The sequence below is a fragment of the Bacillus sp. BPN334 genome (assembly GCF_008368885.1).
Lineage (GTDB): Bacteria > Bacillota > Bacilli > Bacillales > Bacillaceae_G > Bacillus_A > Bacillus_A wiedmannii.
Window position 1 is genome coordinate 57,672 of record NZ_QOZW01000001.1, and the last position, 57,671, is coordinate 115,342.

Sequence of the window (57,671 nt, forward strand, 5' to 3'; positions counted from 1 at the left end):
TGCTTTGTTATATCGATTTGCATCTAATTCCACCCCATATGTATCAAGTTGTATATCAACTTGTTTCACCTCATCTGCAAAACTTCGTAAAATTGTCCCTTCTCCACAGCACGGATCAAAGCAAGCATAAGCTCGCTCTGATTCCATTTGTAATAACTGTATTAAGTGTTTCCCTTCTGTTAATGGTGTTGGATAAAATCCAGCCGCCAAATCATTTCCTATACGCATAATAATTCCCTCCAAGTTCTTTTTTGCAATAAAAAAAGGAAGATCCAAGTATATACATCACTTAGTTCTTCCTTTTATCCTCTATAAACTACCTCGACTTTACTAAAATGGTAGTTCTGCATCTGTAATCTCCAATAGCTCATCCATACCAGAAAAAATATCATCCGGATCTTTGGGTTGCTCTCTTGTTTCCTGCTCTTTTGGATCATCCACTACTATCCAAATATTATTTTTTTTCACTTTCATAACCCTCTATCTTTATTATTTTTCAGTTTCATAAACAATTTCTTCGTAATCGAAAAAATAATCTTTCAGCTTACGCATGATTTTACGAAACTTTGGTTCAGCTACGATCTTTGTCCCATGATAAAAACTTGGTTGCCCGACAAAGCGCCATAAGATGACATAGCCTTCTTTTGCCTCTTGGATGCCTTCAATAAATAAAGCTATTTCGTGAATGGCCATCTTTTCATTAAGAGTGTCTGGTTTAAAGTATTGAAATTTACCATCTGGTAGTATAATTTCAGCTTCAAAACATCCTCTCATTTGATTTACTCTTGCTCTTGATTCAGATGACATCGCTGGTGCAGCATATGATTTCTGATTTTTTTCCATTCGTGCTTTATGTTCCTCTACTGTTGGTACTAGTTGTAAGTGACTACAATCTTTTTTCATTTTATTATCTCCTCTACTGTTTAATTTGTTATTTTATGAATAATAAATAACCCCGCCTGCAAACTTGAAAACAACACAAAAAGGGCTTCTTCAAGTCGATTAAAAGTGTGCATAGCAAAATAAACTATATATACACTAATCGGCTCAAAGAAGCCCTTTCACAAATGAAACAAGACGCAACTTGCTTCTACAACTCAACCACAACACAAAAAAAGGTGTGGGAATAAACGGAATCAAATAAACTAACAATATACCTATATATTATACATTTCAGATTTATATATCAAGATTTTTTTAAAAAAATTACTCTCACCTCTTAGAATTCAAGACAAGAATTCTTATAATACAATACTGACTTAAAATTCTAATTGGAGGTACTTAATATGTTAATTCAAATTAAAAATGCAAAAAAAGAAATTTTTTCTATGGCATTCCTATTCTCTTTATATTTCATAGCACTTTTCTTTAACGAAAAAATTGCTATCGCTAACGCATTAATGTGCATATTTACTATTTACGCAAAAAAAATATTCTCGTAACTCGAATAGACATTACATATAAAAAGAATCATTTCAATATGGTTCTTTTTATCCTATAGCATGATTATTGATCCTTTTGGCAAATTAACCTCTTCTTATTTTTTGTCTTTTATCTACCAAAATGTGAATATATCGATTCATTCGACAATTCTTCTATTTATATGAGAATATAAACTTAACGGTTTTAATCTTCTTATATAAAAATATACACTTAAAAAGGAGTATTTTCCAAAATGAATAATGCCGAATTAATTTTTGAAACCTTAAAAAAAGATGGATATACCGAAATTATACGTATGATTAAAGAGCAACAAGTAGAAACAGATTACTTAGATTTCAAGCGAAAAAGTAATGGTCCAGATGACAAAATTACTACAGATGATAAAAAAAACTATGTAAAAGCATTATCAGGATTTGCTAATACCTCTGGTGGTGTCATTGTTTGGGGAGTAAACGCAAGTAAAAAAAATGGATTAGATGCTGCAAATGAAGAATTTCCAATTAAAAATGTGAAAATGTTTCAGACAATACTAAATGGCTTACTACCAACCGCTTTAACTCCTTTACTACCTAACATTCAAAATGAAGTTATATTTAAAACCGGGAGTAACACAGATGGGTTTGTTGTGACATATGTGCCTGAAAGTTCACTACCTCCGCATCAAGCGCTATTGGGAGAAAATAGATATTACATGAGAGCGGGGGATAACTTTTCACTCATGCCTCATGTGTATATCTCAGATGCTTTTGGTAGAAGGCAAAGACCAGTTTTAGATGTGCATTATGAAATACAAAGTCATTCAGTTACTGGTTCTGGCCCTGAAAGCATACATGAGTTATCCATTGTAGTTAGTATTCGTAATATAGGAAGATATGTTGCTATATATCCTGCAATTCAAATCAAAGCAGAAAAAAATCTCCGACTACTTGAACGTAAATATACACCAGGTCTGAAATCTATTCCCCAAACGCGAAATGATATAAACAAAAATGGTTATATGTTTGCTGGTGGTATAGATGATACAGTTCATCCTGGAACTTATAGGACTGTATATCATCTTGACCTTATAGTCACAGTTAAAGAAAAACATCTTAGAGGTGTGAATACTGAACTAGATGATTGTAATTTCTCATTTTCCTACGAACTTTTTGCACAAGGCTGCGAATCAGTAAAGGGAGAAATAGTAATCACATTTGATGAAATAAGAAAAGCTCTATTCTTCTAATGTAGATATTATTTTTCAAACTTTATAACTGTATAACATAAAACAAGCTATTGCGAACTATATATTTTTGGTTTAAATAAACAAAAATGTATAGTTCCACAATAGCCTTTATATATTAAGTCACAATTTACAACAAATTAACTACCTCTTGACGCTCAATCCACTTATCTAATTTATTATATGTTTCCTCGCTTAACCTTTTTCTTTTACCTGTTAATAGTTTTGAAAGATTAGATGGTGATATCTCTATTTCTTTTGCAATATCCCTTAAACTACATTTATTTTCCTCTTTATATTGCTGGATCTTCTGCTGATACCAATTAATATCCTTATTTACCTGTTGCTGATTCAATTGGGGTGGCTGAATTTCTTTTGTCTCCACACCCAGTACTTCTATTACGGGTTCTTTTACCAATGTTTCCATCAATTTATTTTTAGGTGCTATTTTTTTCTTTTGTAGAAGCTCTTGCTGTAGCGATACCAACTCATCAGTAGGTGTAACCGTTACTTTAAGGTTTAACCAATAATTTTCAAGCCAGTTACGCCCAAAACATTTCCCCTCATCAATCGGTGTTTGGTATTGCCATTCCTTTATTACTTCATCACGCATTAAGTCATCAAGCGTCTTCTCGAATACGTTTCTTATTCTAGCAGGATTTTGCCCCATGCTTACACCCATAACACTTAGAAGACCTTTAGGACCCCCAATCGAATAAGGGTGTACTAAATGCTGATACGCTTGCTGAATTCGCCATCTCCAACTTAAATACCTAGTCAACCTCTTGTGATACCTCTGTTGTTTACTGTTGTATTCAAGAGCCTTTTTAGACAACAAACCAGTCAATTTTTCTGATCCATATAAATACTTAGATAAAAATGTTCCAGGTGCAACATTCATACTTTCAATACCTAGCATTTCATCGGTATCAATATCTTTAGCAAATACTATTTCATCCATTACAAATAGTCTTCGTACTCGTTGCTTTTTATAAGCAAGTGACTCATTTGGATTGTCATCATCATTTAATATAACTATTTCATTGTCTTCGTTTACATATATAAAAATACTTGCCAGTGCAGCTAAACGCTCCATAATCTTTAAACGGTCCTCTTTACGATAGTAGGACTTACCATTTCTCACCTGCTTCATGCTACACATTTCTAATATTTCTTCGTAACCTATATGCACTGGGCTATTTTCTGTACTTGCAGACTTTACCCATATCTCGGTTACAATATCTAAACAATCTGCAGTTAAATCATCCATTACTCGATCAACAAAAGTAGAATCAACCAATGTATTCCACCTATTTAACTCCCCTGCACCTCTTAATTTCAGGTCTCCATCATTAAAACGTGACGATACCACTACAAGACTATTATTCTTATCTGGTAGTTCAGCGATATGTGCATTTAATTCCTTATCTTCAGTAAAATTATTTTTTGCAATTGTATCCGTCAAATGGTACATGAACCCAGCACTACTATGTTCGATAAAGTTCTGCTGCTCTTCCGTATATTTTTTTTCTCGCTTTTGCTTTACTAAAGGAATTTCAAACTCCTTTTCAATATCATTAGCAAGTAATTCAAATACTTCAGGTCGGTATTCTTCTATTTGAGCAACAACTTCCATAATACCAACACCTTGCGACTCCTTATACGATATCCAATTTGCAAATTTTTTAAAGGAGGCAGATGTATACATAGGATCATCTATATAAGCTATATCGCTATTAATTAATGTGCATAGCCCTTTCCATTTGTGGAAGATGCGTTCGTTATTTTTTACATTTTGAAATAGTGGGTATGCCACTAATAATGTATTTTGAAACAATTGTTTTAACTGATCCATATTTCCCTCCAATCCACCTGATATGGTGCATCAACATATTTATTCATGTACTAATGCTTCTTTTGAATTATCTGCTAATAATTTCAATATATTTACACATCGTTCTTTAATTTCTTTTGAACTCATTAAATAAACTATTATTTTTTTTATTTCTTGTTTCTTTTCCGGTGATAATTCTGATACCAACAAAGGATGCATTATGTGAATATGTATATAATCCAAAAACTTATCGCTCATAGCATATTTTTTTATTTCTTTTATTACATTTTCCTTCTCATAAAAAGATGGAAGAGACTTATCTCTGTATTTTGCTATAAACGAGTATACTATCCAGTCTATAGGCAAGTAATCGTTATTAAAGTCTTCTTCAAAGCTCTTCACAAGTCTTCTCATTCTGTTAACGACTAGAGCACTAGAACTATTTAAAACCTCACATAAATACAATAAATCTAAAATTAACATATTTGCAGTAGCTTTGAAATTAACATTCTCATGTAACCTTCCATGCGCAGCTGTATTTCTTAGCTCAATAAAATCATACTTAAAGTATTCATGACATTTGAACCTTCTATCTTTTTTAACTATCTCTTCTATTTTTTTATCCAAGGGGGTTCGTTCAATATTTGATGAAGATACTCCTAGCTCAATACAATAATCATATATTATCCCCTCAATTTGAAGAGGTATAATCTGGCAGAATAATTCCATTCTATCTTCTTTATATATTTCTATTGCTTGTTTAAGCATTTGTCTCTTATTAAGCACATGATTTTCCTCTATAAGAGATAATATTTTATTGTCAATTTCATATGTAATTATATATCTATCTACCCGTTCATTAAACTCCTCTTTATTATTACTGTGTAGAAGTTTCAATTCATTTCGTTCCTGTAACGTAATAAATTCAAATTTATAATTTAATCCATCAAATACTGACATTTCATATTCTTCTTCCCTACCTCTAAACGCATATCGAAAGGGTAACATTTTATTAAAGCTACCGGCGCTAGGAAATCCGTTTGGTTTACTCCAATTTTTGACTTCTTTATATATACTTGATTTAATTTCTCCTGTCATATATTCACATATTCCATCTTTCGCCTTATAGAGCTTTTCAACTAAGTATTGATACTTTTTCTTTTCATATCTATCAATATCTATAACTTGCTGCCTTGATTCATACTCTAGGATCATAGAATTAATTTTCTTTAAGTCCTTCATAACAAGAAATACCTCATGATTAAATTCTTCATAAGGCTCTGTATTTTCTTTTATTCCCATTATATTGTGGGCTACAAATTGATACATTTTTTCTTCTTCATTTGGTAACTCCTCTAATTTGTATCCATATTTCTCACAAAGTTTCTTAGAGACTTCCTCTTTTTTCAATTGAAATACATTAATTTCAAGAACTTCATTTAAAAAATGACGTGCAAGTTTATTTTTTTTAACACGAAAAAATAAATCTTCATCTATTAATTTATGTATAGCTTCCTCCGTTCTGTGTTCCATTATCAATTTCTCTAATCTATGTTGAGCTTGCTCTTGCTCTGCACTGTGTTCCTTTATAATTTTCTCTAATCTATGTTTAGCTTGCACTGTATTGAGTTCCATTATTAATTCTCCCCCTACACATCTATACTATATAAACTCCATCTAAAAATTATCTAATTATATTTTCACTAGTATATTTAATCATACCTTGCTAACTTTACAGATTCAATTTGTAGTGTTTCTCCTTTTTTCAGAGGAAACACTTTTCCCAAGTTGTGCGTATAACGAAAAAGGAGGAAACACCTGCAACCAAATACACTAATTTTAGGATGCGTTTTTCCTCATAAAATAAAAAGAGGAAACATTTTTCCCGAGTCATGCGCGCATTTTTTTTATACTTATACCGAAAATCCTTTTGTATCAATGATTGTATTGTATCTTTATTTTTTTAAACATAAATAAACTCTATTTTTTTCCCAAGTCGTGCGCGTAAAAAAACGGGAAACAGGAAACGTTTTTCCCAAGTCGTGCGCGTAACTAAAGAACAATTAGTAAAAAATGTGATTAAATCAGGGTTTATTGTGCTTTCCGTGTTTCCTCTAGCACCGAAACAAGAAACATATTTTCACAAAAGTTGCACATGAAATTTTTTGTATTTTTTTTTGAGGCCTTGCGGCTCAAGGGGTAAGCGTGTGTTTCCTCTTTTTTAAAACTCTCTTAAAGGGCACGTTTTTACAAAATTCGTTTTGCTATAATCATAATTGGAATATTTTATAGTCTTTTGGCATATATTTCTGAATTTGTAGAACGGAGGTGAAAAAGATGGGAAAATCATTTGTAATACGAAGTCAACGTAGCTTAAATGGAGAAACAACCAATGCCGTGTTAGTAACACTAAAATCTTGGCAGAAGTTTGTGGAAACATTTGAGGGAAAATACTATAGCTATAAAGATACATATTTAGAAGATATTCTGCAGCACATGACATACGAAGAGCGTATTGCTGATGTTGAAGGTTTTGTCGAAAAAGCCAAACCATCTTTTTCACGTCGCGCAATGTCTGCAATTGCAGAAAAAACGGGAAGAAAACATAAATTATACGGCATTACAAATGCTGATCTCGAAGTTTTCTTATATCTACATAAGAAATGCTTTACTAATGGTGTCATTCCAAATGTAACAATACATATGATGTGGGAAGATTACAAGCAATACAAAGAAGAATTTGCTTATATCCAACACTCTCAATTCTATATTGCATTAAAGAAATTAAGCTTACATAACATTATCTCCATTGAAAACGGAGTAGATGGCCGATATACAATCAAGCTGACTCATTTTATGAATGAGGAAACAGAAAAAGCAAATCCATACGTATATATTAGTCCTGTTGTATTTACAAAGGCTTTCTTTAAGCTATCTGTAGCATCTAAGAAACTATTCTTAGACATTGCTATGCAACAACATACAGAAACAACGTTAAAGCGTTCATTGGACAAGCAGGACGAAAGAGGAAACAAAACTCACTTCGGTGGGATGTATCGTTTCTTACATAAAAAATATCCACATCAAATTCGTGCCGTTATTAACGAATTAACAACGGCATTACCATGTACGGGGAATCCCCTATTCAAAATTTGCAAAATGCAAAAAGGGGTAAAACATACAAAACGATATACAACCTTATATTTATCTATTCATTCGGACTTTTTATGTACAAAAGAAGCTGGAGAAGAGCAACACAGGGATCCATTTACACCAAAAACTACCTATGCTCGTAAGGCGAAGTTTATAGAAGCAGTTCTACAGGAGATGAATATCGGTGAACTGTCTGCAGACATGAATAAATTCATTCATGTATTAAAGCATACTTGTCATCGTCAAATCCGCAGTGTAATTCGCGGACTTCGTGATATGGTTGATCGAAAAGAAGGATATCCAACGAAAATTGTATATACATTAAAAAAACTATTACATCAAACATCTCAATATCAAATCCTTGATGCTGCAGCGAAAGAAGGTATCTACCCTCTTATCGCGCAACATATACCAAAAGAGAGAAATAGTGACCGTGAGCAAGCTGTCTTTAATTTCGGTTTACATTATTCTATGTACTCTCTTCACAACATTAAGAAGATGTTTAAGAATGTGCATGCACTACTGAAGCAGAAGTTTGCGGTACCTGTGACGGAAGAATCTTATCACCGTAATTATTTAAAATACCAGGAAGAAACGTTATTTAGAAAATATGCATATGATCAAGGTGTAAATCTCCATGCATATATTGCTTTAGAAATTGAAATGCGTGAAAAATTGAAAGCACGCGGCCATAAAGAACGCATAATTCCAAGTGATATACGTGAATGGTTTATTGAAGAAATTGATAAGCTACCGCAAGAGAAGTTGCGTGTGATTGAGCTACCAAAACAGTTTAATTTACTAGAGTTTATGCGTACCTTCGAACGTTTAGTACGTGCTGGTGTAACAATAACCACTCCAGATCAGGTGCTAAATGCAATTGAAATAAAATAATAGCAACTAGCTCTCTATTTTTGAAAAAAACAAAAGTGGAGGGCTATTCGTGTTTGTTTGAGTAGTAATCCCCTCCTACTACTCTATTTATAAATATTAAATCGAAAGAACTTCATGAGAAATGGAGTCTTTTTTTATGCAATTCTATACAAATTCGACTCTATTAATACATAACTCTCCACAAAATACTACGGAGTATTCTTCAAATGTATTAAAATCTCCCTCATAATACCTACAAAAAATCAAAAGGAAAATTATAAAAATAGTGGATATGAGGACAAATATGATCCAATGTGGATATAATCTTTCTGAAATCATTGTAATGACTAATGTTGTTGTATTTATCTAATAAAAATCATCAATAATAATGTGAGTTATGTGTAAATACTGAGTAATGTTAACAAATAGCAGCCTAATCTGAATGAAATGTGGATAATTAAACGATTAACACTAACTCAGTTAACAAAATAAGTAAAATAACTTTTGTTTGTAGGAATGAATATATATAACGCAATTGGTATCAAATTCTTTCCGATTTCATGTAGAAATATAGTATTTTCTTTCTGCTTTTTTGTAGAATTAAAAGTTTAACAATCCTTAAATCTACAGATACTTGTTCTGTAATTTATGATTTTTTCTGTTCCTATATCAAATTCCCCCTTGCAGGAGTAAGTCTAACCTCAATTTTGAATAACCTATAAAAGTTTTATCTTTATTTCTTTTTAATATATAAGATATATATTTATAATAGATTTTTAATATAGCTAGTATGCTTGTTAATAAGATGTCTGACCTAATTGAAAATATTTGTAAATTACGTTATAATAATGGTAATTAAACATATCATTACCCACATACAAAAGGACAAACCTATGTATCCCTACCAGGATGAGGTTTGTCCTTTTGTCATTGTATTCAACAATTAATATTTGGAGGATTTAACATGGCAGCATAAAAAGGTACAACTTATACAGAAATAAATACGTATAACGATATTAGTTTTTTTAACGGACTACGTTGGGGATTAGTTTTTGTAGTGCCTTTTTGGGGCATCATAATCACTCTATACATTTTACTTTGCAAATAATAATCAACATATAAAAAATGCAAAGGGTTGTTTGTCCGTTTGCATTTTTTATATGCCAGCAACCGTGCGTAGCAAAGGGCGGTAGCAGGTCTTTTATTTATTTTCTGTTATAATATCTCCAAAGAAACTAGGTGATTATAATGAACGAGACAATTTGCATAGAGAAAACTTTAGAAGAGTTCTCTGCATATTTAAATGCAAAAGGCCGAAAACATTCTACGATTCAACGCTATGCATACGATATTAAAGATTTTTATAGATGGTTGAGTGAAAATGAATTGCTTTTACATATCAAATTATGGAATGAAATATCCGCAGATGATTATCAAGCTTATTTTTTAGTGTTAGAAAACAAACGAGAATATTCTCTTAAAACAAGACACAGGATATGGGTGGTTTTAAGGAAATTACACATGTTTTTAGGTATAGTTAGTCCACTAGATGATATTCATCTCTCTTTAATTCCCGATCAATCACTAAATGACAATGATTTTATTACCGAATTAGAAGAAACGCTTTTAAAACAAACTGTTCTATCAACAAAGGGGCTAACAGAAAGACAAGCGAAATATCGGCCTCTAATCATGGATAGAAACGCTTGTATAATTAATTTAATAGTAAACTACGGTTTGTCTTTACAAGAGCTAGTATCGCTTAATATGAGCCATATACAGTTTGCTAGGAACACTATAATTGTTCCAGGGGAAAATGGAGTTACTAGATCTGCATTCTTAACTGCGGAAGATACACAGCAGCTTTACAAATATTATTCGACTATCCCTGAACCCGTAAGACCTCGACAACACACAAATAATCCCTTATTTGTGGCATTTGATTTTAATCGAGGTACTTATCGATGGGTTTACGAAAATAATGCGCCAAAAGCTTTGTCTGAGGTTGCTATACAAAAGATGATTCGACTTGAAGTGAAACGAGCAGAATTAGATAGGCGTATTTCTGCACAGCAGTTAAGAAACACATTTATTCTCCGACTTATTAAGCAAGGAATAACTGAAGATGAATTGGTACGTAGAATAGGATTCAAAACTAAGATATCTTTAAAAAGATATTATCAATATTTGATGTTGTATAAAAAGACTCAATGAAAAATACTTTGGGAACTTATACTGTATGATAACGATGTATCTTCTTTATAAATTCGTTTTTATTATTACTGTAACTTTGTTTTTAATTAATAATTTGGATGAATTTTATAATCTTATGAACTCTCTATATGTTTCTGCGGAAAAAGTGAAACTCCTATTTCACAGAAAAAGACTTTTGAACTTTGCACAGCTCGTCTTTTGTTAATTGTTTCTTATTTTCATTAGAGGAATAAATTTGATATTGAACGCCCTTTTCATTCCAGTATATATGATGTAATTTATTTTTTGGCTGATTGAATGCTTGACGAGTTTTATCAAATGTATTGATTTCTTGTAAGGATTTTTGTGGAAAAACGTTCTTTCCTTTTGTTATTTCAACAATTAATTTCTGATTGTCTTTACTTGAATAAACGATGGTAACATGTTCTGCATTCTCATCTGCAACTGTTATTGAATCTACTTCGAAAGGTAATTTAGTAGCATATGATATTTGAAAAGGGAGTTCTTTTGGTGCAGTAGCCATGACTTCTTGTGATACAGGGTACCAATTTCCATCTTTTACAGAACAACCTGTAAGCATAGTGATAAAAAACAAAAGGACAAACCAAAGTCTTTTCATTCCGTTCCCTCCTTTTTATAACGTATGTAACTTTTTTACATACATTCTTAAATGGAATGGAAGAAAGTTTAAAAAAATGCCCAAGATAATTTCAGTAGAAATCACCAAGAGCATTCACTACGTATATAGTTGAATTGAGTAGTCAAATATTTCAAATTTAAATAGATTTATGTTTTTCACTTCCTGTTTTTGACCGTAGTAAGTCTTTAATATTCATAGTTCCTGAGATTAACAAACCACCAATTACTAAAATTGCGCCAAACAGATGATATATTGTAATATTTTCTTTGAGTATTAACCAAGCTAGTAAATAACCAAAAATTGGTGTTAAGAATAGATAGTTGTTTGCTTTTATTGGATCTTTTTTTAATAAATAAAACCAAAGTAACATGGATACTATAGAAGTCATAACAACCTGCCAAAATAGACCGATAGCAAAATTCATGTCTAAATTAATATACGGATTTGGATCTAATAAGAAACTTAAAGGAACTGCAAATAAACTACCAAAGATGATTTGCCAAGTATTAATGACTAGGCGATCAATCTTCATATCATATTTTGTGAAACATACACTCCCAATCCCCATAGATAACATGCCAATTGCGAGTATAATGATGCCTGATACAGTGGCTTGTGTATCCTTTAAATACGGATATACGGCAACAAATAAGCCAAACGCCGCAATACACATGCCAGCCCATTCTTGTTTTGTTACTTTTCTACTTAAAAACATAGAAGACAACACAGCAACAACAAATGGGTTTACTGTGATAAATAAGTTAAACAAACTAGATGATACCAACTTTAGTGACAAGAAACAGCAACCTACATACAAAGTGGTATTCAATATACCTAGTACAACTAACTGCTTCCACTCCACTCCTTTAGGCCATCTGTTAGATTTGATAAAATATGTAAAGATAAACATGATAAGACCGGCACTAATTAACCTTGTTGTTGCAAACATTAAAGGGGATGAAGATAAAAGACCAATTTTTGTGGCGATAGCACCTGATGCCCATAAAATACTAAACAATATACCAATTAAAATCTCCATGCGAACCATTTTCCTTTCCTACATTACAAATAGTAAAACAACCGATTTTATTAAAATAAAATCGGTTGTTTATGTAAAGAACTTTATTTTATCTGTTCTAAAATCAAACAGTAACTTCTTCTTTCCAGTTATCCATACTGAAGCGTTCACCTAAATTACGATGTTCAATAATGTACTCACGTAAATGTTTTGCTTTCTGAATAATTGCCTGATCACCGCTTTTTTCTGCGATTTGATCTAGCCAATCGTAGCATTTCGCAACAGGGATATCTTTTTCGAAATGAATTTTTGATAAGAAGAATACAACATCTCTAAAATTAATCCTTGAAATTACTTTAGATAGTGAAGCAATTAACTCCTCTTCAAATGTTTCATCTAACTTATCACGTTTAACAATAAATCTTTCTAAATCACGATTATATGTCTTTTTATCTTTGAAGATATCAGACGGATCAAAATCACAATCAAATACATAATCTAGGCAGAGAAAAACGCGGCTATCCTTAGAGAAATTAGCAGCTGCATGTCCAATTGCTGCATCAAGGAACCAAATCTCTCCTTTTCTAATACGAAATACTGCTTCTTCATCTGAATGGAAAGCCTTTTTATTATCTTCTAAAGCTAAGAAGACACGGAAACGTTGCTTTGTACTATGAGAGAATTCAACGAAATCTCTATGTGGGATAACCATTGCATCCACTAAATTACGTGTGCGAACCATTTTTAAATTATCAAAAGTAAAATACTCTTCAAGAAGTGAGTTAATGTATGGTAACTGCTTACCATATTCCGTTTGTTGTGCTGCATGATCAAAATCACGATACATTGTATCATCTTTATCATTTGAAGCATTCCATAAAGAGTTGTTCATCCAATAACCCGAACTGAATTCATCATACTCTTCTGGAATAACTGGAAAATTCGCGATTGTAGTTAAATCTTTCTTTAATAATTCCTCGTTTAAATTTAATTTACCAATAATATAAGATGCCATATTAACTAATCTCCCCTTTAATTATAATGTGAACATTACTAAATCGCAATGTAAGTAACGAAATAATCTGATTATGTATTCTTTTCAGAATCTAGATGGAAAGATTATTTTTATAGAGTAATAATCTATTTAGTATTTTTGAAAAATAACATAACCTATTGGATACTGATCATTCTTAATCTTTTTGATATATTCCTGAAATCAAATATATACAATTCATATTGAGAAACATGGTCACAATACCTACATTTTATATTTTTGTCTGTTTCACAAATATGTGGCACATTTAGATTTCGAATCACTTCTAATACATGTTCTTTGCAAACAAACAAAAAATCACCTTATTTCCATAAAATGATGATTAATTTTTGTAGTTTTTATTTTACCTAGTAAAGGATATTACAAAACAACTCTCAATTCGCGCGAATTTACAGAAAATTGAATATCGAAACTACAAATTGATTATAGGAAAAAAATAACAACAGGTCTATATATATATTGTTGAAAATTCTGAATTAGGTGAATTTAATTGATGTTAAACTCCCGTAAAACACTGTAGTGACACCGTTTTGTCGGAAATAACTGAAAATTTTGTTAAAAAATGAGAAATATTTATTGTGTTTATATAACTAATTATTTGGTGTAATAATCTAGTTATACATATTAGTCTACAATTAGAATTCGTCCATCTTCCAGAACCATATTAAACTTTACTCTATAATCTTTCATTAGAGTTTTAAGTGAAATTCTAAATTCCTTTCCCTACGCTCAAATTATAGTTTCAACTTACTATAGAAAAACAAAAACCCAATTATATATGAAATATAATTGGGTTTTTTAGAAGTGTAAAAACATATGATTTCTGTAAATTCATTGATAAAGATGACGATAGATTAATTTAACAACTTTCTCATCCCTTTACATTGTTTACAATGAATTACTGATTATTTTTGCGATGTCTACAAATTTCTCTGCAAATAATATGACGCTAATGGCAAGTAAACCGCAAAGTGTCTTTACGGCGAACTCGACAGCATCTACATTAGGCTTCATTAAATTAACAAGGCCGCCTATTCCCATAAATAGTGTAACAAACCCTAGTATTAAATTTGAAAAGGGAGATACACCAGGAATATCTCTTCCTACAAATAGATGAAAGCAGTAGTACATACTCCAAATAAAAAATACTATTGTTGGAATTGTGGCTAAGATTTGAATGCATTTGTCTTTAAAATTAAGTCCTGTCATAGAAACCCTCCTCGAATACTATATTTCTATTATCCTAATCACTTTTTTTATTAAAAGAGAGATATTGTAAAGACCTTTATCCTTAAAATAACATATAATTATTATATTAATCTATTGTATTTTAATGACACCCAATTCTTTAAGAATATTTGCGATTAGATAATTGGTCTCTTCGGATAAAGGTTCCCTTTCTCCTATTAACCTAGCAAGTCTATTTGTAAACTCAGCAGCATACAAAAGTTTCGTACTAGGTTTTTCTTTTTCAAACAGTGGCTCGTTCTGCATAGCTTGAATTAAGAGCCGAATAAGCATCTGTTTATGCTGCCCTTCTTTCTTACCATAGTACATCTCCATGCCTAACCATTTGCGTACAATGCGTTCAGCATCTCTTGCTTCTGTTATATCAAACCTAGAGACAACAAAGGTTAGTTTGTTCCATGTAAGCTTTGCAGAAGCATTAGAATAATTTGAAGGGAAAAAGAAAAAACTCTGTTGCGTAACTTTCTGTAGTTCTTTCATCCAACGAAATATCTCCTGCTTCCCTAAATGAACATCAATTTCCACGAAAAACACAGGGAATGGAGACGTCGTTTTTTCTTCATTTATTGTACAATCAGGTTTGAACACCAATTCACCAAGACATGCGTGATGTATTGGCTCCAATTCATCTCGATATACTCGAATACCATCTGTGTCATACCAGCCTTGTAGTACTGCCTCAATTTCTTCTTCAGATATAAGACTCGTATTCATTTCTTGTTGAATATAAAGTAGATACTCTAAAAGCATTCTTCTACCTTCTACTGTTAGTCCTCCTGGTGCGTAGTCTCCTTTTTCTGTACGATCAAACATAATATAATCATATTCAACATGATTACATATGGAAAACAAGTCTGAATCCCTTTTATTTTCCTTTCTAAGGAGCGTTTGCAGGCTTCGTCTATTCATAACGTTCCGATACCGAATATCGTTTCTCATAGAACGTAAGAAGCTTTTCCAGGATTGTAGATAAGCATAGTCCGTATACCCTTCACTTATAAGTTGGGTTAGCATTTTATCCTCACCATTCATCATTAGGCAAGTCCAACATCCACTACGTGAGTTTGCAGCTCCACAAGCATTTCCCTGCTGCTTCCCACCTGTTTTTATGCCACATTCAAACATAGCTTGTCCATACTGTATGCTCATTTCTTCCACATCCACACCAAAAGGCAGTATCCCTCTATCTAAAAGTAACATCCATACTTCATCACCGGTTAAAAATTTAACTGGGTTAAAGCAGAGGATATTCTTCATGTCATTATGACGTGAAAATAAGGAATCATTACTTATCTCATGCTTTTGAATACTATGTCTTCTTCGAGCGCTCTCTTCATTACGAACGGCCAGCATAAGCACACCATCATATTCATCAAAGCATTCTACTGCAGTAGTAGTTTGAGAAGCTATTAAGATTTCTTTCATCTTTCGCTGCATCGGTTTGACCTTAAGAGAGTCGGTACACCATCTCAATCTACTGTTTCCGCTCGGTGGTAAAACGCCTCTGCCTATTACCTTATACCAATATGATTCTTTCATAAGTGGTTGCACACCATGAACGATAAATGGTAGGTTTTGCTCATTTGCATTCTCCTGGATCTTTTGTAATGTCCGTGAGATATAAGCCGTCATAGCAGGTGTTTCTACTCCAACTTCGGAAGTTAAGATATGAACTGGATTTGTACGTTCCTCTAGTGGTAGTTCGGCAATTGCATCCCATAGTAACGTCAACATGGCAGAACTATCTTTTCCCCCACTGTAACCTACAAAACAACAATCTCGAGATAAATAGACTTTTTTCATTTCTTCTTTAATTTCTTTATATATATCCATCATTATATTGTTATCCCCATAGCAAAGTATCATTTCATACTGCCGTGGAGCATTCCTCCTCTTTTTTTTTAGATAGAAAAAGAGAGTCCCTATTTAATAGGCACTCTCTTTTATGTATATCCTCTATTTTTAATCAACTGTGATTTCATGTATATTCAACTTGTTTAACTTTTCCATATAAAAACTCATTACTTTTTGAGCATGTTGTATAGCGATTAATCCATCTTGAACAGTAAGTGCTTCAAAATACGGATAACGAATGTCTGTAGCATAACCATTTAGCTGCACGCACTGTTCTAAAATCAATGAGAATTCCTCATTTAATTTCCGACACGATTTGTGCAGCATTAGAAGGTTATGAGTTTTTGGGACTGTTCTACCATTTAGTGCAAGAAATCCTTTTAGAAGTTTCTCCACACATTGTTGACTATGATAACAGATAATTGCAGTAGGGAAAGGTTTCATGTGAGTTAGGTAACTCGCAGAATCTAAATCGGATTTTGCAATAAATACCCACTCTTTTAGATCCTCAGTATTTCTCATATAGGACCTTCCCTTCTAGTGCAATCTTATGTTCCATAGTAACGGTACGGCTAGCACGTTCTTGAAACTCTTCTGGTCCATACACTAGAATATCAACTGGTGTTTCCATAACATCATAAATCCCCCAATTGATACGATTAATGACTTCCCTTTTTCTTTCTCCGACACCTTCCACAACAATACAGAGATCAAAATCACTGTCTTCATTTGGTGTGCCATATGCATGAGAGCCAAAAAGGATGATTTTTTGGACAGAAGATACAGTTTCACGAATCTTTTGCACCAATAGGTCCAATTCCCTTTGTACTTCTTCGTTAATCCGAATCACTCCTCGGATAAAGTCATTATATTGACGTTTAAGTATATTATACATGCGTTTCTCTTCTCCTTGCTATTACATATTTATTTTTATATTTTTCTCTTGTTTCCCAACGTTCTGCAATGCTTGATAACATTCGTATATCTGCTTGAAATCTTGTAGAAATCCATCGTCAGAGATACTATGAAATCCTTTAAAGTTCTTTCTACACCAATATAAAATGCTAGATTCATCCTTCGCTAAAAAAGAATCCGGATTGAAATGTATCAAAGCCTCTGCTAAACAAGCCAGAAGCAATGGTATCATTTCGGAATCTTGCTTTGATAAATCAAGTACAGATACAACGGTATACTGTTTATATTGGTAGTATTGTAGAACACCATTACACATGTTTGTTGGTGTTAAACTGTGTTGTAATTGAGTGGAATCTAATTGATACACTCTCATGTTGTCCCCTCCTATATCATTACCCCTTAATTGGTGCAGCTTTCATAAAAGCCTTTTGAGCTTGGAAAATGATATAGTGATTCGATACGGTACCTTCATCAAAGAGTTCGTTGACGAATTGAGCAACAGTCATGGCAGCGAACTTATTGGTAATAACGCGCTGTGGTTCTGAAGCAGCTAATTCGGAACAACTTAATTGACTTGGAGCCGTTTCTTTTTTCGTAAAAGCATCCGGAAATAAATCACCAAGCGGTGAAAGAATGACCTCGCCATTCAATTTAACTCCACATACTGCTTGCCCGTTATAACCACTGTTTTTATAATCAGCTATTTGTTGAGGTGTCCAATGTCTTTTATTTACTTCTCTCCAATTATCAGGGATGGTTACAGCTGTATTCCCTACATCGATGTAAAGAAGATTATCCGATTGATGGAAGAATTGATGAAAGACCTCACGAGAAAACATATTATCTACTGCCCCAATTACAATTGGCAGATACAAGTGGTCGTCTTTATGTTGTTTTTTTAATAAATCATATTTATTACCAAACAACTGCTGCATTGTTTCTATGTCTTCTATGTACTGTGACGTAAAGGAAGAGATAGGAACGTTATAGCCAGCTTTATATCGACGAGCCAGTACTTCTGCTTTGTATTTACCAACATCAGGTCGAATAAAGAGTTGATTTCCAAGGTTTTTTTCTTCAACCGTATCTGGATCTGCAACTACGATTTCTCCGTCTAATTGAAAAATACTCATCATTTGAGCAATATGTTGTAAAATTAATCCTCCGTTTCCTCCAGCACCTACTAATACAATATGTGGTACAATCTTCTTTCCTTCTGCAATATCAATAACAATACTCATTTTTATAGCCCCCTATTTTTCTTTTGATAGTGTATTCTCTAAATTTCGTAGAAATGGAATTGATAAATTTGTAATCCTATGCACGGTATACAAGTCAAATGAATGCATCAATAGTATCGATGCAGCATAAATGACTCCTTCCTCTTGCACAATGGATACAACATATTGAAGTAAATTCAACTGCACAACAAGCGTATCTACATATTCTTGATGTGTGTTTAAATCAATATGAGTATTCTTCCTCTGTCCTTCTAATGCTTCATATATGTGATTCATCTCTAACTTGCACATAAATTGAAATAGCTTATAGTCATCATGCGATTCCTCTATTGCTTGTTTATTCTTTGTAAGAACTAACATGTAGTGCTTTATCTTTGTAAACATTGAAACGTGAATTGTTTTTAATGTTGTCATAATAAAGAAAGAGACATAAAAATATGTCTCTTTTACGCCCCCTTGTTTATTTATTTTAAAAGTGTGATCCTACTTAAATCGTAATTTTGGCTTATCCCTTTCGTTGCATATTCTCCTGCAAATATAAAGTTAGGGTTAATAGAATGAAATTTTCCATCTATACAAGTGCGTACTCGTAGTTCAGGGAAAACATCCTCTATTCTGCCAACAATTGCATAAAGAATAGGAGCCTGTTCACTTTGATCATCTAAATCACTTGGTTCAGCAGAGAAACGATGATGACTGTGTATCTCCATAACTTTCATAGCGATAGACTGCATCTCTATATTCGTTTCTGGGATTACAATTTCAGTTGCTACCTGCTGGTGTGGAAAGTCCATAAAATAACCACGTTCCTTATTGAAATAGATATCAGCATGTAATTCGCAATCACATTTACGAGAAATGGCCTGTGCAATAATAATAAAGTCCATTAATAGAGTTCTCGGAATAAAATCCCCAGGTAAAAAGTGATCCCGCCAAGAACTAAGAAAAGAAAAAGGACAATCTGAAATGGATTGTCCCTCTACAGTACTTGCTCCTTTTGCACCGACAGTTAAAATCGGAAGTAGTGCATTTGTATCCTCATCATATTTAATAACAGTTAAGCCTTTAACAAACGAGGGATAACGATGCTCTAATTTTACGCGGATGTCCTCTGCTTCTATTTTTCTTACATCTGTTGAATCTCCATTTTGAACAGCGATTCCATGTGTAATTTCTTCTTCTGTAAACCAATCTACTAACGGTATATCTCCAAATACTACGTGTCGAACAACCGTTGTTGTATTGATTTTATCTAGACAATCTGTAGATTTTGTAGCCTTAGCTTTCTTACTACTCTTTGTCTTATCTTTTGCTTTTTCCTTTTTTTCTTCCTTTTTAGCAGTGGCTTGCTCTGAAGCAGCTTTTTTCACTGGTACTGTTGTTTCCTCTACTTGTTTTTCCATATCAAAAAAATCGAATAAGTTTGTCATAATAAAAAATCCTCCTAGTATGTTTGCTTTTATATAGTCCTGCTATTTTCAGAAATTCGATGTACCTAATTACTGTCTGCCATTAACTTATTTTCCATTAAAGTTAATGGCCAAAGCGGTAAATCATTGACTCTTTTGCCATCTGAATTTTGTGTAATACCCTTCTCATTTAAAAATTCAATAATTCGTTTTCTTTCTCTCTCAATTCTCACTCGTGTTTCATAATCTAAATACACCGTATTTCCTCCTCAGCATGTTGGATTTAAGGTTTATAACCTAAACTCCAACAAAATTATTACTTTTAATAATTAATCCCCAACTTCTAATAACCAATCACTCTAAAGAGCTTGTATTAAAAAGTCTTTTCCGATTCTATTAAAATAGAATCATCAAAACTTTGATTTTCAAATCGTTTAAATAGCTCTTCCACTGGTTCCGTATGAGTATGTGTAAGGTCGTGATTAAATGAACTTGCAAAGAATAAAACATGAAATGTTTCTAAATCTTTTAAAGTCCGGAATTCAGGTATCACAACTCTACCCGTACATACAGATCCACTAGGATGAACATTAGAGTAAGGAAATTGATATAATTTCATTCCTTCTTCTAAATCCATATCTTCTTTTAAAGCAAAGACAGAGATATTCGTAACTCGTTTTTGGTAAACCGTATAACGAAATAATAGACGTGGAAAGCCTACTTGTTGAAACGGTCTTTCAAAAAAATGAATATCCCACTGATCCTTTGGTACTTCAATCCAAACAGCTTGTTTATCACCACTCTTAGATAACACCTCGTGTTTTATACAACCTTTTGGGAGTACGCCACTAGAGTAATGTGTATCATCTTGTGTACCCTGCTCCATAACTTCTTTTAAAGCTAAATAAAAATCCTTAAAAGTAACGGCAGTTTCTCCACGAGATAATTCGTTGTTAAATTGTTGTATAGTTACAATTCCTTTTGGCTCTAAAGCATCAAATATTGCTACTGTCTTCATTTGTTGTTTCCCCCTGCGTATAGATTGTTTCCAATAAATCTAGTAACATCTCAAATTTATATGGTCCGTATAATGGTTCCTCGCCATAATAGAGATAAAGAGATTCTTCATCAATTTGGTAAGAATACCTTACTGGATAACAATCTAGTAATATAGAAATTTTTTCTTTATGCTTTGGTGATATGCCGTCTATCGTTTCAGCTATAGCACCCCATGTGTCCTCTGCTGCTTCCTGTATTTCCTTTAATGGTATGTCGAATAATGTGGAGAGCTTTTCATGCTCTTCTTCATCAATTGGAAAAGCTTCTAAGCCCATATCTTCGATCATGTCCGTACCCAATGCTTTAAATCCTTCTTCATGGTCTAATTCATAGATATTCTCTCGCTCTAAATACGAGGGAGAATACTGTGTTACATCAATCGAAAGCGCATGCAGCCTTTTAAAGTAATGTAAGAAATGAAATTGACATGAATAAAATTTAGATAGATTTATGTTTAATAGGTTCATGGAAAGTAAGAAGATTACAATCGTATCTGTTGTTTCTATGTCCTCCCACCTTAGTGATTGGTTTTCATCTAGAAAATCCACACAAGTTAGGATTTTACCAATTGCTCCATGATAGATTTTGTTAAAATCTATCTCTATATCTTTAGAAAGGCTTTCTAATATATATATTTCCTCTTGATATCTTTGTTTAATTTGCTCCCAATTTACGATGCTATAAGTTTTGTTTAACTTAAGTGATAGTAAATAGTTTGACATCGCTATATTAGATGAATATCCAAATAATTTTTTCATTTTTAGTCCCTCTGTACTAACTTGCTATATTTTTTGTTAACCGCATCTCTTCAAAGATACGAAGTAACATTTCAATTCGTTTAATTGCTGGAAAATATGTATCATCATCATAGAAAAGATAAAGTTTTTTCTCTGCAGCTTGGTAAAGCATACGTATACCAAACTGACTTTGAATTAAATGAAAGAAACTTTGATCCTCTATCTTGATATTAGAGAACATTTCACCGATTGGACTCCATGCATTATCAATAATGTGGTTTAATTCATCCATGGATATATTAAATAGATTCGTATATTTGATTAAGGTATCTTTATCATCGCTATCTACCTCTTCGTGATGTAATTTCATATCTTGAATTAAGTCATCACCCCAGCTTTTAAATGACTCCTCACAATCGTATTCTTCGAAATTTTCTTGTTCTAAATACGATGGGTAATAATCTTTTACAGGAATCCCCAATCTATACATACGCATAAATATCTCCATAAGATACAATTGCGATGTATAGAAGCAGGAAAGATCAGTATCTAAAGATTTTTCCGCAATCATAATTATTTCAAGTAAAGTTTTCGAATCTAAATTAATTGGGAAATTGGAGTCCTCTTCTAAATAAGAAACGGCAGCCATTACTTGTTGAATGGCTCGTTCTGAAATCTTGCTGAAGTCTATTTCTCTTGAGTGCTCTAAACAATCTAATATGTAGATTTCTTCTTGATGTTTCTTATCTGCAAGTAATTCATGCAGTAAGTGAGCATTCTTTTGTATTTTTAACGAAAGTAGATACTTTCTTACTTTCTGCTGATTGTATGTAAATAATAATTTCATACCTGGTTTCCCTTCGTCTTTTCTCGGATCATTGCCGCAAGACGGATTATTATTTCATAATAAGAAAGTACCCATTCATCAAATGAGTACTGTTCATAACCATCCTCTAGAAATTCAATCAAAATATGATTGGGATACACTTCACTTTGATAGGTGTTAAACGAAAATCCATGTAACACGAATTGAAAATCGGATTGTGTTATATGTTCCGAGCCTATACATAAATAGTAACCAGCTGTATTGATGTAACATCCTTCCGCAGCCATAGAACTAATATCCGAAGCGAAATTCGAATACATGTCTTCTGAGCTAAATAACGTTCCATCTAACAAGTCTTCTTCAGTTCCAAAGGCAAAGTGACAAAATATACGTGTTTGCTCGTTAAAACGCGCAAGCGACTCGAATAATAGTTCACTTGTGATATGCAACTTGTCCCTGTGAAAATCATTGATATTGATTAAGAATGGGATGTTATATTTACGAATTAATTTTTGTATGCGTAGTATCCGAATGTATACTTTCATCTCATTTCCTTGATTAAATAAATATCTCATCTTCTAGCCCCTGCTTTTCTACATCTTCTAGTTGTTCAGTGAAAAGATGTAAATGTAGCATTTCTTTTAATACACAATCTGGACCACTTATACGAAATGAATTACCACTATAAAACGTGACATAATGTCGTAGCTGCTCAAATTGCTTTTCAAATTCATCTATATGTTCTAATGGTATGTTTTCTAAATCAGGCATTTCGTTCGCAATAAATCCATTTATAATCGATTCAAAGGATTGACGAAGTTCTTGATTATTAGGAAGGACTTCTTTTGACTGTAAAAAGTCAAAGAAGTCACTGTGATTCATACTCATTTGGATGCCCCTAACACGCGAACCGGTAGAATTAACTGCAGATTAGAGTGAGTTGTATCCTCTGCTCCCACTACAACGATAGGTCTCTGATTACTAATCATTTTTATCGCGATTGTTTCAGAAGTTATCGTTTGTAGTGCTTGCAGCAGATATTCCACATTACAAGCCAATGTAAATTCTTCTACTTGATTACATGGAATTTCTACACTTGCAGTACCTACTTGAGAATTTTGTGGTTTAAGATGGATGCTTTCTTTTCCTTCTGACGTAAGCACGATTAAGGAAGAAAATGCTGAAAGTTGCTCCAACGTGTTTTTAAATTCTTCACGTGATAGTTGTATTTCACTTTTAAATTCGTCGGGTACCATACGTGCCGTATCAGGATATGTACCAGCTAGTAATCTAGACTGATAGATAATACTTTCGCCACGGATTAACAGCTGTATATCATTAATGAGCTTTAATTGTAAATTTGTTTCACGATTAAAGAGCTTAAGAGCTGTTTTAAGAGACTTAATTGGTAACACGACTTCACCATCTTTTACGATAGTGATCTTTGTACAATCAAAATGTAAACGGGCTAAACGGTGAGCATCAGTTGCTATACTATAGAACTTATCGCCTACTGATTTTAAGTTCACACCGGTTAGAATTTTACGTGTATCCATTGCAGGAATAGCATGTAAAGTACTGTTGGCCATAGTTAAAAATTGATCTTGTGAAAGTGAAATCCAATCTTCCCCTGCTTCAATTTTGATTTCAGGATATTCTTCATGATCCATGGTACAAAAGCTAAATTGTTTCTTCTTGCTTTCTACAATTTTCAGCTCATTGTTTTTATGTTCTAGACCAATGAATTCACTCTTGAATTTCTTAATCGTTTTAAGTACCGGAGCAGCTGCAAAGAGTACCTTCCCCGGTTCAGTACAATCCCCACTGTTTACATTAAAGCGAGTTACTAATGTTACTGTTTCTGTACCGTCTGACCCCATTAGAATCATTCCCTGTGAATTACAATTTAATAAAACACCTTGTAATGCGGGCATTGGGTTTTTAACGTCTACAGTTGCACTAGCTTTCTCTAATTTTTCGATAAATAATGTACGGTTAATAGTAAATTTCATAATAAATCCCTCCAAAAAAGTAATAAAAAAAGAACAGACCTCATATCCTGTTCATTCGTTTTCCTGCTATAAAACAAAGCTTTACGCGCTTTGTTGTTTTTTTAACTGTTCTATGAGTTGGTGAATGGCTTCTGTATGATCATGAAGTAACCATTCTCTAAAGGACGTAATATCGCCGGATATAAAGGTAGATAACCAGCGGCTAAGCTGTCCTTCATTCCCATGGCTTATATGTATGGCCTCATGAATCAACTGTAAATTCGTTATAATTCCTTCTAAACCACCAGCCGTTGTATCCTCAAATGTCCTTGCTTGCGCATTATAATTGTGATTATAGGCAAGTAGAATATCCCTGGATGCAATGCTTAACGGTTTTGCAAGCTCTTGGATGTTTTGAATTAATCCTTCTAAACTTGCTTGACCGTTCGATGGTTCCCTCTGTGTGCTGCCTTGCTTATTTTTTTGCTGTAACATAGTAGGTGGTGTGAAATAGTATCCTTTCTTTTGATAAGAAACATAGTTACTATTTGGACCATTACTACGTGTAGTAAGTTCTACTTTTATAGGTTTTACATTATAAAGGTATCTTCCCACGCCCCAAAGTACAGCAGCTCTTTTTAAACTATTCGAAAAGCCACCTTTTACAGAACTGTAGTCAGATTCTTCACTTCCATCCTCTTTTGATATCCAACGTTCATTCAAAAACACTGATATGGTACATTTCGTTGCTTTCTCACCCCATTTTTCATACGACACTTGCCATTTATCAATACCAAAGACTTCATCAAATCGGTCCTGAATGGAGCGTGCGTCAACAAATGGAGCTACATAAGCAAAAAAACGACCTTGGCTTTCAAATGTATTTGTAATTTTCCACCCTAATTGTTCGAATGGAAATTCAGCTTGTAAACTTTCCATTGTATTCGTCATAATAATCCTCCTGTATTAATTGTTATTTCGAATCTGGGTGTTTCCACTCTTTCTTTCGAAATTCATCAATCATTTCACAAATAATTCCTCTGTTTTCATGAAGCAGCCAATCCTCATAGGAAGTAATATCTTTTCCTGATTGAATGGATAAATGCTTATTCAAATCCCCTATACTCATACGACTGATATTAGTTGCTGCATATATGAGACTTAAGCTTACTTTCAAATCCCTTAAATCAGAAATGGTAATATCCTTAAATGTCTTAGCTTTCGTATTGAAGTTTTGATTGTGCGCTTGCAGCATTGAAACAGAACTGATCCATAAAGGATTAGCTAGTTCTTTAATTTCTTCCATAATGTCATGTGAATGAGCATTATTTTGTAGTTTTCCTTGTGATTTATCCATGATGTTTTCCCCCTAAGTAATAAAATAGTTGCCTAAAGTGCTGGCTATACAATAATTCCAAACCTGAAGACAACACAAAAAGGGCTTCTTCAAGTCGATTAAAAGTGTGTATAGCAAAATAAGCTATATATACACTAATCGGCTCAAAGAAGCCCTTTCAAAAATGAAACAAGACGCAACTTGCTTCTACAACTCAACCACAACACAAAAAAGGTGTGGGAATAAACGGAATCAAATAAACAATAAATATATTTGTATATTAAACTATCTTTATTTTTAATGCAAGTAAAAAAGAGTGAAACAACCGTAACACTCCTTAATTCATAGCATATTATTTACTCCAAAACTCATTATAATACCAAGCTCGATAAGAAATATGTTCTGATACATCCACTACTTTCATACGTCTTCTATGATTTTTAGGATGAACAGGTATACTATATATCTTCGCATCGTCTGGTTTCGTCATATCTTCTACTTCAATTTTGACAACTTTTAGATGGTACGGCATACGACCATTGTTAAAAATATCCCCTACACAAATTGTCCAAAGACTTGTTTTTATTCCAGTTACACTATTCATTATATATTCTCCTCTACAAATTAATAAAAAAGACATTGAACAGATACGTCCAATGTCTTTTTTTCCTCTTATATACTAGTTAACTCAAAGTATAATTTTTCTGGTTTTCCATACATGTTAATTTCATTTTGATATACGGCAGCTAATGGCTGAGATATCTCAATGTTTTCCACGTAGGATAATGAAGCAGCTGCTTCTATTTGTTCTTTAATCTCATTAGGAATGACTGAATAAGATAAGTTATCCATTTTACTCCCTAATTTAGTGTGTGTAGCAGCTTCATAATAAATTTCGGTAATTAAGACCTCATTATCATCTGGATCATACATATATCCTCGGTTAACTGTAATCATATTGTAGTGCTCCTCTCAGATTTACATTTTCTAATTCCTTGTGCCTTTAGCATTGCAACAAGTACCTTAATTCTATATAGATTCCCTAGCGCTTATTTTTCATATTCTATTCCTTATCTACTTTACTATAAATTAGGCTTTATTCTCTTTCTTTACAGTCAAATTCAAAAATCTTTAACAATAATAAGAGACGATAAAGACCAGGTAAGTGTTTTTCCCCATAATAGATATATAATTCCTTCAATTCTTCTTTATAAGCAAATTGAACACCTAAATGGGCAGGAAGTTTCTCTAGTATCCTTGTGTTCTCCAACTCTCTGTTTTGAATAATTTCAATAACAGTATGTGGGGATTCTTTTAAAATAGCTTTTAATGTCTCATAAGAAATATGAAACAGCTCGCTACATTCTATTGCTCTTCTTTTATCATACTCTACTTGTTCTAGTTCTTCTTCCGTAGGCGGTGTAGTATAAGGTCTTCTATATTCAGATTTTACGTCTTCTTGTTTGGATTCCATTTTTTTTATAAAGAAATGGCCCCATTCTTGGAGACGATCTTCTATTTCGTACGGATTTCCATATTTATATTCAAAACTTCTTCTTTGAAATTCGAAATCACAGTCATCATCACAATCGTGATAGTCCAGTTCTATAATGAAGTCCCTATAATAGTCAACCTCGAAGTCTTTCATTCTATCCTCAATAATACCTACAGTGTCCTGAAAAATAGTAAGTTCTCGACTTCTAATTGGTTCAGTAGTTTCTTTCTTTTGGAAGATTGATATAATTTCCCCTAGTGATAATACTGGTTTATCTAATGTAATTGCATGTTCATATTTCATTTAAATATCCTCTTTTCCAAATAAAAAAGCACAAATTATGTGCTATTTATTCACATTATTTTTTTAGTTGTAAAACCTAAATACAAGTTCCTCTCAGCCTTTTTTATTTTAGTATCTCTACTACGGTACAAGGGATTGTATCAAATTTCCTCTCACTACATATGTCTTGTAGTGTTCTTAGCGTTTCAAATCGATTATGCATGACTTTTAGTAGTACTGAAGTACTCAAATTTTGAACAATTAGATGCTCTACACAATCGCAGTCATGATCTGTTACTATTAAATAAAACCCTGTGGCTTCATAAGAACTACGAGCATAAATCACTCTCATATTCTTTTTCGTATGCCATACTTTGTAAAATCCCATTTTATCTCTCCTCTAAATTAAACAAAAAAGCACAAATTATGTGCTTTATCATTTAGCATATTATTAGCCCCGAAGGTCTATTTACAGGTGGAACCGAACTTAAAGACAACAAAAAAAGGGCTTCTTCAAGTCGATTAAAAATGTGCATAGCAAAATAAGCTATATATACACTAATCGGCTCAAAGAAGCCCTTTCACAATTGAAACAAGACGCAACTTACTTCTACAACTCAACCACAACACAAAAAAAGGTGTGGGAATAAACGGAATCAATTAAACAATAAATATAGTTATATATTAATCTATTTTCATATCATATTCAATTGTTTTTAAGCAACAAAAATAAGAAGGGAAATTATATATAGTGGCTTTATGTACCATATAATAATACCTCTGTTTCTACGTTTATAACTCCCTTCTTATTTTCAGTTCTTGGTGTTACTTCATGTACTGCAATTCAAAATAAAGTTTTTCTGGCTTTTGATTCTGCTCTAAATAACAAAGTATTTCTGGAATGGTTTGTTCGTCTACTTCCATACTTTCCATATAGGACATACTTTCACTTTCTTGAACATTTTTAAAAATGGAAGTAGGTAGTTTTTCTGCAGCAAACACACTCATTTTGCTGCCTAACTTTTGGTTGGATGCAGCGTTGTAGAAAATTTCGTTCACAATGACCTCATTATCATCTGGATCATACATGTACCCTCGTTGTATACGTAGCAATGCTTTACCCCTTTCGAATATATTCCTTTACACAAATGATTATATTTGTATATATTGTTTTTCTGCATAAAGGTGTCAAAGAATATTATTTCGTAAAATACGTAATTTGTATAGGGGCAGATATAGGATAATTAACTTTAGCATATTATTTATGAGTATTTCATCCCTTTTTGATTATAAATGCATTAAAATTAGTTGAATTATTCACCCTAAACTTTCTAAGCTTAGTTTTCAGTTGGATTTATTTTATAGTAATCTTCTGCAGTGTACATATTCCATCGCCAGAAACTAGATCCTTGAGATACAATATACCGGTCTAAAAAAATTTCAAAGTTGGAATGAAGGGAATGAAAATCTAATATATCATCTCCTAATAACAAATAATCTGGGCTATTACTTCTAACCTTACTGTTATCAACTAATAAATAATTTTCATGCACATGTGCAATTGGATACACGTTTTTTGGTAATTGTAGGTTACTGTGTGTGACTTCTATTTCATTCAGAGAGAATACACGTATACCACCACCTATATTTATATCTCCCTCCAATAACATTTCAAAGATACGTGCTCCATTGTGTTGCTGTAAAAAGATTTTATAATCTATAGGTAATGTCCAGTCGTTATTATTTTCAAATGATTCAATCTCACTTTGTTCGACTGGTGAATTAAATGAACAAGTTACTATACTAGTATTTCCTTGTTCATTCTGTAAATTTAATTTATTGTTTGCTTTACTTAACCTTTGTTTTAAAGAATTTAAACTTTTAAGAATGATAGTGTTTTGCATATTATTCACCTGACTTTAAGTTTTAGTAGGCAGACCACCATGGATTTACAATTTGTTGATGAATTGGACGTGGTAGAGGGAATAAATTATCAAAAGAATTATTACCTCCATATGCTCTAGGAATTACATGGTGTATATCTGCTTCGGACCAGTCCCATCCTGGGTTACCGTAAGTATCGATGTATTGGGCGATATAAGCGCCCCTCTTATAAGAATCCCAATCCACAGGGTTATCTGCTTTTGGTAAGTTTGCTCTTTTAGGGATTGGCATATACTGTTCACTATGTCCATTATAAATGATAGGATACATTACTGCTTTCTTATTAGCTAAGATTGGGTCATATTGCTCAGAACTTGTTTGAGGATAACTACCTACCCATCCCGCTGTAGTGTTATGGTTTGTTGCCCACCACTTTGTAGAATTAACCTTAAATGATTTTTGAGCAATCTGTCCAGGGTGTATTTGGGAACCTTGCCAATCTACTTCTAAATACCCTAGTCGATAATAAGCATCATCATAAATATCTCCTGCGTATAAGCTAAGATTTGATAATACAACTATAGGGGCTTGTCCGATAATGTCCGTAATTTTTATACTAAGATCAATGCTTTGAGTAAATTCATTAAATGTTGTCGAGTATTCAAGAGCTAGAACACTTTCTTGTTGAGCTGGTGTTAACCGTTTTGTTTTATTCTCTTGTTTCTTGTTAGGAACTACTGCTTGTTTATCTGTTTGGAGTATGTTTGAATTCTTTGGAGTAATAGATTCTGGAGATTGTTTGTGTAATTCATTTGCCTCTTTAACGACTTTGGCTGCGTCATACGTACTTTTGTCAATCTTTTTGGTGCGTCCATCAGACTCAACACTTAAATATTCGATATGTTTTATTGGATGGTTACCTTCAATTACTATGTCTTTGGACTGAACGGGTTGTACTTCTGCCTGACTAATTGTTGGTGAAAAAAATGTTAAAACTGCTAAAACTGAAACTAAAAGAAACTGAAATAATTTACTTCTAAATTTCATTTCGCACGCCTCCATTTGTATCTGTTTTTTCTAATAATTAAAATACTAACACGATTTTCCTTAATTTAGGATAAATATAATTGATAATGATTATCATCACTTGTAAGCGTTTTCGGATGTGAAAATTGTAGATTTTTATCGTTACCTATTCTATTGTCTCCCTGAATAAAGGTAAAAAAGCCACCCTTAAGTGCTTATAAGGATGGCTTAGTTTGCTGTAAATAACTTTGTATTTAATTGCTTAATCTCCCCTTCTGCAAGAGGCTGATAGAATGCATGTTGTAATCCTTGTACATGTAAGGTCTCCCCTATACATAATAAAACTCTACCAGGAATTAAATCTAACAAAAGTTCTTTATTAATATGCTGTGCTTGCTGAATAGTAGAAACATAAACAACTAAAATTGTAGGGTTATTCCCCAATCCCCTCATGATAATATCTTTACCTGACTCTACGAAATCTTTCCATCTAGCAATAATCTTATTCAAACGATCTTTTTTATCTGTTAATAGGGTGGAGTAGACAACAAAATTAAACTCTTGATTTACTCCCACTTGTACTGAAAAACTTAAAGGAGGGGTAAAAACCCCTTTACTAATGGATGGATGCATAATATGCCCTAAAAAGGATGGAGCATAACGCAGGTGGCAAACTAGGTCTATATCATGCCAATAACGTAGGTGGACATATTTACCGTGATTATCAAGACGCTCAGGAGCAAAGAAGAACATATCTCCTTGCCAGTATTTTAAAAACTTATAACCATTATCGGATAACGTATATGTTTCTTCAAAGATCTCCATATCAAAACTCTCGACTTGCCATTTTTCAATTAGACGATAGTAAAGTAATCCTTGAAGTGCATCATTTATTTTCTTACGTGAATATTTATCCTTGAATAAATATAATAAATGATTAAATCGAACAGATGTATGAACACCAATGAAAGCAAGTACGGTATACTGTTCTTCTGTTAAACGCTGCTTAAACTTAACCAATTCGTCAAAAGAATGGAATACATAGGTTTTATCCAGTTCATGTATTCGATATATTTTAAGTCCCTGTACATCCTCACTTGATAAATGAGGAATAGAAGGGACATAAGTAGGCAATTGTTTCTCTATTGTACGCATGGTCATCCATTAAAATTGGAAAATTGACGAATTAGTTTTTTTACTTTGTCCCTGCGGATAATTTAGGATACGCACTGTACCTTTTCTATTTTTGGCGTCGATATTAAGCAGCTCACATGTAACAATCGTTTGATTTTTCGCATCTTCTTCAGTTGGATTGGCAAGATTACGGCTCTTAAGTCCTTTAAACTGGATTCCTGGTGCAACCTCTACGAAAATACCCGCAATAGCGTCTACCCCTACAATTTTACCTACAAATCGGTCACGGCGTTTCTTTAGTTCTAATAACTTTTCAATTGGATCTGTTTCTAGTTTCTTTTTATTTCCTCTAAATTCATAACGGCCATTCTTTTCCCCTACTTTATCGATGATAAGTTCTACAACATCACCAATGACAATATCCTCCGGACGAACGAATGTATAGGACCAGTGTGAGTATCTTACCCCTATTGTTACACCATGCACTTCAACTAAGACCGTTTGTGCAGATGGGATATGTCCTGAAACGGTTCCTGTGTATACTTTGTTGCCCTCTTGCGCTGTTACTTCTTCATATAATCTTTTTTGAAGTGCCAATTCCCCTGCTGTAATGGATACAACTGCAAAGTTACCTTCCTCAGTTTTCTGGAAGTGTTCAATGATAACAGGCTTTGTTCTACCTACTAGCCATTGAGGATTTTTAGGAACATTTATACCTGCCTCTGTAATCGGGCAATATGCTGTTGTATGAGTACCAATTTGCATTGTAAGTACTTGTATACGCTCAGACTTTCCGTTTTTAGTTGGGAATAGCTTTTCAGATACGACTGTAATCAAGCCTTTTCCTACAGTACGCTCACGTTTCATACGGGCTAATTCCTCTAGTTCATGATCACGTACTCGCTCAAATTGATTAAAATTTGTTTCTAGCATTGTGTCACCTTGTAGATTCTCTGCTTCAAAAGCCATTCCAAGTTCTTCTACAGTTTGAGTGTTTGTCTTATCTTCGGCCATTATATTTTCCTCCTAGAACGTAAAAAAGGACACACCTGTACCGTTGGAATGGTACGTAAGGTGTGTCCTTCACGTGAATTATGTTTTATTTATATAGTTGTTAGTACAAATATAATGGTATTTGTACTCAAATGCAAGAATAATTTTAAAATCATAAGTTTGCTATGGGCTAAATCAAAATCTAGAATGCAGCCTTACTAGGGGTACCGCTAGTATTTCGAAAAAAAACACGCTAAGAGTATGCATAATTTTATACAATTTTTCGAGTAATTCAGTAACAAACGAGAACCCTAAAACCGCGCCAAGATAGGAATGTATAAAAAATTGAATAGATCCATAGAACAAAAAAATCGGACTCCCTGTGAGAGTAAGGGTCCGCTTTTTTCCTCTCTACCGATAATAGGACGTTATGTTAACTATGTATGTATATGATATTCATATGGAATGTTATGTATTTATACTTCTAATTATGGTGAAATTTTCATAAAAAAGAGGAGAAAAACTATGATTATAAATTTTAAGTTACCAGCCCTTTTATTAATTATAATTTGGGTTATTTATAAAGTTATCTATTATAGCTTAAACAAAAATAGGTTTAAATTACATAAGGAATTACTTTCTACTTCATGTTTTGTATATGTTGTAGGAGTAATAAGTGTAACTATTTTCCCTTTAGCGATAGGTCTGCAAGAATCATTCCCAACAAGACACAATTATATTCCTTTTGCAAGCATAAACGAACTACTACATAATTCTTATTTTATAGTTCCTTTGCGCAATATAGGAGGAAATATTCTACTGTTTATACCTTTTGGAATTCTAATTCCAATGAAATTCAAAAAAACAAATAAAGGATTAAAAATAGTATTATTAGGCTTGTTAAGCTCTTTAACGATTGAATGCATCCAATTAGGGCTTACTTTTAGGTCATTTGATATTGATGACATTCTTTTAAATAGTTTTGGAGTATATATTGGATTCTTAATCTATAAGTGGATCACTCTGATTTTTATGAATAAACAATCCCATAAAAAGATATATCAAGAGCTTTAATCCAACTTCTGATAACGATAATTATGGTGCGACAAGAAGTCGCATTCCCACAGGGTAGCTTCTGCTACTAGATTAGATGCAAAGTCTATCTCCATCCGAAACTGCGGACTTGGTAACGGGCTCGTGGGTTGCATGAGGAAATGTGGAAACAGAGAGTCTGTACATGACTCGGAATACCGCTAGGAGAAGACAGATACGGTGAACGAGAGTGAAGGCTCGTAAGCTTCGTAATCGTTAGCTTGGGATAATGTACAGCTCTACCCAGGTCTTGATAAGAGGAAAGGCATTCTCATAATACTGCCGCGTTGCATCCCGCAACTTATCCGGAGTAAAGAGTCCACCTAACCCTGTCGTATCTGTGGAATGTGAAACTTGGTAAGCCCTATGTCATCTGCGCAAGCAGTAGGATGACTGTAAAGTCAAACGATGTGGCAGAGGGTAAAGGATATAAGAGAAAGCAAAAGCCGCTAGCCGAAAGGAAACAGGAAAGCATAGAAATATGTATAACTGAGCGGATATTGTCGTCCTTACGGACAAACCCATGACAAGCCTGAAAGGGAGCCCACTTCTTATAGGTCTTCAACATGGAAATACATTTGTAAGTTATCTTCTGACGAATAGGAGCGTGCAGTTATGAACACCTCAGAACGAGCGTCGGCGCACGTCTCGTATACAAACTGGAACACAGTGGACTGGAAAGCAGTTCAGATGTATGTGACGAAGTTACGACAAAGAATTTACCGTGCCGAACAGTTACAGCAACAAAGAAAGGTAAGAAAACTTCAACGCTTACTCATGAGAAGCGAAGCAAACTTACTGTTATCAATTAGACGAGTAACACAGCAGAATAAAGGAAAGCGAACAGCAGGTGTTGATGAACATACAGCCTTGAGTCGCAGAGAAAGAAATCTTCTCTATGAGCAACTCAAAAAGTTAAATACGCTACAACACCGACCAAAACCAGCAAAACGTATATACATTGTGAAGAAAAACGGAAAATTGCGACCATTGGGCATCCCAACTATAAAGGATAGGGTATATCAAAATATAGTGCGAAATGCCCTTGAACCACAGTGGGAAGCCAGATTTGAAGCTATTTCTTACGGGTTTCGTCCTAAGCGAAGTACCCATGATGCCATACGAAGCATTTTCAATAGAATCAACGGGGGCACAAAGAAGAAATGGATATTTGAAGGAGATTTTCAGGGCTGTTTTGATCATCTCAACCATGAGTGGATACTCAAACAAACTTCTTACTTCCCAGGAAGAAAACTATTGAAGCGATGGCTCAAGATGGGATACATGGAGCAAAGCTTTTTCGCGGAAACGCAAGAAGGTACTCCGCAAGGAGGAATTATCTCGCCACTTCTCGCTAACATTGCCCTTCATGGAATGGAAGAAACCTTGGGAATTACTTACAAGAAAAACTATAAAGCTAATGATAGTTATATTATGAATCCTGCTTGCAAATTTACCCTTATCCGTTACGCAGATGATTTTGTGGTCTTAACGGAGACAAAAGAACAAGCACTCTCTGTATATATGAGACTTCGTCCCTACTTAAAGGACAGGGGATTGGAATTAAGCCCTGAAAAGACGAAGGTTACACATATTGAGGAAGGATTTGAGTTCCTAGGACTCTTGATTCGGCAGTACCAAACTGAACAGGGGAATAAACTGTTCATCAAACCAAGTAAGGGCAGTAGACAGAAAGCGAAGAAGAAAATTGGAGATACTTTACGTGTCATGAGGGGTCAACCCATCGGAGAAATCATCCGAGTGCTTAATCCTATTATCAGAGGATACGGGCAATACTGGAAACATGTCGTTTCTAAGAAAATCTTTGGTACAATGGATAGCTATATCTATTGGAGAATCGGCAAACATCTTCGACAGCTCCATCCAAAGAAGTCGTGGAAATGGATATATGCAAGATATTACAGGCATCCACATCATGGTGGAAATGCTTGGACACCAACCTGCCCGAAAACAAATATCCAACTCTTACATATGTCATGGATTAAGATTGAGAGACACAACATGGTGAAATTCAAAAATAGTCCTGATGACCCAACATTGAAAGAATACTGGGAAAAAAGAGACCGTAAGGTATTTGATACGGAAAACACGATGGATAGAATGAAGCTGGCTAGAAAACAAGGTTACCGCTGCGCTATCTGCAAAACTCCACTACAAAACGGGGAAAAGGTAGTCGTAAAAGACATGCCTGTTCCGCAACACCTCATATTGTCTAATTTAAACTTAAAATTAGTTCACTTACCTTGCCTATACTAAAGGGACTGAAATCGGATAAAAAGAAGGCTTGAGCCGTATGATGGGAAACTGTCACGTACGGTTCTGAGGGGAGTTGGGGGCAGCGATGCCCCCCGCTTACCCGACTAAATAAGCTGCCTATATGGGCAGCTTATTGTATTTTTGGTTTAGCATGGTTCTTCCGAAATGCTGGCGATACCAATACTAGATTTAATTTAAGGTTTACAATCTATTAATCAAAAAAATTGTTCAATTCCTTACTCATTACGTTCGATGTTTTTTGCTTTGGCTTCTCAATTTTATTAAGCAGCGACTGCGTAGTATTACTCTTATTTTTTTGCTGAGATTTTAAGTGCTCTTGGCGTTCTTTGTAACTCATAGGTTTATATTCTGGTTGCTTCTCATCATCTTTCGAATGTTCTTCTCTATTTTTTTCTAAGTTTTCTTGAACCGTAATACTAATAGCTTCGTAAACTTTTGCTACATCTTCATCTAGCTTATTTTCTTCGGTATGATTTAGCGTTTCTTCAATTGGAACTTTGTTGATTTCTACTTGTGTTTCTTCTTCCTCTATTATTGTAACGGGAAGTCCATCAGATGGTAATTCTTCAAACAGCGGTTCAGTCTCATCAGGAATCCCGGAATGAATAATAGAATCTTTATTCCAATCTTGCTCTAACATAGTAATAGATAATTCTTTGTTTAGTTTTGCTACCTCCATGTTAATTTCATAGCATTCGTCCATAGGAGGTAATTCTACATCTATGACTTCTTCTTTATCTTCTTTTATGACTGGTTCTTTTATTTCAGTGCTTATACTTTCTAAATGTGTTTCTTCTGCTATAACAGGCAGCTCATTATTTCGTTGTAGAGTTTCTATTAATCTCGATGCACGTGTATAACTAATTTTAAATGTGTCTTGTAGTGCAGATATAGAAGCACTTCCCGATTCTTTCACAAAACTTAAAACATCGTCGTATAGAATATCCTTAAAGCAGCTAGTCTCCTCTTGTACGGATCCTTTGTCTTCGCTTCCAATCCTTACTTCCTGTGGAATTGTATTATCAGATGAATGAGTAGTATTAACACTTGTTTCTTCTAGCAAACTACCATTATTTGAAATTAATACTTTACGAGGTCCATCCCCTGTGTAAGAACTTACAACTTGATTTTGTTCTAGCTTCTCAATACATTGCATAGCCTTCATATAGCCAATTTTGAATTTTCTTTGCAGAAGAGATGGCGAGATTTGTTGTGATTCAATAATAAATTCTTTAATATCTTCATACAACTTATTTTCAGCTTCATCATTAACATCTCCCTGCTGATCCATGGCTGCAGGTTCATTAGGTAGGGTTTCATTTTGAGACTTATTTTCCTTATAATCCTCCAATGATACAATGTGTTGTTGCTCTCCATTTGTTTCTATAGAGTTATCTTGTTCCATCACAATCTCTTGCATAGATGACAAAGGTTGTATTTTCTTCATGTTCTCTGCGTCTACATGCTTCATAGGATTTGCTTTTGCAACAGATTCATTAATAAGACGAAGACGTTCATTTTCCCAATATCGTCCTATCTCTTCATCTACCTGTGTAGTAGCTTGAGCAAATTCTTCTTTTGGTACAAAGTTACTCGTAATTTGTTGTACGGGTTGGACATGATTGTCTTGTACAATACGAGCAGCACAAATGAATGCACCTTGTGCCATGATATCTCCTGGCGACATAACAACTTCTTTTGTTTTCTGGTAGGTTGATCCTAATCGACTAACAGGATTTTCTTGCATAGGAGAAATACCTTGTTCGGATTCTGCCTCTTTAAATTCCTCTTTCTCACCAAACATGTCAGAGAAAATTTTTGCATCATATGGTGTTACATCTCCAAATATCATTTTGTTACGGAACGAACCTAGTAAAGTAAACATGTATTGCTCTGTGAAGTCGAGAGCTAATTGCGATAGTGTTTGGCTAGCAATTGTTAGAATTACTTTATATTTACGAGATTGTGCAGGGAATTCTTTAAACGGCCGCACAACATAATCCGGAAACTCATCGACAATAATATGATGGTAAGGTGAGACGTTTGGTTCTCTACGGAATACCGCATTCTGCATACTCAGCAATACAAATTTTCCTAATACGTTAGAAAGGTCTGCTAATTCCCCTTTTGCAGTATTAATAAGTAGAATGCCACCCTGCTCTAAATGGACATCGAAATCAAAATCAGATTTTCCAAATAAAACACGTCGTATTAAAACGTTTGAAGCTAAATCTTTTAATATGTTGCGTAAACCCTTTACATATTCTTCTTCTCTGTCATAATGCATTGGTTGTCCGCGGTATTTTCCTGATTTATAAACCGCTGGTTCACCTTGAAAATCCATTTTTTCACGAATGGTATTATCAAACCATTCATCAATACCTTTTATAATTTTATATTCATTTTTTTGGTCACGTGAAGCAGCGCCACTTTGAACAAAATCATATAACTTTTCGACCTGTACTTTTAATAGTTTATGCATACGGTGAACACGTTCTACATCGTCATACATCTCAATCAAATCGTCGAAGGTGACATCTTTTTGCGGGTTGTGAAGCTTTAATAAATAGATATGTTGTTTAAGGTGGTTACGTTGAGCTTGTTCAAAGAATGCATTGTTAGATTCAGACAAACCTTGAATAACCATTGCGAAAACCTCTGCTACTTTATCAACTGGTCCCCGCAGAATGTTTATATTTTTGGTATCAGGATTAGTTGGATCAATGTAATAAACCGAGCTTGCTGGGATCTTATGTGCTTGTACCAATTTAAATACTTTTTGACATAAATCATTACTGGGTTCAATAACAGTGACACCATTTAAAAATGTTCCTTTTACTTCTTCTGTATCATAATCATTCTTTTTATAAGCAGTTTCAAACTTATTTATGAAACGCACCATCCAGTGTAAATCTTGATTTATCATAGGAATAATTAAACTTGATGTTTTACCAGAACCAATTGGCCCAATAATGATACCATTTAACGTTCTATCTTTCCCTTTAATTCGGACCATTTCTTTATGTTCAATATGCGGTCCAATTTCTACATCAGGATATATTTGTTCTTCTTGGCTATTAAACCATTTTTGTAATTTGTGATTTTTATATTCGTATTTTTGTACCCACTTTAATATCTCTTCTCGGTAACGAACAATATGCCCACTATACCAAAGTGTAAACAAAATCATAAATACTGTTGGTAAAAATACAAAAATCATAGTGAGTGTGTGAAAATTGCCTGTTAAGACATGACCTAAGGCTTCATACTCACCAAAATTAAGATGTTTTGATTTATCCGTTAGATAAGGAATAACCTTTGCATGGATCGGAGTAGTTGCAAACCATAAAAATTGAATATCAACTGCAATATGAGAAGCAATCAAAATTATTAATTTCCCATTTTCTACATGCAAAGCAGGAATACGGCTGTAAAACCTAAAGCTGAACTCTCCTAATAGCAAAGAAAAAAACATTAAAACGAGCGGTATATATGTAATTTCTATAGAATAAGACGGTGGTTCAAATGCATAGTAGAGTAACTTGATGTAGTTTACTAAACCGAATCCAAACGAAAGAATAAATCCACTAATTAAGCCGATTGTAGTAAATAACGGTAATCGTTGTTTAAATGTCTGCATATAGGCTCACCTACTTCTTACAGATATAGTTGAGCTTTATGTTTAAACTTGAATCGATTATTGAATTCTGGTTGGAATAGTTCCTTTGATTTTTCGAGAAAGAATTTTGCTGCATCTTCAGTTTGCTTTAAATATAAATCAATACTATCTCTTTCACAGAGCTGGTTATATTCTTCCTGAGAAAGTACCGCAATATTTACTTCTATTTTTTTATTCGTTGCTGTTTCAATGATTACATCATACCAATAGTAATTCGGTTTTCCCGGGATTTGGATATCTTGTAGAGAAACACTAAACGTTGCCCCCTCTTCTGTCATATGTTCGAGGACTAGTTCAGGGTTTTTAAACGCTTCTCTAGCAGAGAGCACTCCCCCAGTAATAGTAGTTGCATATTGTAAATCCATTTTGAATTTCCACCTTTCTCCATATAAAAAAAGGCAAGCGACACCCACTGTAAAAACAGCGTGTGTCGCTTGCCTTAATTTCATATGTTCTGATTTGATTGTAGTTTTTATTATATGTTCAATCGCTATTCTAACACCTTAAAAAAAAGAAATCAATAAAATTGTATAGAAGTATATAAAAAACAATGGATTAATATAATTCTACAAGTTTACGTCTTTTTGGATGAATGTTATTTGCAGTACGTGCCATAATCTGTTCATCTGCGTCGATAGTAACATCTTCATTTTGGAGGGATAGCAGTAATACGTTGTCATAAGTGTCCATTAAAAGTATATCTCTAGCCTTTTTACGCTTTGGATAGATCACAACAAGTGGCACTCCCTCATCACCTTCTCTTCTTGAAAACACAACATCGTCTAATCTAGCAATCATGCGGTAATCATTTTCATTCCCAAAAATAAAGAAGAAATCTTGCATAGCATCTTTATCTCTTCTATACGTTCGTCTAAGACCACCATCTATTATTTCTTTAAAGGTTTGAACTTTTTCAACAAATGCGTAACGCCAATCGGCATCGCCTACTGTACGTTGAGATAAAGGTAAAAGAATATCTTGTTCAAAGTTTTGATTATCATCTATTCCTAGAATGATATCTGAGATAACATCTCCAGCTTCTTTCAAAGAGCAGATGTGCATATTTAGATTTGGTAGATTCATTAAAAGTTCATGATACTCCCGCATAGAAAATAATAGATTTTTCATACGTACGTATGGTGGTTCTGCATCTTCTGCAAGGAACATCGACTTGTCATACATAACAAAAACTACAGTTATATTCTCATTGTTTTTTTGTGCATATTCAATATATTTGCCCACTTTTTCAACTAAGGTAGCATTGGTTTCTTTGCACATATCCATTTCAATGTAAATATTTTTATCTTGATATGAAATGTGTTCATCAGGAACTAAGAGTAAACCTGCCCCTTCAATTTCTGTTTTCTTTTGTTTTTGATGATATGAGCGAATATCTAGCTCGCATAATATCTTATTCGTATTGGCCTTTTTCGATACTTCTAAAAGTGTGCGTACTAATATTTCTCGTGAGCAGAGTGTATGTAGTGAGATTGAAGAAGAATATCTACGTTTTGAAGATCCTGCAGGAATCCTTCCTAATTCTTGAAGATAATCAACCATTCTATCTTTTAAGGAGAATGTCGCACGTCTTGTTATACTATCATCTCGCTTATCAATTTTTTTAGTTAAGATAGCACCATATTTTGAAAAACGATTAAGTTTTGTAAACACACTATCCTCGGAAAAATCCCTACCTTCAAATGCACTATAAAGCTGAGTAATTTGTCGTGTAGTAAGATGCCTTTTGTAATATAAAAATGTGAATACAAATATATCAGCCTCTTTTAAACGAAAAGATTTCTGAGTACCTTTACTTGTATATTTATACGTTTTAATTTTCATTATATGCAACTCCATAACTCGAATATATTTTCAATAAACAACAACCATTTCTATATATCTTATTACAGTAAAAAATCGTTGTAAATTATTAAAATTTCAAACTGAATTTGCGCCATTCTAGATACTAAAACTCGTACGCTGAAGTTGGGATCACTTCTCTTCCTAATAATTTGCTAAAAACATTGATTTATATAGTCCTTTGGTACTTGTAAAATTGTTCGGACGGAAGACGTGTTTTAACCGAACAATTTTTTAAAAGGTCAAGTGTTGGAGTTAAATTGTTAGGACGGCCTAACAATTTATTTAAGCTGTTTGAATTGTACAAAATGATATTAAACATACAGAAAATATACCAGGTTTCTAAATTGTTCTTTGTAGTTTCTATAGCTATTGAAATAGAAAAAGACCGACAAAATTATATTTGTCGGTCTTTTGTTTAGAATGATAATTTCTTCTTTGCTGGTTGTGAATCGTCAGCAACTTCTACTTCAGGTTCAGCACCAAAATTCAATTTTTTCTTTTTAGGTTTTTCTTCTTGTATTGAATCATCAAATGCAAAAAGTTTATTTAAAACAGCATTTGATTTCTTAGAATTAGCTTGCTCACGTTCTTCTTTAATTCTCGTAATCTCATCAATAATATCACTCACACGTTTTGGCAATGGTAGTCCTGCAACAACTGAATAGAATTTTACTATATCCTCTTCTTTTTTCGCTGTATGTTTATTTACATATGGAGCTATAGGACGTTCATCTACATATGGAGTTCTTTCTTTTAAGAAGTTTTCCATTTGGTTAAGGAAAGAGAAGTTATATAATCGACCTGCTCGTAGCGGTGATGTAACGATAGATAGCGCGCTTTTTTTAGCACTTTCTAGCTCTTCTCTTTCTGTATCGTATAAAACGCCTTTTTCTAGTGCGTTCCCTAATTGAGTCAAGTAACCTAGCGGGTTTTCAGTGTCTAACTGATTTGATTTTAGTTCTAGTTTTGCCAATGATAAAACGCCTGGTGTATTAATTACTTGGGCAAATTCACTAGCATCAAAATGTGTATCTGAAAATGGTGTAAATGAAGAAGTAACTAGGTTAATCTCATGTAATGCATCAGCAATATATTTGTTACTATAGCTAGTATATTCGTTTGCTAAAGCACTTGGATTTTCCTCTTCAAATTTTCTATATAGTTTAGCGTTATCTATTAATACAATTGAACCGAAAGCATCTTTGTTCATAGCAATACTACGAATGCGTGAAGTTGCGTTCTCTAATACTTTTAAAGCCTCTGCATCACGTGGTAAAGTCAGTAATAAACCAAAATTGTAATCATGTTCATATAGCATTTCAATTGCCTTTAATAGAGCTCCAGTTCCTGTTCCTCCACCAAGACCACAAGTAATCCAAATGAAATCACGATCTTCAAATTCCTGCTTAACCGTTTCGAAAATCATTGTTTCATGCTTTACAAATGCTTCCTCACCAACCTGTGGATTACGAGCTGCACCCTGCTCATATCCTTCTAACTGTATTTTACGTACATTTCCCGCGTTTTTAATCTCAATCTTGTTAAAATCTTGACTATTTGTATTAACAAGAATCGCACGATATGGGTATTTGTTATTTTTAATTTGAGTTTCTTTATTTGCGCACTCCGCTGCGATTGCGCATCCACCCATACCTAGTCCTAAGAATCCAAATTTTAAACTAATATTTCCTTGGCTTTCGATTTCTGAAAAATTGCCTGCCATATGTATATCCTCCTCAAATATTTATTTTAGTTGTTTTTCTCAACTCGTTTTTCAAGTTCCCTAATTAAAACATTTCCTAGATTTGTTACGTCATAAATTCGAACACGTCCTATTGCTTTGAAAGATATTAACCCTGCTCCTTCAAGTCTTGCAGTCATAATATCCAAAGCATATCGCGATGGAAGTATTTTTTTACCCTCATAATCTTTCTTATTCTCAATTTGATAATCTTTATGATATTGGTTGATATAATCCCATAACTTTTCTTTGTTCATTGCGCCCTCTGCGTATAGTACACGCAAAGCCCAAATCCCATCATGTAAATTCTCACAGAGTACATCAATAATCTCACTACTACTCATTGATATATTAGACAATAATTTCACACCACCTTTAATAAATAATAAATTTTATCTATAGATACAAAAAGACAAGATAATCATGCGGAATTTAATACCGTTATAAAAGCCGTAAACACTTCGGCATATATTTCCGAAGTATCGTATGTATTAACTATAATACATCTACGATTGATAATCAAGAACCTTATTAAATCAGTGCTTTAAATACTTCCGTAATAATTACCGTAATTAATATTTTTATAGTTACGTATTTATTGCGGTAATAAATGCTGGAATGAATGCGTAACAATTATCGAAGATGCATCTTAATAAGTGAAAATCCATGTTAAATTTTTAGTTCGATTCACAGAATTTTAAGGTGGTTTTGTACATAATCAAGTGTTAATCACGCTCACCCGACTAATCACTGCTCGATAACATAGATATTATTGATATGCAGCTAAATAAATGAGCAGTGAACGATCGAGTGATCAGGTCTAAAAACTCATGATATTTTATGCAATCTACAAAGGGGTTCTTTTAGTTTCTATAGAATTTTTATATAATGTATTATAGGACAGGCATCATATAGTTAGGTGGTGAGCAAATGATTGATGAACAGTTAAGCGATGGTTATTATCGCGTATCTGAAGTAGCAACCATGCTTGATATTCCTGAAAGTACTCTTCGTAGATGGTTGAATGATTTTGATGAGTACTTGAACATAAAAAAAGAACGCCAACTTAAGTATGTTCATGAGGATAGTATTGATACAGTAAAAAAGATTAAACATTATTATTCTGAGTCAAAGAAAAAGCACGAAATTGTTGGGCTTTTAGATATGGATCCGACGGTTATTCGTAATGTTTATGCTGAAGATGTTGACGGTGATGGTGAACCAAAAGAAACTTCGTTAGTTAAAGCACAACAGGTCAATCCAGACTTTATAGAAGCTTTGACGGAAAAAATTACTGAGGAAGTTACAGCTAAAGTGACTGAAGAATTAACAAAACAAAATATGGAATTCTTCGCTGCGGTGGCTAAACAAAGTCAGGATAATTTCGATAGAATCAATAAGCGATTAGAGGAACGTGACGAAAAGTTAATGAGTACTATACGATTAATTCAAGAACAAAAAAGTGCTAATGCTCAGCGACAAGAGAATACTGAACAAAAAGGCGGCTTTTTCTCTAAGCTTTTTGGAAAAAAATAAAAAGGCTATCATTTGATAGTCTTTTTATTTTGCTTATCCTTAATATCATTTCAAAAGCTTAGTTCATTGATAATCAATACGATTCATTCACAACTATTGTTTTAAACTTATAATAATCATAGCACTTAGATATATTTTGCTTTGTTATTTTACTATACAAAGAGTTTTCTAATTCTATTTCTTCCAATCTTTAAAATCAGCATACTTTTTATACTCTTTTTTAACTACATCCTTATACCATTTATTATCATTTTCAGATCTAGATGGTTTATTGTTATATTCGTTAATGTCTCCGTTTGTATTTAGCCATTGAGGATTTTTATAAGCATATGTGTAGATGAATTGTCTAGCTTCTTTTAATGAATTGAACTCTCCTAAATGTAACTTAGGTTTCGCAACTCTGTATCCATATACGAAATAAGTTGTACCGTGTTCCCCTAAAGTTTCGAAAAATGGTTTTGGTATTAAATCAATTCTCTTCATTTATATCCTCCTATACAATATCAATAGTTTCATACTACCTAATTAGTAGTATGAAACTATTTTTATATTAATCATAAAAAACAGTTTATTCTTATTCGAAACTTGCATCTACACTTAATCACTCAACCATTCACTAATCATTCACTCCAAAAGAACAATACGATTGACCGGTGATTAATTGATTGATTACAACTTGGTTTAATACACTAAAATCATCCAATCAATCGCCACTCAACCTATATAAGAAAATGACGGTGTTTATATATAAGTGATTGGTGATTAGTTGAGTGATTAAAGGCGTTGGTGGTGAAAGTGCGCCATTTATGCGCTTTGGTAATGATGTTTTATTAATTGAGCGGTAATCAGGTAGTTGATCGATGCATATTTAAGTTGTTCTCGCTTATTGTGAATTGGTTTTTGATTGAGCGTCACTCAACGAGGTGTTTGAGTGGTAGTAATTTATTCATAGTCATTTAGTAAAAGTCGTATTTTTGAAAAAATCACCTTGCAACCATGGAAAAAACTATATATGATGTAGTTACTTTAATATTTTTGTATTTTTTTAGATACAGATTCATTAATAATAAAATATTTATATAATAAAAATAAAATATAATAAAGCAAAAAAAGGTTCCTCAGCCCAATGAAATAGCGCCAACTACTTCATTGTGGTATACCGCACCAATATCCCAAAAGAAATGTGTCGAGGATCGCGGTAAACAAAGCCAATAAACCTTTTTATTTTGCATGAAATTATAAGATAATTTTACTGTATCTTATGTATTTGTGCAACTTAAAAAGGGGATTTCTTGCGTATTTTTAGGCATTGTTTACCGTGGTTATACAAGTATTACTTTTTTAAGAGAGTAGTATTTTTGTATCCGTGGTATGACAGTGCCTTTTTCTGCTCTTTCGAAAGGAGTTAGCAACATTATGCATACGCAAATGGCTATTTCCCAACAGAACTTTAAAGTTCATGGGGTTAAATTTTTTAATGGACTATTAAACATCGTAAAACTAGAGAATGAAAGAAAAGAGTTACCATCTTCAGCTTTAGCTACTTACATCTTGCTTCACTTTGAATGCAATGATATAGGAATGCTCCCACGTGAATTTCAAATAATGGATCTTGCTAAAAAAAGCGGGATTCCCTACACAACAATTTATACAGGGTTTCAAGTTTGTTTGGAGCGTAGACTCGTAAAAGAAACACCTGTTGGAAATCGTACCGTATATGAAATCGTAGATTATGCGTTGTATAACCACACTACAGCAGAAACTACAAATATGACAGGTATATCGCTATCGTATTTCCGTATTCCATTTCACTTAATTCAAATGACGATAATGAGTAGTCTAGTAAAGGCTCGTGATAATAGAGGTATTATATTTCTTTTAGATTTAATCAATACTTTTTCAAGAAAAGTGGGTATGGAGCATTATAAACATAAAATTGAGGAGTTTCAGATTACAAGAAAGATGTCTTTCTTAAAAGAGAGGTTAAATCGTAATGCAAAAAAAGTAAGACAATACATAGAAATTATTAACCCCATTGTGCAATTTACTGCAATTGATTCTAAAGAGAAGAAATCTAATGAAACAAGAATTACAAGTATAAGAAAACAGGTAAAACAAATCATCATTGAGAAGTTCAACGTGGTATTTTCTTCAAACTGCGTAATTGAGAATGATAAAAAAGAATTACATAGACCAGTAGCGAAGTGCAGAAAAGAAGCGGTGTCTCGTTTAAAACATATGGGACAGGCGTTACGAAAAAAAGATAAAGAAAATATAATGACCGCATTTAGACAAGAGATTGTTGATATTGCGATCTATTTACCAACAAAACAAAAACAAAGTGAATTACTAATTTACGCAATGACTTATGCATTAGATCAAATCGAAAGTTGTATGAAACAGCAAGAAATATTCTCTATTCCAGCATTTATGCGTGTACAGTTTAGAGAGTCCTGGATAGGTTTTAAGGAAAAAAACTTGTCTACAGGAGAAAAACACGATGCAATGATAAATTATCATAAGAAGAATGGTGTTTATCCGGAATTCATGTGATTTTTTTAAAAAATATATATGGCAGCCCTTGTTAAAAATTCACATAAAAGCAAGGGTTATTTGGCATGTTCTTTACTAAGAAGACATGCTTTTTTATTTGGAAAAATATATCTATAAGCATTTTAACGAAAGCATATAATCGTGTTATGTTATGTTTTGTTACGATTCAGTTTGTTATTAATTCGATTAAATACTTGTGGTTATCTTAATAATATTATTCTATTCTTGTGAATTCTGAGTAATATGGTATCTAACTTCTTAATTTGTGATTTCTATGATGTAGAATTTGTGTGTATTGGGGATATTACGATAGGGAATTTTGCTTAATATCAAAGAACGTATGTCATACAAGGCTTTAGAGGTAGTTGTTAAATCTCTTTATAATTAATAATTGAGTTTAGTTATATATATTTCTTGTTGTTTGTATATAAAATACTTGTGATTATTTATATATAATTACCTGAGATTTTTTAAATTAAATACATAGAAAAATAGTGAAAAAGAATTAAATATATGTTCACCAGGAATCATTTAAGGTATTGACTTTTAAATTTCATAGCGGTATTCTTATATCTGAACGACAATTAACTAAGAGAAATATACAAATTAATAGATTTAATCTTTAGCTAAACGGACACACCGAAGGCACATAACCTGCCATCGGTGTGTCTTTTTTTTGTATAAATATCAAAAAAAGGGAGAATTTCAGCTATGAATGAAATTGTAAACATGAGTAAAGAGAGATTTACAAAGTATTGTGAGGACAATGCAGCATTTGACGAGAATATTAGTCGCATTATTAATCACTACTTTTTATTACTAGGGAATAAAGCAAATATCTTACAAGAAAGAGAATTTAATAACGAAATTGAAGAAAAAACGTTTAAAAATAATGTAAAGCGTTTTGAAACTCTATTCCCTGCAGCTGTTAAAAATGCATTTTTAAAAGGTTATCAATTATGTATAGAGTTTATACATCATCCTGAAACACAAATACCTGAGAATTTATATACTGATCCGAATTTTATAAAAGACATTCCTTTTGCCTTAGCAAATGCATCCGAATATGAATTGTACGAAATCATTCGAACAGATGAAACGCAGGAATTTAGTGTGTTTGCTATACGAACATACGAGGGGATTCGTCCGCTATTAGAACAAGTATTTTGTGAAATTGCATACGCTGGTGCTGAATGTGCTTTTGAACATGAGCGATTGGAAAAAGGATTTGAATTAGAGAAGGGTGATAGTACGTCGTTAACCAAAGTTCCTGTAGATCGTCTCTTCTCAATTACGCCTTCTGTCAATGGAGTTGTTGTACATGCGGAAGAACATTGCGAGATTTGGGATTTAAATTGGAACAGTAAAGTAACGATTGATAATCCTTTTATTGAGCTTGCTGAGGTTACATTTATTCATCAAACAAAGGATATGATTCAAAAAAATATTGAAGATGGTGTTTTATACTACAGCATTCTTTATCTTGGTACACCTTTACATGAGATACAAGATAGATTAGAAATACGAGTAAAACTAAATTCTGATTTTGGAGCTCCACGTCCAATAGAGCAAGTTGAAATGGAGTATATTCTGAATGAGATTATTGGGAAGGTTCATCTTCAGGCGCAAATTCCAATTGAAAACATGATTTTAATCCAACGTTAGAGTTTGTAGGAGGTTAACTATGACGAAAAAAATCGTTTTAGCTATAAGCGATACTGTATATACGGCATATTTACGTGAGGATTTTATTGGTGCTGGATTTGAAGTAGCTGATAGTGATGTAATGCACATCAAGTATCTTGATGAAATTCTAGATACGGAACAGCCCAATATTCTATGTATTAATGACAAACGATTAAATATTGATGCGGGACATGAGGAGAAACGCGAATTAATTATTTTACAGAAACTAAGAGATATTCGATTTAATCGGGATATTCGTATTGTGGTATTTACAGAGCGTGAAAATGATGATGAGTTTTTGGCGAAACTGATTTATCTAGGTATCTATGACATTTTTAACTCTCGTAAAATCGATATTGATAATAAAGTCATCCCGCAGCTGCTACAGGAAACAGATATAAAAAATGTGGCAGAAATTGTAGGAGCAAGTCAGGCACCCCAACAAACAAAGTTGCCTGAGGTTTCTGCTGATAAGGAAGAAGAGGAAGTATCAAGCGAAATAGAGGAAGGCGGCATTAGTGAACCTGCCTCTATTTCCAACAAATTATTTAAAAACAAACAAAAGCGTAAGTCTGTCCCAGAGGAGGCGCCAAAAGCACCTATTATAAAAAAACATTATAAATTGGCTTTTGAGCCAGTATATGAAAAACAAATTGGTATTGCCATTCCAAGAAGAACAATTGTTGTGGCCAGTATGAATAGGAGAAGTGGTGCTACTTTTGTTTCACATCTTTTAGCTGCTTACTTAAATGAATTACAGATTGATGTGAATTATATAGAGAACCTTTATGATGATGGCTATACGTATCCATTAATTAAGGGATATACGGAAGCACCAGAAAACTATCGTAGTGAATTTATGTTGCAGCGATATAAAGAGATGTTACAGAAGGAATCTGATATATTATCAATTCCAAAATGGAAGCAAGGAAAAATAAATTATATCGTAAAGAATCCTATAGTGGACCAAGAGCTAAAAAAAGAAACAGAGCATGACTTTGACCATTTTATTAAGGTTTTATTGGCAAACCAAGAAGCACCTATATCTATTATTGATGCGGGTTACGATTGGGATAAAGATTTATACCATGAAATATGCGAAATGGCAGATTATATCTTCTTTGTAGCGGAACCAGATCTGCATCAATTGTTAAAGATAGCGCATCCCCTTACACAAAAAGAGAGAAAGCTTGTTTCTTACTTAGCTTTAGAGAAAACGAGAATCATTGGGAATAAGTTTTCTTCTGCCCTTTTAAAGAATGAAGTAGTAGAAGAATGTTTTGGAGAGAAGTTATTAACAGCTTTAGCGCCATATGAGATAGAAGATGTGTTTGAATCTCAATTAAATAGTAGTACGTTACTATCTAGTCGGAATTATTATAAAGAGCTTGAAGGGAAAATGAAGGAAATAGCAGAGTTATTGCTACCTAAACAATTGTTGAACCAAAAGAAAAGTTCCATTTTAAGTGGTTTTCGATTTCGGAAGTCTGAAAATTAAGGAGGTGTGAAAAGCTATGCAAAAGTTTATTATAGGTGCTGCCTCATTATTATTATGTGTTGGCTGTTTATTCTTAATGACGGATATGATTATTGGCGATACAACACACGCAGATAATAAGTCTGCATTAGAACGTGCTGGAAGTACAGCAATGGATAAATCCGTAAAAGTAGGTGTTTTACGGGCGCAAGAAGAAATTGCTATTGAACCAGAAATCGCAAAAAAAGAATTTGAAAAGTCTTATAAACAAAATGCAACATTTAAGGATCCGGCATCAAAACGAGAGTTTTCTGTACATGCTGTACAAGAGCAACCTGCAATGATTGCGGTTGAAGGAGAAGCCGAGACTGCTAGTTATACTAAACAATTTGATGAAAAGAAAGGCAGCATTAAAAGTAACGCAAAACACATATTTATTTATGAAGCAGATTCTGACAACAAGAAAGCTGGAGGAAACGTGAAATAAATAAGAAAAAGTAGGTGTGTAAGAAATGCAAAATACAGTAACAACAGCGCTTTTTCTAACGCTTTCGTTATTATTGATAACTCTTATACCGGAGGGTGTACTGTATGGAATGCAGTTAATAAAGGCACATGATTTTGCTTCTAGTACAGTAGAGTTAGCAGAAAAAACAGGTGGTTTTCAGTACACATATGAAGGAAAAAACGTAAATCTAATTCCTGATATAGAGAAGAAAATGAAAGAGCAGAATATGGATGGATGGGAATATGAATATACAAAAGGCCGCGTAGATCATAATCAGCCATTGAATTTTAAGATAAAAGCTGAGCATCATTTCTTTATTTTTAAAATGATAGGGATAGATGGTGTGAAAGCACCAATATGGGCTAATAAAGATGGAATGGGACAAATCTATTTCCGTTGATAATATCAATAGGTATAAATAGAAGTAAAAAACTATACTGAAAAGTGTAGTTTTTTTGCTAGAAAAATATATTTAAAAATAAATATATAAAAATACTTTACAAGCCTATTTCTATATGGTAATATTTTCCATACAGAACAGCGGTTATAAAAAAACTCTAATTTATAAATTTATATGTTAAAGTATCTGGATTTTATATTTAAATTCGGTACAATAAAGGAATCTATAAAAAAACTAATATACTTGGAGGAACAAACAATGGCTAACAAATTTTTAAAAACAGCAACAGCATTAACAATTATGGGAACATCATTACTAGGAGCAGGAGCATTTACTGCTAAGGCTGATAGCACAGACTCATTAAAATTCAATGATGTTCCAGCAAATCACTGGTCTACAAAAGCAATTTATGATTTAACGAACCGTAAAGTAGTGCAAGGGTACGGAAATAATATCTTTGGCTTTGGTGACAATGTAACTCGTGGGCAAGTTGCTCGTATGATTTATATGTACGTAAAACCAGCAGATGCAGATGCTAGCTTCAAAAATCCATTTACTGATATTAGAGGACATATGTTTGAAAAAGAAATCAGAGCGCTTGCTAAAGCGGGACTTGTAAATGGCTACGGTGAAGGGAAATTTGGTCCAGATGATGTCTTAACACGTGAACAAATGGCGCAAGTACTTACAAATGCTTTCAAGTTCAAATCTACTAAGACAACATCCTTTACTGACATTGATAAAAATTCGTGGGCATTAAAAGCAATTAGTGCATTAGAAGAAAGTGGCGTTACTATTGGTACAGGAGGTAAAATGTATTCACCATATGCACATGTAACTCGTGAACAATATAGCCAGTTCTTATATAACTCTATTAATGCAGTTGAAAAAGAAACAAAACCAGAGGAAAAGCCAGAAGTGAAGCCAGATCCAAAACAAAACCGAAACAAAACCCGAAACAAAACCAGAAGAAAAACCAGAAGTGAAGCCAGACCCAAAACCTGAAACAAAACCAGAGGAAAAGCCAGAAGTGAAACCAGATCCAAAACCTGAAACAAAACCAGAGGAAAAACCAGATACAAATTTACCATCAAGCATTGATAAAGGTTTAGTTACGGAGGAAGTTACGTATAATCCAAACGCTATGAAAAACCAGATAGCTCAAAAATCCATTTCTACAGAAGCGCAAAATCTTATTAAGAGTGTGAATAGTAAATATGGTACTAACCTTAAGTATGCAGATTTAAATGGAACAATCAGACTGGTTGATAAAAATATGTACTTACCAGCAGGTACAATTGGTGCACAAGTTTATATTGATGCGGTAAGTGAAAATGATTTTAAAATTATTTTCCTAGATAATAACGAAGCAACTATTGAGTTAGCTAAAAAATGGACTACTATGTTAAATTCAGATTTAGTTTTAGATAAAGAAATTCAGGAAACTGTAGATGCTCAAGAAATTAATAACTATGAAAAAGGAAAGTATAAAGTTCGTGTAGGGCACTCTACAGCTGATCATATGATGTACATTCAAGTGCGTGTATAATACTATTGCATTTTAAAGCTATACTTGATATATTTAAAGATGTAATATAATAATTAACTGATATATAATTTATTTACGTAAAGGACACACCTTACGTACCTACCAAGGTACGGGTGTGTCCTTTTTTATGTTAAAAGGAGAGAGGTTATGAGACTGCGAAAAAAGATACTATTAACGTGTGTTTCGGTGATGTTGGTATGGCCATCAGTAGCAAGTGCAAATAATGGGGATATTCTATTTTATAATGGAAATGAAGACACGTCTTTAAAATCACCTGAATTACAATTGAATGGGAAGCTACTTAGACCAGGAAGTGGTTATAAATCAAAAGAGTTCGATTTTAAAGCTGATTTACATTTTCCTGCTGTGTACAATGGCTCTTTTAATTGGGAAAATTCGAGGGAGAACCTCATCCAAAATGCAGACCATTCAGAACCCTATGTTCGTATTTCAAATGATGGTTACATTAATCCTTCAGTTACAGTGGGAGATCGTATGGTAACCGAAATAGAGAGAATTACAAACGATATAATTGCAAGTAAATATTGGGGTAATCCTGAATTCGTTTTAAGAAATTTAATTCCACATAGGATTAAAAATGCGTTTTCAGATAAATCTTATGGAGAGTTCTATTGGATTAGAGACATTGCTTATCTTTCTGGTGGATATGCTGGGGCAGGTGGTGTAAATGGTGTAAATAGCTATAGTTTGTGGTATGTACGTACAAATAAACCTGAAATAAAAGATTTAAAGGCTACGAGTGGGAAAAAAGATGTGCCTGTTAAATTTACATTTAACGGTTTTGAGTATGTAAGTAAAAATAAAGGATACAATGACCGAGATCCTAATGGAACAACAGTAAACCCTTATCAGAAAGCTGCTGGAGAACGGAACAGAGTTAAATGGATGTTAGATGTTACAAAAGATGGCGAAACCGTGTATCATCAAGAAAATTATCTGCGTTCAACTCCGCAAAAAAATAATCAAAAACCAAATGAAGGTGATGCAGGGCAATTTAAGTCAGAAGAACTAAAGTGGCAACCACAAATGTGTGGCCGATATACTGCGAAAATTAAAGTCCTTGATGCTGTTCAAAGGGAATCAAATGAGAAAACTGTTGATTTCACCATAAATGGTAACTGTGGTACAGAAGTAACACCTAATCCAGATCCAGGTGATGAAGATGATTATAAATATAAAATCGATTTCTCTGCTGACCGAATTGAAGGAGAAACAGCAAGAGAAGGAAAGAATATAAAAACAAGAATAGATGTATCACGTGATAACTTAAAAGCAGAACGTGACCAATATAGAGCAAAGGTAAATAACGATATTAATAAATCCGAGCAAGCGGTAAATAGTTCTGAATCCGATAGAGATAGTGCGCAGTCTAGTCTTAGTTATTGCCGTCGTAATCCAATTCATGAGGTAGATGCAGAAGGGAACCATCACTATTACGATAGAGACTGCTCTTGGGAAGAAAATAGACTGGATAGTGCAGCAAGTAGGTTAGATACAGAAAGGCAGAAGTTAGAAAAAGAGAAAAATAAAATTAAAAAGTTAGACGCGCTAGAAACGAAATATGCAAATCCTGAAACAGTAGTGGTGCTTAAGTATAACGGACAACAAGTAGCATCACAAAAGGTAAGGTTAACTGAGGGAGAAAAGAAAACCTTGAACCTTGGCTGGCAACATAAGGGGAAAGGAACTATTTTGGCGGAAATTAACCCTGCTGGGAATCGTTTAGATATAGAAGAAACCACATACAAAAATAACCCAATTAAAACAGCTATCTATGCACCATCTCATGAAAAAGGGATGTGCGGAGTAACTAGCGTAAAAGGTGTGGTAGAAACAGTAAGTGAACGTGTATCTAAAGATGATACAGTTGGAGAAATGTTCTATGAGACATTAAGTGGAAATATTGATAATTTAGCACCATCTAAGCTTCATGCGGGGTATGGTTTTTCTTATGAAGTAAACGGAAATTACAAAAATGATTGGAATGCTAATTATCCAGGTGTATTTACAAAAGCAACGGCCCAATATCCTTTTGCTGATGAAGGATTAAAACCTACACAAGAATTAGACATTGTTTCAAATACTGGTTTAACATCAAAATTCTTACCTAAAAATATGTATTTGTCTGAAATAACGGGACATGTCTTTGATAGTAAAAGACCGACTAAGTCTTTATATTGGGATGGACAAGAGAAAATTATTGATGGTGGACAAAAATGGTATGCACCATTAAAGACGAAAGATGGAAAGTATTCTTTCAATGCTGAGACAAATCCAGCAGGTGTGAATGAAATGAGCTTGTGCCTGACAAATGACGTGGAAATTAAAGGTGTCGCGTATGATGACTTTAAGAAGAGAAGGGTGCTTGCAGACCTTCCATTCCCTGTACAAACACCTGGATGGAACTGGGTTGGAAAAGAACACATAATTACAGACTTATCAAACTGGTACTACATGAAGAATAAAAATTAGTTAAATAGTATTATATAATTAGTGGAATCGATAAAAGTATATAATCCTTCTTAAACTAGTAGCTGAATGGATAAACCAAAGGCACATCCCTTAATGGGGTGTGCCTTTTTTACGTAGAAAGGGGAATTTTCGAATGGATAAAAAGAAAAAACAACGTATGAAACGAGCTATTTTTTTGGGAGTTATCGCAATGATTATCTCGCTATATATTGGAAGTGGATTTCAGGATCGGAATGGAAAAAGCTATGCTCCTGCAAAGTATTTTGAAACAGGAACGAAATTGATTTCGTATTAAAGATACTTTGTGTTATTTCACTACCTATAGTGGATGAATACACATGACATGTACGATAGTTGGTGTTATAATATGTGTAGAAGTATTATAAAAATAGTTTTCGCATAAACTAAAGAAGACGAGATGCTCCAACATCTCGCCTTATGTAACTGTTACCGCAAGGTGGCTGGTTGCTAAAAAGTTTATTTTTTCTTAGAACCGCCCTTCACACGCTTGCAGGCATTGTGGGTGGTTCTTTTCGTTTTTCGTCGCTTTTTTTGTGTTTGTTTCCAAGACGTTGATAGGGATTTCCCTACTCGTTTTGCCACAAATACAGCGACTTCTCTAGCAATAACTTTAACAATTTCAATTGCTATTGTGAAAAGAATGTCCATATTGTCACCTCCTTTCTCCATAAAATAAAAGAGAAAGGAAAGCAACTGGCCACCCTGAAATATTCAGTTACGTTATATTAATTATACCATATTTAAGGGTATGTTAATAGCTTAAAAACATTGATGTGACAACGTTTTTAAGGGTTTTCGAGTTTTGAAATCAGAGCTTTGAAATGGTAAAATAAATATTTTTTTTAGAAATGATTGACATAAAACTCTATATATTTTAATATTGAAATTGTAATATTAAAGAAACTAAATCCAACATTTTCATATAGACTTTAGATTAGCTAAAAGGACACACCTAAGGCGCATTATGCCATAGGTGTGTCCTTTTTTTGCGTTTAAAGGCTACATAAGGAGGAATACAAACATTGAAGTCATCTAAGTTTCAAAAGAAGCAGATTGTTGCGGTAGGTCTAGCCGCTGCAACAGTAGCGGGTATCTATGGATACAATCATTTCGCAGTAGAAAATGCAGTAAAACCAACAAAAATCGTTGTAGCCGCAAAGGATATACCTGCACATACAGAGATTAAAGAAGACATGCTAGTGGAACGAACATTACCTGGTGATGCCGTTCCACCAAATGCATTACGTGTAAATAAAAAAGAGGTTGTAGGTAAGTGGACAAATGATGGGCAGCCCATTACAGAAAATAGCTATCTCTTTAAAAACAAAGTAGTAAAGAAAGAAGAGTTACCGGACGCTGCTATTTTGAATTTGAAAGATGGAGAAGTTGCTTTCCCGTTACTCGTTGATTTGGAAACAAGTTCAGGGAATAGTATTATCCCAAATACGTATGTGGACTTGTATTTCAAACAAGTTGTGAAAGAAGGAGACAATGAGAAGGTTGTCTTTGGTGGTCTGTTCCAACGTGTACGTGTTACGGCTGCAAAAGATAGCAATACAGAAGATGCATTTGTGCTAGAAAAGAAAGAATCAAAAGAGGAACAAGAAGGAAAACAGAAGCCAAAAGTAACACGATTATACACACTGGCTGTTTCACCTGAACAACTTCAATACTTAAATCGTGCAAAAACACTGGGAGATGTGATTCCAGTTGCAGTCGGACAAAAGGTAGAACAAACAGGGAAAGAATTAGAACCAGCTGAAGGATTCTCCCAAATATCTGATCAAAAGAACATTTTAGACTATGTAGAGAAGCATTCGACTAATCCAATTTCTAAAAATGTAAAAGAGTATGTAGCACAGTATCTGAACGAATCCAAGTAAGAAAGGGGTTA

At 33.5% G+C, this 57,671-nt stretch carries 56 protein-coding genes and 1 pseudogene (1 of these 57 only partly in view); 16 read left to right on the forward strand and 41 right to left on the reverse strand.

All coding sequences use genetic code 11. The features are described from left to right. The 3 genes from DN393_RS00305 to DN393_RS00310 all read right to left on the reverse strand — a co-directional run. Nucleotides 1–228 carry the 5' end (the start) of a DUF6094 domain-containing protein gene (locus DN393_RS00305; RefSeq protein WP_149173133.1) on the reverse strand. Its footprint begins 864 nt before the window's first position, so the window shows 228 of its 1,092 coding nt (coding positions 1–228); it begins with the start codon at nucleotides 226–228; its stop codon lies beyond the left edge, outside the window. Nucleotides 229–330: 102 nt separating this feature from the next. Next, a complete protein-coding gene (locus DN393_RS31290; protein WP_179958482.1) occupies nucleotides 331–468 on the reverse strand; it encodes a hypothetical protein in 138 nt (45 codons plus the stop codon). Between the two features lie 21 nt (nucleotides 469–489). Beyond that, nucleotides 490–903, reverse strand: a complete 414-nt coding sequence (locus tag DN393_RS00310) for a DUF6018 family natural product bioysynthesis protein (protein ID WP_149173134.1) — start codon at nucleotides 901–903, stop codon at nucleotides 490–492. A 383-nt stretch (nucleotides 904–1,286) separates the two neighbouring features. On the opposite strand from DN393_RS00310, the gene DN393_RS31295 reads away from it, so the two are divergent. Then, nucleotides 1,287–1,442, forward strand: a complete 156-nt coding sequence (locus tag DN393_RS31295; RefSeq protein WP_179958486.1) for a hypothetical protein — start codon at nucleotides 1,287–1,289, stop codon at nucleotides 1,440–1,442. 233 nt (nucleotides 1,443–1,675) lie between these two features. Then, a complete protein-coding gene (locus tag DN393_RS00315; RefSeq protein WP_149173135.1) occupies nucleotides 1,676–2,668 on the forward strand; it encodes an AlbA family DNA-binding domain-containing protein in 993 nt (330 codons plus the stop codon). A gap of 127 nt (nucleotides 2,669–2,795) precedes the next feature. Here DN393_RS00315 and DN393_RS00320 read toward each other — a convergent pair whose 3' ends face one another. Then, entirely contained in the window at nucleotides 2,796–4,520 is a 1,725-nt protein-coding gene (locus DN393_RS00320) for a helix-turn-helix domain-containing protein (protein ID WP_149173136.1), read from the reverse strand. 39 nt (nucleotides 4,521–4,559) lie between these two features. After that, a complete protein-coding gene (locus DN393_RS00325; RefSeq protein WP_149173254.1) occupies nucleotides 4,560–6,032 on the reverse strand; it encodes a hypothetical protein in 1,473 nt (490 codons plus the stop codon). 804 nt (nucleotides 6,033–6,836) lie between these two features. On the opposite strand from DN393_RS00325, the gene DN393_RS00330 reads away from it, so the two are divergent. Both DN393_RS00330 and DN393_RS00340 read left to right on the forward strand, forming a co-directional pair. After that, a complete protein-coding gene (locus DN393_RS00330; RefSeq protein WP_149173137.1) occupies nucleotides 6,837–8,546 on the forward strand; it encodes a hypothetical protein in 1,710 nt (569 codons plus the stop codon). Nucleotides 8,547–9,773: 1,227 nt separating this feature from the next. Continuing rightward, entirely contained in the window at nucleotides 9,774–10,739 is a 966-nt protein-coding gene (locus DN393_RS00340) for a tyrosine-type recombinase/integrase (RefSeq protein ID WP_149173138.1), read from the forward strand. 154 nt (nucleotides 10,740–10,893) lie between these two features. Here the strand turns inward: DN393_RS00340 and DN393_RS00345 are convergent, their stop codons facing one another. The 29 genes from DN393_RS00345 to DN393_RS00480 all read right to left on the reverse strand — a co-directional run bounded on the left by DN393_RS00345 (nucleotide 10,894) and on the right by DN393_RS00480 (nucleotide 32,902). Further along, nucleotides 10,894–11,358 (reverse strand): hypothetical protein, encoded by a 465-nt coding sequence (locus DN393_RS00345; RefSeq protein ID WP_149173139.1) that lies wholly within the window; start codon nucleotides 11,356–11,358, stop codon nucleotides 10,894–10,896. A gap of 157 nt (nucleotides 11,359–11,515) precedes the next feature. Beyond that, nucleotides 11,516–12,427, reverse strand: a complete 912-nt coding sequence (locus DN393_RS00350) for a DMT family transporter (RefSeq protein WP_179958487.1) — start codon at nucleotides 12,425–12,427, stop codon at nucleotides 11,516–11,518. Between the two features lie 94 nt (nucleotides 12,428–12,521). Then, nucleotides 12,522–13,412, reverse strand: coding sequence for an aspartyl/asparaginyl beta-hydroxylase domain-containing protein (locus tag DN393_RS00355; protein ID WP_149173141.1), 891 nt, complete (start codon nucleotides 13,410–13,412; stop codon nucleotides 12,522–12,524). A gap of 927 nt (nucleotides 13,413–14,339) precedes the next feature. After that, nucleotides 14,340–14,660, reverse strand: coding sequence for a hypothetical protein (locus DN393_RS00360; protein WP_149173142.1), 321 nt, complete (start codon nucleotides 14,658–14,660; stop codon nucleotides 14,340–14,342). A 111-nt stretch (nucleotides 14,661–14,771) separates the two neighbouring features. Further along, complete coding sequence (locus DN393_RS00365; RefSeq protein ID WP_149173143.1) at nucleotides 14,772–16,535, reverse strand: phosphoadenosine phosphosulfate reductase domain-containing protein; 1,764 nt, start codon at nucleotides 16,533–16,535, stop codon at nucleotides 14,772–14,774. 126 nt (nucleotides 16,536–16,661) lie between these two features. Beyond that, nucleotides 16,662–17,075, reverse strand: coding sequence for a HEPN domain-containing protein (locus DN393_RS00370; RefSeq protein ID WP_149173144.1), 414 nt, complete (start codon nucleotides 17,073–17,075; stop codon nucleotides 16,662–16,664). Beyond that, on the reverse strand, nucleotides 17,062–17,448 hold the full coding sequence (locus DN393_RS00375; RefSeq protein WP_149173145.1) for a nucleotidyltransferase domain-containing protein: 387 nt from the start codon (nucleotides 17,446–17,448) through the stop codon (nucleotides 17,062–17,064). The genes DN393_RS00370 and DN393_RS00375 overlap by 14 nt, the downstream gene beginning before the upstream one ends. Nucleotides 17,449–17,469: 21 nt before the next feature. Next, the gene (locus tag DN393_RS00380) at nucleotides 17,470–17,841 is read right to left on the reverse strand and encodes a hypothetical protein (protein ID WP_001267125.1); all 372 of its coding nucleotides are present in this window, start codon (nucleotides 17,839–17,841) and stop codon (nucleotides 17,470–17,472) included. A 19-nt stretch (nucleotides 17,842–17,860) separates the two neighbouring features. After that, complete coding sequence (locus DN393_RS00385) at nucleotides 17,861–18,709, reverse strand: ThiF family adenylyltransferase (protein ID WP_149173146.1); 849 nt, start codon at nucleotides 18,707–18,709, stop codon at nucleotides 17,861–17,863. Nucleotides 18,710–18,721: 12 nt separating this feature from the next. Beyond that, nucleotides 18,722–19,123, reverse strand: a complete 402-nt coding sequence (locus tag DN393_RS00390; RefSeq protein ID WP_149173147.1) for a hypothetical protein — start codon at nucleotides 19,121–19,123, stop codon at nucleotides 18,722–18,724. A 50-nt stretch (nucleotides 19,124–19,173) separates the two neighbouring features. Next, complete coding sequence (locus tag DN393_RS00395; RefSeq protein WP_149173148.1) at nucleotides 19,174–20,139, reverse strand: MPN domain-containing protein; 966 nt, start codon at nucleotides 20,137–20,139, stop codon at nucleotides 19,174–19,176. Between the two features lie 65 nt (nucleotides 20,140–20,204). Further along, a complete protein-coding gene (locus DN393_RS31300) occupies nucleotides 20,205–20,375 on the reverse strand; it encodes a hypothetical protein (protein ID WP_179958488.1) in 171 nt (56 codons plus the stop codon). Between the two features lie 116 nt (nucleotides 20,376–20,491). Further along, on the reverse strand, nucleotides 20,492–21,136 hold the full coding sequence (locus tag DN393_RS00400) for a hypothetical protein (protein WP_149173149.1): 645 nt from the start codon (nucleotides 21,134–21,136) through the stop codon (nucleotides 20,492–20,494). Continuing rightward, nucleotides 21,114–21,935, reverse strand: coding sequence for a hypothetical protein (locus DN393_RS00405; protein WP_149173150.1), 822 nt, complete (start codon nucleotides 21,933–21,935; stop codon nucleotides 21,114–21,116). The genes DN393_RS00400 and DN393_RS00405 overlap by 23 nt, the downstream gene beginning before the upstream one ends. Before the next feature lie 16 nt (nucleotides 21,936–21,951). Next, nucleotides 21,952–22,761: a hypothetical protein gene (locus DN393_RS00410; RefSeq protein ID WP_149173151.1), complete on the reverse strand. Its 810-nt coding sequence runs from the start codon at nucleotides 22,759–22,761 to the stop codon at nucleotides 21,952–21,954. Beyond that, entirely contained in the window at nucleotides 22,758–23,315 is a 558-nt protein-coding gene (locus DN393_RS00415) for a hypothetical protein (protein ID WP_149173152.1), read from the reverse strand. Before DN393_RS00415 ends, DN393_RS00410 begins: the two co-directional genes overlap by 4 nt. Next, a complete protein-coding gene (locus tag DN393_RS00420; protein ID WP_098668253.1) occupies nucleotides 23,299–23,628 on the reverse strand; it encodes a hypothetical protein in 330 nt (109 codons plus the stop codon). The genes DN393_RS00415 and DN393_RS00420 overlap by 17 nt, the downstream gene beginning before the upstream one ends. After that, a complete protein-coding gene (gene dnaN / locus DN393_RS00425; RefSeq protein WP_149173153.1) occupies nucleotides 23,625–24,752 on the reverse strand; it encodes a DNA polymerase III subunit beta in 1,128 nt (375 codons plus the stop codon). Before dnaN ends, DN393_RS00420 begins: the two co-directional genes overlap by 4 nt. A gap of 81 nt (nucleotides 24,753–24,833) precedes the next feature. Beyond that, nucleotides 24,834–25,682: a Rad52/Rad22 family DNA repair protein gene (locus DN393_RS00430; RefSeq protein WP_149173154.1), complete on the reverse strand. Its 849-nt coding sequence runs from the start codon at nucleotides 25,680–25,682 to the stop codon at nucleotides 24,834–24,836. A gap of 22 nt (nucleotides 25,683–25,704) precedes the next feature. Further along, complete coding sequence (locus tag DN393_RS00435; RefSeq protein WP_149173155.1) at nucleotides 25,705–26,088, reverse strand: hypothetical protein; 384 nt, start codon at nucleotides 26,086–26,088, stop codon at nucleotides 25,705–25,707. A 331-nt stretch (nucleotides 26,089–26,419) separates the two neighbouring features. After that, the gene (locus DN393_RS00440; protein WP_149173156.1) at nucleotides 26,420–26,671 is read right to left on the reverse strand and encodes a hypothetical protein; all 252 of its coding nucleotides are present in this window, start codon (nucleotides 26,669–26,671) and stop codon (nucleotides 26,420–26,422) included. A 68-nt stretch (nucleotides 26,672–26,739) separates the two neighbouring features. After that, nucleotides 26,740–27,024, reverse strand: a complete 285-nt coding sequence (locus DN393_RS00445; RefSeq protein ID WP_149173157.1) for a hypothetical protein — start codon at nucleotides 27,022–27,024, stop codon at nucleotides 26,740–26,742. Between the two features lie 139 nt (nucleotides 27,025–27,163). Further along, a complete protein-coding gene (locus DN393_RS00450) occupies nucleotides 27,164–27,865 on the reverse strand; it encodes a hypothetical protein (RefSeq protein ID WP_149173158.1) in 702 nt (233 codons plus the stop codon). A gap of 103 nt (nucleotides 27,866–27,968) precedes the next feature. Further along, nucleotides 27,969–28,232: a hypothetical protein gene (locus DN393_RS00455; protein ID WP_149173159.1), complete on the reverse strand. Its 264-nt coding sequence runs from the start codon at nucleotides 28,230–28,232 to the stop codon at nucleotides 27,969–27,971. 437 nt (nucleotides 28,233–28,669) lie between these two features. Then, on the reverse strand, nucleotides 28,670–28,933 hold the full coding sequence (locus tag DN393_RS00460; protein WP_149173255.1) for a hypothetical protein: 264 nt from the start codon (nucleotides 28,931–28,933) through the stop codon (nucleotides 28,670–28,672). A gap of 248 nt (nucleotides 28,934–29,181) precedes the next feature. Further along, entirely contained in the window at nucleotides 29,182–29,748 is a 567-nt protein-coding gene (locus DN393_RS00465; RefSeq protein WP_149173160.1) for an SMI1/KNR4 family protein, read from the reverse strand. A gap of 22 nt (nucleotides 29,749–29,770) precedes the next feature. After that, on the reverse strand, nucleotides 29,771–30,790 hold the full coding sequence (locus DN393_RS00470) for an HNH endonuclease signature motif containing protein (RefSeq protein ID WP_255449620.1): 1,020 nt from the start codon (nucleotides 30,788–30,790) through the stop codon (nucleotides 29,771–29,773). A 192-nt stretch (nucleotides 30,791–30,982) separates the two neighbouring features. After that, on the reverse strand, nucleotides 30,983–31,909 hold the full coding sequence (locus tag DN393_RS00475; protein ID WP_149173161.1) for a hypothetical protein: 927 nt from the start codon (nucleotides 31,907–31,909) through the stop codon (nucleotides 30,983–30,985). A 9-nt stretch (nucleotides 31,910–31,918) separates the two neighbouring features. Further along, on the reverse strand, nucleotides 31,919–32,902 hold the full coding sequence (locus DN393_RS00480) for an RNA-binding protein (protein WP_149173162.1): 984 nt from the start codon (nucleotides 32,900–32,902) through the stop codon (nucleotides 31,919–31,921). Nucleotides 32,903–33,406: 504 nt separating this feature from the next. On the opposite strand from DN393_RS00480, the gene DN393_RS00490 reads away from it, so the two are divergent. Together DN393_RS00490 and ltrA are read left to right on the forward strand one after the other, a co-directional pair. Continuing rightward, nucleotides 33,407–33,955, forward strand: coding sequence for a VanZ family protein (locus DN393_RS00490; protein WP_149173164.1), 549 nt, complete (start codon nucleotides 33,407–33,409; stop codon nucleotides 33,953–33,955). Between the two features lie 633 nt (nucleotides 33,956–34,588). Further along, nucleotides 34,589–36,250: a group II intron reverse transcriptase/maturase gene (gene ltrA, locus DN393_RS00500; protein WP_149173165.1), complete on the forward strand. Its 1,662-nt coding sequence runs from the start codon at nucleotides 34,589–34,591 to the stop codon at nucleotides 36,248–36,250. Between the two features lie 211 nt (nucleotides 36,251–36,461). On the opposite strand, the gene DN393_RS00510 is transcribed toward ltrA, so the two are convergent. The 5 genes from DN393_RS00510 to DN393_RS00530 all read right to left on the reverse strand — a co-directional run bounded on the left by DN393_RS00510 (nucleotide 36,462) and on the right by DN393_RS00530 (nucleotide 43,898). Beyond that, nucleotides 36,462–39,911: a DNA translocase FtsK gene (locus DN393_RS00510; protein WP_149173166.1), complete on the reverse strand. Its 3,450-nt coding sequence runs from the start codon at nucleotides 39,909–39,911 to the stop codon at nucleotides 36,462–36,464. 17 nt (nucleotides 39,912–39,928) lie between these two features. Then, a complete protein-coding gene (locus tag DN393_RS00515; protein WP_098828832.1) occupies nucleotides 39,929–40,315 on the reverse strand; it encodes a hypothetical protein in 387 nt (128 codons plus the stop codon). 190 nt (nucleotides 40,316–40,505) lie between these two features. Continuing rightward, a complete protein-coding gene (locus DN393_RS00520) occupies nucleotides 40,506–41,792 on the reverse strand; it encodes a replication-relaxation family protein (RefSeq protein ID WP_149173167.1) in 1,287 nt (428 codons plus the stop codon). Nucleotides 41,793–42,228: 436 nt separating this feature from the next. Continuing rightward, nucleotides 42,229–43,536, reverse strand: a complete 1,308-nt coding sequence (gene repX, locus DN393_RS00525) for a plasmid replication protein RepX (RefSeq protein ID WP_149173168.1) — start codon at nucleotides 43,534–43,536, stop codon at nucleotides 42,229–42,231. Between the two features lie 26 nt (nucleotides 43,537–43,562). Then, nucleotides 43,563–43,898 (reverse strand): cell division protein FtsZ, encoded by a 336-nt coding sequence (locus tag DN393_RS00530; RefSeq protein WP_149173257.1) that lies wholly within the window; start codon nucleotides 43,896–43,898, stop codon nucleotides 43,563–43,565. 586 nt (nucleotides 43,899–44,484) lie between these two features. Between DN393_RS00530 and DN393_RS00535 the strand changes: the two genes are divergently transcribed. Then, the gene (locus tag DN393_RS00535) at nucleotides 44,485–45,090 is read left to right on the forward strand and encodes a MerR family transcriptional regulator (protein WP_000564666.1); all 606 of its coding nucleotides are present in this window, start codon (nucleotides 44,485–44,487) and stop codon (nucleotides 45,088–45,090) included. A gap of 174 nt (nucleotides 45,091–45,264) precedes the next feature. On the opposite strand, the gene DN393_RS00540 is transcribed toward DN393_RS00535, so the two are convergent. Next, entirely contained in the window at nucleotides 45,265–45,573 is a 309-nt protein-coding gene (locus DN393_RS00540) for a hypothetical protein (protein WP_149173169.1), read from the reverse strand. Between the two features lie 933 nt (nucleotides 45,574–46,506). On the opposite strand from DN393_RS00540, the gene DN393_RS00545 reads away from it, so the two are divergent. From DN393_RS00545 to DN393_RS31305, 8 genes and pseudogenes are all read left to right on the forward strand, one after another. Then, nucleotides 46,507–47,643 (forward strand): hypothetical protein, encoded by a 1,137-nt coding sequence (locus DN393_RS00545; protein ID WP_149173170.1) that lies wholly within the window; start codon nucleotides 46,507–46,509, stop codon nucleotides 47,641–47,643. A 711-nt stretch (nucleotides 47,644–48,354) separates the two neighbouring features. After that, nucleotides 48,355–49,308, forward strand: a complete 954-nt coding sequence (locus DN393_RS00550; protein WP_149173171.1) for a hypothetical protein — start codon at nucleotides 48,355–48,357, stop codon at nucleotides 49,306–49,308. A gap of 19 nt (nucleotides 49,309–49,327) precedes the next feature. Beyond that, nucleotides 49,328–50,827 carry a hypothetical protein gene (locus tag DN393_RS00555; RefSeq protein WP_149173172.1) on the forward strand — a complete coding sequence of 500 codons (1,500 nt, stop codon included), beginning with the start codon at nucleotides 49,328–49,330 and terminating at the stop codon, nucleotides 50,825–50,827. Between the two features lie 16 nt (nucleotides 50,828–50,843). After that, nucleotides 50,844–51,293: a hypothetical protein gene (locus tag DN393_RS00560; protein WP_149173173.1), complete on the forward strand. Its 450-nt coding sequence runs from the start codon at nucleotides 50,844–50,846 to the stop codon at nucleotides 51,291–51,293. A 25-nt stretch (nucleotides 51,294–51,318) separates the two neighbouring features. Then, a complete protein-coding gene (locus DN393_RS00565; RefSeq protein ID WP_149173174.1) occupies nucleotides 51,319–51,714 on the forward strand; it encodes a DUF4320 family protein in 396 nt (131 codons plus the stop codon). 258 nt (nucleotides 51,715–51,972) lie between these two features. Then, nucleotides 51,973–53,263: pseudogene (locus tag DN393_RS00570) on the forward strand (S-layer homology domain-containing protein). Between the two features lie 147 nt (nucleotides 53,264–53,410). Next, the gene (locus tag DN393_RS00575) at nucleotides 53,411–55,756 is read left to right on the forward strand and encodes a hypothetical protein (protein ID WP_149173175.1); all 2,346 of its coding nucleotides are present in this window, start codon (nucleotides 53,411–53,413) and stop codon (nucleotides 55,754–55,756) included. A gap of 133 nt (nucleotides 55,757–55,889) precedes the next feature. Continuing rightward, nucleotides 55,890–56,051 carry a hypothetical protein gene (locus DN393_RS31305; RefSeq protein ID WP_179958489.1) on the forward strand — a complete coding sequence of 54 codons (162 nt, stop codon included), beginning with the start codon at nucleotides 55,890–55,892 and terminating at the stop codon, nucleotides 56,049–56,051. A 182-nt stretch (nucleotides 56,052–56,233) separates the two neighbouring features. Here DN393_RS31305 and DN393_RS00580 read toward each other — a convergent pair whose 3' ends face one another. Beyond that, the gene (locus DN393_RS00580; protein WP_098323939.1) at nucleotides 56,234–56,425 is read right to left on the reverse strand and encodes a hypothetical protein; all 192 of its coding nucleotides are present in this window, start codon (nucleotides 56,423–56,425) and stop codon (nucleotides 56,234–56,236) included. Between the two features lie 374 nt (nucleotides 56,426–56,799). On the opposite strand from DN393_RS00580, the gene cpaB reads away from it, so the two are divergent. After that, entirely contained in the window at nucleotides 56,800–57,660 is an 861-nt protein-coding gene (gene cpaB / locus DN393_RS00585) for a Flp pilus assembly protein CpaB (RefSeq protein WP_149173176.1), read from the forward strand. Nucleotides 57,661–57,671: the final 11 nt, after the last annotated feature.

Excerpts from the sequence above, each read along its gene's own strand:
- DN393_RS00580 (WP_098323939.1), bottom strand. The coding sequence starts at position 56,425 with ATGGACATTCTTTTCACAATAGCAATTGAAATTGTTAAAGTTATTGCT.
- DN393_RS00445 (WP_149173157.1), bottom strand. The coding sequence starts at position 27,024 with ATGATTACAGTTAACCGAGGATATATGTATGATCCAGATGATAATGAG.
- DN393_RS00475 (WP_149173161.1), bottom strand. The coding sequence starts at position 31,909 with ATGCGTACAATAGAGAAACAATTGCCTACTTATGTCCCTTCTATTCCT.
- DN393_RS00345 (WP_149173139.1), bottom strand. The coding sequence starts at position 11,358 with ATGAAAAGACTTTGGTTTGTCCTTTTGTTTTTTATCACTATGCTTACA.
- DN393_RS00340 (WP_149173138.1), top strand. The coding sequence starts at position 9,774 with ATGAACGAGACAATTTGCATAGAGAAAACTTTAGAAGAGTTCTCTGCA.
- DN393_RS00520 (WP_149173167.1), bottom strand. The coding sequence starts at position 41,792 with ATGAAAATTAAAACGTATAAATATACAAGTAAAGGTACTCAGAAATCT.
- dnaN (WP_149173153.1), bottom strand. The coding sequence starts at position 24,752 with ATGAAATTTACTATTAACCGTACATTATTTATCGAAAAATTAGAGAAA.
- DN393_RS00565 (WP_149173174.1), top strand. The coding sequence starts at position 51,319 with ATGCAAAATACAGTAACAACAGCGCTTTTTCTAACGCTTTCGTTATTA.
- DN393_RS00440 (WP_149173156.1), bottom strand. The coding sequence starts at position 26,671 with ATGAATAGTGTAACTGGAATAAAAACAAGTCTTTGGACAATTTGTGTA.
- DN393_RS00325 (WP_149173254.1), bottom strand. The coding sequence starts at position 6,032 with ATGGAACACAGAACGGAGGAAGCTATACATAAATTAATAGATGAAGAT.
- DN393_RS00450 (WP_149173158.1), bottom strand. The coding sequence starts at position 27,865 with ATGAAATATGAACATGCAATTACATTAGATAAACCAGTATTATCACTA.
- DN393_RS00575 (WP_149173175.1), top strand. The coding sequence starts at position 53,411 with ATGAGACTGCGAAAAAAGATACTATTAACGTGTGTTTCGGTGATGTTG.
- DN393_RS31295 (WP_179958486.1), top strand. The coding sequence starts at position 1,287 with ATGTTAATTCAAATTAAAAATGCAAAAAAAGAAATTTTTTCTATGGCA.
- DN393_RS00420 (WP_098668253.1), bottom strand. The coding sequence starts at position 23,628 with ATGAGTATGAATCACAGTGACTTCTTTGACTTTTTACAGTCAAAAGAA.
- DN393_RS00530 (WP_149173257.1), bottom strand. The coding sequence starts at position 43,898 with ATGAGTAGTAGTGAGATTATTGATGTACTCTGTGAGAATTTACATGAT.
- DN393_RS00380 (WP_001267125.1), bottom strand. The coding sequence starts at position 17,841 with ATGAGAGTGTATCAATTAGATTCCACTCAATTACAACACAGTTTAACA.
- DN393_RS00560 (WP_149173173.1), top strand. The coding sequence starts at position 50,844 with ATGCAAAAGTTTATTATAGGTGCTGCCTCATTATTATTATGTGTTGGC.
- DN393_RS00400 (WP_149173149.1), bottom strand. The coding sequence starts at position 21,136 with ATGAAGACAGTAGCAATATTTGATGCTTTAGAGCCAAAAGGAATTGTA.
- DN393_RS00390 (WP_149173147.1), bottom strand. The coding sequence starts at position 19,123 with ATGACAACATTAAAAACAATTCACGTTTCAATGTTTACAAAGATAAAG.
- DN393_RS00550 (WP_149173171.1), top strand. The coding sequence starts at position 48,355 with ATGAATGAAATTGTAAACATGAGTAAAGAGAGATTTACAAAGTATTGT.
- DN393_RS00310 (WP_149173134.1), bottom strand. The coding sequence starts at position 903 with ATGAAAAAAGATTGTAGTCACTTACAACTAGTACCAACAGTAGAGGAA.
- DN393_RS00470 (WP_255449620.1), bottom strand. The coding sequence starts at position 30,790 with ATGGAGGCGTGCGAAATGAAATTTAGAAGTAAATTATTTCAGTTTCTT.
- DN393_RS00430 (WP_149173154.1), bottom strand. The coding sequence starts at position 25,682 with ATGACGAATACAATGGAAAGTTTACAAGCTGAATTTCCATTCGAACAA.
- DN393_RS00405 (WP_149173150.1), bottom strand. The coding sequence starts at position 21,935 with ATGAAAAAATTATTTGGATATTCATCTAATATAGCGATGTCAAACTAT.
- DN393_RS00350 (WP_179958487.1), bottom strand. The coding sequence starts at position 12,427 with ATGGTTCGCATGGAGATTTTAATTGGTATATTGTTTAGTATTTTATGG.
- DN393_RS31305 (WP_179958489.1), top strand. The coding sequence starts at position 55,890 with ATGGATAAAAAGAAAAAACAACGTATGAAACGAGCTATTTTTTTGGGA.
- DN393_RS00375 (WP_149173145.1), bottom strand. The coding sequence starts at position 17,448 with ATGTATAATATACTTAAACGTCAATATAATGACTTTATCCGAGGAGTG.
- DN393_RS00360 (WP_149173142.1), bottom strand. The coding sequence starts at position 14,660 with ATGACAGGACTTAATTTTAAAGACAAATGCATTCAAATCTTAGCCACA.
- DN393_RS00455 (WP_149173159.1), bottom strand. The coding sequence starts at position 28,232 with ATGGGATTTTACAAAGTATGGCATACGAAAAAGAATATGAGAGTGATT.
- DN393_RS00540 (WP_149173169.1), bottom strand. The coding sequence starts at position 45,573 with ATGAAGAGAATTGATTTAATACCAAAACCATTTTTCGAAACTTTAGGG.
- DN393_RS00535 (WP_000564666.1), top strand. The coding sequence starts at position 44,485 with ATGATTGATGAACAGTTAAGCGATGGTTATTATCGCGTATCTGAAGTA.
- DN393_RS00435 (WP_149173155.1), bottom strand. The coding sequence starts at position 26,088 with ATGGATAAATCACAAGGAAAACTACAAAATAATGCTCATTCACATGAC.
- DN393_RS00370 (WP_149173144.1), bottom strand. The coding sequence starts at position 17,075 with ATGAGAAATACTGAGGATCTAAAAGAGTGGGTATTTATTGCAAAATCC.
- DN393_RS00395 (WP_149173148.1), bottom strand. The coding sequence starts at position 20,139 with ATGACAAACTTATTCGATTTTTTTGATATGGAAAAACAAGTAGAGGAA.
- DN393_RS00480 (WP_149173162.1), bottom strand. The coding sequence starts at position 32,902 with ATGGCCGAAGATAAGACAAACACTCAAACTGTAGAAGAACTTGGAATG.
- DN393_RS00555 (WP_149173172.1), top strand. The coding sequence starts at position 49,328 with ATGACGAAAAAAATCGTTTTAGCTATAAGCGATACTGTATATACGGCA.
- DN393_RS00315 (WP_149173135.1), top strand. The coding sequence starts at position 1,676 with ATGAATAATGCCGAATTAATTTTTGAAACCTTAAAAAAAGATGGATAT.
- DN393_RS00515 (WP_098828832.1), bottom strand. The coding sequence starts at position 40,315 with ATGGATTTACAATATGCAACTACTATTACTGGGGGAGTGCTCTCTGCT.
- ltrA (WP_149173165.1), top strand. The coding sequence starts at position 34,589 with ATGAACACCTCAGAACGAGCGTCGGCGCACGTCTCGTATACAAACTGG.
- DN393_RS00545 (WP_149173170.1), top strand. The coding sequence starts at position 46,507 with ATGCATACGCAAATGGCTATTTCCCAACAGAACTTTAAAGTTCATGGG.
- DN393_RS00465 (WP_149173160.1), bottom strand. The coding sequence starts at position 29,748 with ATGCAAAACACTATCATTCTTAAAAGTTTAAATTCTTTAAAACAAAGG.
- DN393_RS00510 (WP_149173166.1), bottom strand. The coding sequence starts at position 39,911 with ATGCAGACATTTAAACAACGATTACCGTTATTTACTACAATCGGCTTA.
- DN393_RS00385 (WP_149173146.1), bottom strand. The coding sequence starts at position 18,709 with ATGAGTATTGTTATTGATATTGCAGAAGGAAAGAAGATTGTACCACAT.
- DN393_RS00415 (WP_149173152.1), bottom strand. The coding sequence starts at position 23,315 with ATGAGATATTTATTTAATCAAGGAAATGAGATGAAAGTATACATTCGG.
- DN393_RS00365 (WP_149173143.1), bottom strand. The coding sequence starts at position 16,535 with ATGATGGATATATATAAAGAAATTAAAGAAGAAATGAAAAAAGTCTAT.
- DN393_RS00320 (WP_149173136.1), bottom strand. The coding sequence starts at position 4,520 with ATGGATCAGTTAAAACAATTGTTTCAAAATACATTATTAGTGGCATAC.
- repX (WP_149173168.1), bottom strand. The coding sequence starts at position 43,536 with ATGGCAGGCAATTTTTCAGAAATCGAAAGCCAAGGAAATATTAGTTTA.
- DN393_RS00490 (WP_149173164.1), top strand. The coding sequence starts at position 33,407 with ATGATTATAAATTTTAAGTTACCAGCCCTTTTATTAATTATAATTTGG.
- DN393_RS00410 (WP_149173151.1), bottom strand. The coding sequence starts at position 22,761 with ATGAAATTATTATTTACATACAATCAGCAGAAAGTAAGAAAGTATCTA.
- DN393_RS00460 (WP_149173255.1), bottom strand. The coding sequence starts at position 28,933 with ATGTATGATCCAGATGATAATGAGGTCATTGTGAACGAAATTTTCTAC.
- DN393_RS00330 (WP_149173137.1), top strand. The coding sequence starts at position 6,837 with ATGGGAAAATCATTTGTAATACGAAGTCAACGTAGCTTAAATGGAGAA.
- DN393_RS00355 (WP_149173141.1), bottom strand. The coding sequence starts at position 13,412 with ATGGCATCTTATATTATTGGTAAATTAAATTTAAACGAGGAATTATTA.